Source organism: Peribacillus sp. TH16, from assembly GCF_016651095.1.
GTDB classification, from domain to species: domain Bacteria; phylum Bacillota; class Bacilli; order Bacillales; family DSM-1321; genus Peribacillus; species Peribacillus butanolivorans.
Genome location: NZ_JAEKEM010000009.1, coordinates 922,744 through 980,414 on the forward strand (window position 1 = coordinate 922,744; position 57,671 = coordinate 980,414).

Annotated in this window: 63 protein-coding genes (1 of these 63 running past the window's edge); 13 read left to right on the plus strand and 50 right to left on the minus strand. The window is 38.8% G+C overall.

What is annotated here, in order from left to right; translation table 11 throughout:
• The 8 genes from JFV29_RS18420 to JFV29_RS18455 all read right to left on the minus strand — a co-directional run.
• A protein-coding gene (locus JFV29_RS18420; RefSeq protein ID WP_201185674.1) for a D-alanyl-D-alanine carboxypeptidase family protein crosses the window boundary here: on the minus strand, positions 1-949 show its 5' portion. 212 nt of this gene lie to the left of the window's left edge; only the first 949 of its 1,161 coding nucleotides appear in the window; it begins with the start codon at positions 947-949; its stop codon lies off the left edge, out of view.
• Between the two features lie 319 nt (positions 950-1,268).
• On the minus strand, positions 1,269-2,915 hold the full coding sequence (locus JFV29_RS18425) for an FAD-dependent oxidoreductase (RefSeq protein ID WP_201185676.1): 1,647 nt from the start codon (positions 2,913-2,915) through the stop codon (positions 1,269-1,271).
• 174 nt (positions 2,916-3,089) lie between these two features.
• Complete coding sequence (ahpC, locus tag JFV29_RS18430; protein ID WP_053346830.1) at positions 3,090-3,653, minus strand: alkyl hydroperoxide reductase subunit C; 564 nt, start codon at positions 3,651-3,653, stop codon at positions 3,090-3,092.
• Between the two features lie 463 nt (positions 3,654-4,116).
• Entirely contained in the window at positions 4,117-5,004 is an 888-nt protein-coding gene (locus JFV29_RS18435; RefSeq protein ID WP_201185678.1) for a superoxide dismutase, read from the minus strand.
• A gap of 121 nt (positions 5,005-5,125) precedes the next feature.
• A complete protein-coding gene (locus tag JFV29_RS18440) occupies positions 5,126-5,614 on the minus strand; it encodes a YpuI family protein (protein WP_053346832.1) in 489 nt (162 codons plus the stop codon).
• 22 nt (positions 5,615-5,636) lie between these two features.
• Positions 5,637-6,053, minus strand: a complete 417-nt coding sequence (locus tag JFV29_RS18445) for a hypothetical protein (RefSeq protein ID WP_056525160.1) — start codon at positions 6,051-6,053, stop codon at positions 5,637-5,639.
• Positions 6,054-6,108: 55 nt separating this feature from the next.
• Positions 6,109-6,690 (minus strand): SMC-Scp complex subunit ScpB, encoded by a 582-nt coding sequence (scpB, locus tag JFV29_RS18450; protein ID WP_053346834.1) that lies wholly within the window; start codon positions 6,688-6,690, stop codon positions 6,109-6,111.
• Positions 6,677-7,444 (minus strand): segregation/condensation protein A, encoded by a 768-nt coding sequence (locus JFV29_RS18455; protein ID WP_056525164.1) that lies wholly within the window; start codon positions 7,442-7,444, stop codon positions 6,677-6,679. The genes scpB and JFV29_RS18455 overlap by 14 nt, the downstream gene beginning before the upstream one ends.
• A gap of 216 nt (positions 7,445-7,660) precedes the next feature.
• Between JFV29_RS18455 and JFV29_RS18460 the strand changes: the two genes are divergently transcribed.
• Together JFV29_RS18460 and JFV29_RS18465 are read left to right on the plus strand one after the other, a co-directional pair.
• Positions 7,661-7,744: a YjcZ family sporulation protein gene (locus tag JFV29_RS18460; protein ID WP_083450810.1), complete on the plus strand. Its 84-nt coding sequence runs from the start codon at positions 7,661-7,663 to the stop codon at positions 7,742-7,744.
• Positions 7,745-7,897: 153 nt separating this feature from the next.
• A complete protein-coding gene (locus tag JFV29_RS18465; RefSeq protein ID WP_309557873.1) occupies positions 7,898-8,443 on the plus strand; it encodes a DUF309 domain-containing protein in 546 nt (181 codons plus the stop codon).
• Positions 8,444-8,472: 29 nt separating this feature from the next.
• Here the strand turns inward: JFV29_RS18465 and JFV29_RS18470 are convergent, their stop codons facing one another.
• Complete coding sequence (locus JFV29_RS18470; protein ID WP_201185680.1) at positions 8,473-8,817, minus strand: GNAT family N-acetyltransferase; 345 nt, start codon at positions 8,815-8,817, stop codon at positions 8,473-8,475.
• 586 nt (positions 8,818-9,403) lie between these two features.
• Between JFV29_RS18470 and JFV29_RS18475 the strand changes: the two genes are divergently transcribed.
• Complete coding sequence (locus tag JFV29_RS18475) at positions 9,404-10,273, plus strand: DUF1002 domain-containing protein (protein WP_446728257.1); 870 nt, start codon at positions 9,404-9,406, stop codon at positions 10,271-10,273.
• Positions 10,274-10,313: 40 nt separating this feature from the next.
• On the opposite strand, the gene lysA is transcribed toward JFV29_RS18475, so the two are convergent.
• The 17 genes from lysA to spoIIM form a co-directional block, all read right to left on the minus strand.
• A complete protein-coding gene (lysA, locus tag JFV29_RS18480; protein ID WP_201185681.1) occupies positions 10,314-11,642 on the minus strand; it encodes a diaminopimelate decarboxylase in 1,329 nt (442 codons plus the stop codon).
• A gap of 302 nt (positions 11,643-11,944) precedes the next feature.
• The gene (locus JFV29_RS18485) at positions 11,945-13,435 is read right to left on the minus strand and encodes a spore germination protein (protein WP_397443368.1); all 1,491 of its coding nucleotides are present in this window, start codon (positions 13,433-13,435) and stop codon (positions 11,945-11,947) included.
• Positions 13,392-13,997 carry a stage V sporulation protein AE gene (locus JFV29_RS18490; protein ID WP_201185683.1) on the minus strand — a complete coding sequence of 202 codons (606 nt, stop codon included), beginning with the start codon at positions 13,995-13,997 and terminating at the stop codon, positions 13,392-13,394. Before JFV29_RS18490 ends, JFV29_RS18485 begins: the two co-directional genes overlap by 44 nt.
• A 40-nt stretch (positions 13,998-14,037) precedes the next feature.
• Positions 14,038-14,460, minus strand: a complete 423-nt coding sequence (locus tag JFV29_RS18495) for a stage V sporulation protein AB (protein WP_201185685.1) — start codon at positions 14,458-14,460, stop codon at positions 14,038-14,040.
• Positions 14,450-15,070 carry a stage V sporulation protein AA gene (locus JFV29_RS18500; protein WP_201187942.1) on the minus strand — a complete coding sequence of 207 codons (621 nt, stop codon included), beginning with the start codon at positions 15,068-15,070 and terminating at the stop codon, positions 14,450-14,452. The genes JFV29_RS18495 and JFV29_RS18500 overlap by 11 nt, the downstream gene beginning before the upstream one ends.
• A gap of 166 nt (positions 15,071-15,236) precedes the next feature.
• Positions 15,237-16,535 carry an NCS2 family permease gene (locus JFV29_RS18505; protein ID WP_056525184.1) on the minus strand — a complete coding sequence of 433 codons (1,299 nt, stop codon included), beginning with the start codon at positions 16,533-16,535 and terminating at the stop codon, positions 15,237-15,239.
• 325 nt (positions 16,536-16,860) lie between these two features.
• A complete protein-coding gene (gene sigF, locus JFV29_RS18510; RefSeq protein WP_053346843.1) occupies positions 16,861-17,628 on the minus strand; it encodes an RNA polymerase sporulation sigma factor SigF in 768 nt (255 codons plus the stop codon).
• A gap of 13 nt (positions 17,629-17,641) precedes the next feature.
• Positions 17,642-18,082, minus strand: a complete 441-nt coding sequence (gene spoIIAB, locus JFV29_RS18515; protein WP_053346844.1) for an anti-sigma F factor — start codon at positions 18,080-18,082, stop codon at positions 17,642-17,644.
• A gap of 1 nt (position 18,083) precedes the next feature.
• Positions 18,084-18,434: an anti-sigma F factor antagonist gene (gene spoIIAA, locus JFV29_RS18520; protein WP_201185687.1), complete on the minus strand. Its 351-nt coding sequence runs from the start codon at positions 18,432-18,434 to the stop codon at positions 18,084-18,086.
• A 131-nt stretch (positions 18,435-18,565) separates the two neighbouring features.
• Positions 18,566-19,732, minus strand: a complete 1,167-nt coding sequence (locus JFV29_RS18525; protein ID WP_201185689.1) for a D-alanyl-D-alanine carboxypeptidase family protein — start codon at positions 19,730-19,732, stop codon at positions 18,566-18,568.
• Between the two features lie 243 nt (positions 19,733-19,975).
• Positions 19,976-21,280 (minus strand): pyrimidine-nucleoside phosphorylase, encoded by a 1,305-nt coding sequence (locus tag JFV29_RS18530; RefSeq protein WP_056525190.1) that lies wholly within the window; start codon positions 21,278-21,280, stop codon positions 19,976-19,978.
• A 72-nt stretch (positions 21,281-21,352) separates the two neighbouring features.
• Entirely contained in the window at positions 21,353-22,165 is an 813-nt protein-coding gene (locus JFV29_RS18535) for a purine-nucleoside phosphorylase (protein ID WP_053346848.1), read from the minus strand.
• A gap of 16 nt (positions 22,166-22,181) precedes the next feature.
• A complete protein-coding gene (gene deoB / locus JFV29_RS18540; protein ID WP_201185691.1) occupies positions 22,182-23,369 on the minus strand; it encodes a phosphopentomutase in 1,188 nt (395 codons plus the stop codon).
• A 309-nt stretch (positions 23,370-23,678) separates the two neighbouring features.
• The gene (gene xerD / locus JFV29_RS18545; RefSeq protein ID WP_201185693.1) at positions 23,679-24,572 is read right to left on the minus strand and encodes a site-specific tyrosine recombinase XerD; all 894 of its coding nucleotides are present in this window, start codon (positions 24,570-24,572) and stop codon (positions 23,679-23,681) included.
• A gap of 5 nt (positions 24,573-24,577) precedes the next feature.
• Positions 24,578-24,805, minus strand: a complete 228-nt coding sequence (locus JFV29_RS18550; RefSeq protein ID WP_053346851.1) for a YqzK family protein — start codon at positions 24,803-24,805, stop codon at positions 24,578-24,580.
• A gap of 222 nt (positions 24,806-25,027) precedes the next feature.
• A complete protein-coding gene (gene fur / locus JFV29_RS18555; protein WP_053348129.1) occupies positions 25,028-25,486 on the minus strand; it encodes a ferric iron uptake transcriptional regulator in 459 nt (152 codons plus the stop codon).
• Between the two features lie 118 nt (positions 25,487-25,604).
• Positions 25,605-26,252: a stage II sporulation protein M gene (gene spoIIM, locus JFV29_RS18560; protein WP_053346852.1), complete on the minus strand. Its 648-nt coding sequence runs from the start codon at positions 26,250-26,252 to the stop codon at positions 25,605-25,607.
• 150 nt (positions 26,253-26,402) lie between these two features.
• Between spoIIM and JFV29_RS18565 the strand changes: the two genes are divergently transcribed.
• Positions 26,403-26,966: a GNAT family N-acetyltransferase gene (locus JFV29_RS18565; RefSeq protein WP_201185695.1), complete on the plus strand. Its 564-nt coding sequence runs from the start codon at positions 26,403-26,405 to the stop codon at positions 26,964-26,966.
• A gap of 67 nt (positions 26,967-27,033) precedes the next feature.
• On the opposite strand, the gene JFV29_RS18570 is transcribed toward JFV29_RS18565, so the two are convergent.
• Both JFV29_RS18570 and JFV29_RS18575 read right to left on the minus strand, forming a co-directional pair.
• On the minus strand, positions 27,034-28,212 hold the full coding sequence (locus JFV29_RS18570; RefSeq protein ID WP_201185697.1) for an endonuclease Q family protein: 1,179 nt from the start codon (positions 28,210-28,212) through the stop codon (positions 27,034-27,036).
• Positions 28,213-28,764 carry an NUDIX hydrolase gene (locus JFV29_RS18575; protein ID WP_053346855.1) on the minus strand — a complete coding sequence of 184 codons (552 nt, stop codon included), beginning with the start codon at positions 28,762-28,764 and terminating at the stop codon, positions 28,213-28,215. It abuts the gene before it with no gap.
• A gap of 75 nt (positions 28,765-28,839) precedes the next feature.
• On the opposite strand from JFV29_RS18575, the gene mciZ reads away from it, so the two are divergent.
• The gene (gene mciZ / locus JFV29_RS18580) at positions 28,840-29,001 is read left to right on the plus strand and encodes a Z-ring formation inhibitor MciZ (protein ID WP_201185699.1); all 162 of its coding nucleotides are present in this window, start codon (positions 28,840-28,842) and stop codon (positions 28,999-29,001) included.
• Positions 29,002-29,058: 57 nt separating this feature from the next.
• The gene (locus JFV29_RS18585) at positions 29,059-29,967 is read left to right on the plus strand and encodes an aldo/keto reductase (RefSeq protein WP_201185701.1); all 909 of its coding nucleotides are present in this window, start codon (positions 29,059-29,061) and stop codon (positions 29,965-29,967) included.
• 80 nt (positions 29,968-30,047) lie between these two features.
• On the opposite strand, the gene tnpB is transcribed toward JFV29_RS18585, so the two are convergent.
• A complete protein-coding gene (tnpB, locus tag JFV29_RS18590) occupies positions 30,048-31,253 on the minus strand; it encodes an IS200/IS605 family element RNA-guided endonuclease TnpB (RefSeq protein ID WP_201185703.1) in 1,206 nt (401 codons plus the stop codon).
• A 536-nt stretch (positions 31,254-31,789) separates the two neighbouring features.
• Here tnpB and JFV29_RS18595 point away from each other — a divergent pair.
• Complete coding sequence (locus JFV29_RS18595; protein WP_056525211.1) at positions 31,790-32,215, plus strand: organic hydroperoxide resistance protein; 426 nt, start codon at positions 31,790-31,792, stop codon at positions 32,213-32,215.
• Between the two features lie 49 nt (positions 32,216-32,264).
• Here the strand turns inward: JFV29_RS18595 and JFV29_RS18600 are convergent, their stop codons facing one another.
• On the minus strand, positions 32,265-32,702 hold the full coding sequence (locus JFV29_RS18600) for a MarR family winged helix-turn-helix transcriptional regulator (protein WP_056525214.1): 438 nt from the start codon (positions 32,700-32,702) through the stop codon (positions 32,265-32,267).
• A gap of 182 nt (positions 32,703-32,884) precedes the next feature.
• The gene (locus JFV29_RS18605) at positions 32,885-33,145 is read right to left on the minus strand and encodes a YqkE family protein (RefSeq protein ID WP_201185705.1); all 261 of its coding nucleotides are present in this window, start codon (positions 33,143-33,145) and stop codon (positions 32,885-32,887) included.
• 128 nt (positions 33,146-33,273) lie between these two features.
• Here JFV29_RS18605 and JFV29_RS18610 point away from each other — a divergent pair, with 128 nt between their 5' ends.
• Positions 33,274-34,185, plus strand: a complete 912-nt coding sequence (locus JFV29_RS18610) for an alpha/beta hydrolase (protein ID WP_201185707.1) — start codon at positions 33,274-33,276, stop codon at positions 34,183-34,185.
• Positions 34,186-34,237: 52 nt separating this feature from the next.
• Here JFV29_RS18610 and JFV29_RS18615 read toward each other — a convergent pair whose 3' ends face one another.
• The 3 genes from JFV29_RS18615 to JFV29_RS18625 all read right to left on the minus strand — a co-directional run bounded on the left by JFV29_RS18615 (position 34,238) and on the right by JFV29_RS18625 (position 36,700).
• On the minus strand, positions 34,238-34,561 hold the full coding sequence (locus JFV29_RS18615; protein ID WP_053346861.1) for an iron-sulfur cluster biosynthesis family protein: 324 nt from the start codon (positions 34,559-34,561) through the stop codon (positions 34,238-34,240).
• Positions 34,562-34,958: 397 nt separating this feature from the next.
• On the minus strand, positions 34,959-35,972 hold the full coding sequence (locus JFV29_RS18620; protein ID WP_201185709.1) for an ABC transporter permease: 1,014 nt from the start codon (positions 35,970-35,972) through the stop codon (positions 34,959-34,961).
• A complete protein-coding gene (locus tag JFV29_RS18625) occupies positions 35,972-36,700 on the minus strand; it encodes an ABC transporter ATP-binding protein (RefSeq protein WP_376182662.1) in 729 nt (242 codons plus the stop codon). The genes JFV29_RS18620 and JFV29_RS18625 overlap by 1 nt, the downstream gene beginning before the upstream one ends.
• A 113-nt stretch (positions 36,701-36,813) precedes the next feature.
• On the opposite strand from JFV29_RS18625, the gene JFV29_RS18630 reads away from it, so the two are divergent.
• Positions 36,814-37,416, plus strand: a complete 603-nt coding sequence (locus JFV29_RS18630) for a TetR/AcrR family transcriptional regulator (protein WP_201185711.1) — start codon at positions 36,814-36,816, stop codon at positions 37,414-37,416.
• Between the two features lie 161 nt (positions 37,417-37,577).
• Here JFV29_RS18630 and JFV29_RS18635 read toward each other — a convergent pair whose 3' ends face one another.
• Positions 37,578-37,904: a YolD-like family protein gene (locus JFV29_RS18635; RefSeq protein WP_201185713.1), complete on the minus strand. Its 327-nt coding sequence runs from the start codon at positions 37,902-37,904 to the stop codon at positions 37,578-37,580.
• A 76-nt stretch (positions 37,905-37,980) separates the two neighbouring features.
• A complete protein-coding gene (locus tag JFV29_RS18640) occupies positions 37,981-39,243 on the minus strand; it encodes a Y-family DNA polymerase (RefSeq protein ID WP_201185715.1) in 1,263 nt (420 codons plus the stop codon).
• A 423-nt stretch (positions 39,244-39,666) separates the two neighbouring features.
• Between JFV29_RS18640 and JFV29_RS18645 the strand changes: the two genes are divergently transcribed.
• Positions 39,667-40,326, plus strand: coding sequence for a C40 family peptidase (locus JFV29_RS18645; protein WP_201187944.1), 660 nt, complete (start codon positions 39,667-39,669; stop codon positions 40,324-40,326).
• 99 nt (positions 40,327-40,425) lie between these two features.
• Here the strand turns inward: JFV29_RS18645 and JFV29_RS18650 are convergent, their stop codons facing one another.
• From JFV29_RS18650 to JFV29_RS18660, 3 genes are all read right to left on the minus strand, one after another.
• Positions 40,426-40,956, minus strand: coding sequence for a hypothetical protein (locus tag JFV29_RS18650; protein ID WP_201185717.1), 531 nt, complete (start codon positions 40,954-40,956; stop codon positions 40,426-40,428).
• A 209-nt stretch (positions 40,957-41,165) separates the two neighbouring features.
• Positions 41,166-41,957, minus strand: coding sequence for an SDR family NAD(P)-dependent oxidoreductase (locus tag JFV29_RS18655; protein WP_053346869.1), 792 nt, complete (start codon positions 41,955-41,957; stop codon positions 41,166-41,168).
• Between the two features lie 23 nt (positions 41,958-41,980).
• Positions 41,981-42,949 carry an MBL fold metallo-hydrolase gene (locus JFV29_RS18660; RefSeq protein WP_201185719.1) on the minus strand — a complete coding sequence of 323 codons (969 nt, stop codon included), beginning with the start codon at positions 42,947-42,949 and terminating at the stop codon, positions 41,981-41,983.
• Between the two features lie 525 nt (positions 42,950-43,474).
• Here JFV29_RS18660 and proC point away from each other — a divergent pair.
• Positions 43,475-44,320, plus strand: coding sequence for a pyrroline-5-carboxylate reductase (gene proC / locus JFV29_RS18665; protein WP_201185720.1), 846 nt, complete (start codon positions 43,475-43,477; stop codon positions 44,318-44,320).
• 180 nt (positions 44,321-44,500) lie between these two features.
• On the opposite strand, the gene JFV29_RS18670 is transcribed toward proC, so the two are convergent.
• The gene (locus JFV29_RS18670; RefSeq protein ID WP_056525245.1) at positions 44,501-44,932 is read right to left on the minus strand and encodes a VOC family protein; all 432 of its coding nucleotides are present in this window, start codon (positions 44,930-44,932) and stop codon (positions 44,501-44,503) included.
• Positions 44,933-45,218: 286 nt separating this feature from the next.
• Between JFV29_RS18670 and JFV29_RS18675 the strand changes: the two genes are divergently transcribed.
• Positions 45,219-45,734 (plus strand): MerR family transcriptional regulator, encoded by a 516-nt coding sequence (locus tag JFV29_RS18675; RefSeq protein ID WP_053346874.1) that lies wholly within the window; start codon positions 45,219-45,221, stop codon positions 45,732-45,734.
• A gap of 243 nt (positions 45,735-45,977) precedes the next feature.
• On the opposite strand, the gene JFV29_RS18680 is transcribed toward JFV29_RS18675, so the two are convergent.
• From JFV29_RS18680 to rnz, 5 genes are all read right to left on the minus strand, one after another.
• On the minus strand, positions 45,978-46,772 hold the full coding sequence (locus tag JFV29_RS18680; RefSeq protein WP_053346875.1) for an ABC transporter ATP-binding protein: 795 nt from the start codon (positions 46,770-46,772) through the stop codon (positions 45,978-45,980).
• 4 nt (positions 46,773-46,776) lie between these two features.
• Positions 46,777-47,778 (minus strand): ABC transporter permease, encoded by a 1,002-nt coding sequence (locus JFV29_RS18685; protein WP_201185721.1) that lies wholly within the window; start codon positions 47,776-47,778, stop codon positions 46,777-46,779.
• A gap of 32 nt (positions 47,779-47,810) precedes the next feature.
• Positions 47,811-48,806 carry an ABC transporter substrate-binding protein gene (locus JFV29_RS18690; protein ID WP_057217394.1) on the minus strand — a complete coding sequence of 332 codons (996 nt, stop codon included), beginning with the start codon at positions 48,804-48,806 and terminating at the stop codon, positions 47,811-47,813.
• 207 nt (positions 48,807-49,013) lie between these two features.
• Positions 49,014-49,835, minus strand: coding sequence for a squalene/phytoene synthase family protein (locus tag JFV29_RS18695; protein WP_201185722.1), 822 nt, complete (start codon positions 49,833-49,835; stop codon positions 49,014-49,016).
• A 73-nt stretch (positions 49,836-49,908) separates the two neighbouring features.
• On the minus strand, positions 49,909-50,841 hold the full coding sequence (gene rnz, locus JFV29_RS18700; protein ID WP_201185723.1) for a ribonuclease Z: 933 nt from the start codon (positions 50,839-50,841) through the stop codon (positions 49,909-49,911).
• A 230-nt stretch (positions 50,842-51,071) separates the two neighbouring features.
• Here rnz and zwf point away from each other — a divergent pair, with 230 nt between their 5' ends.
• Positions 51,072-52,571 carry a glucose-6-phosphate dehydrogenase gene (zwf, locus tag JFV29_RS18705; RefSeq protein WP_053346880.1) on the plus strand — a complete coding sequence of 500 codons (1,500 nt, stop codon included), beginning with the start codon at positions 51,072-51,074 and terminating at the stop codon, positions 52,569-52,571.
• Between the two features lie 45 nt (positions 52,572-52,616).
• Here the strand turns inward: zwf and JFV29_RS18710 are convergent, their stop codons facing one another.
• The 5 genes from JFV29_RS18710 to JFV29_RS18725 form a co-directional block, all read right to left on the minus strand.
• Entirely contained in the window at positions 52,617-52,778 is a 162-nt protein-coding gene (locus JFV29_RS18710; protein WP_201185724.1) for a hypothetical protein, read from the minus strand.
• 389 nt (positions 52,779-53,167) lie between these two features.
• Entirely contained in the window at positions 53,168-54,580 is a 1,413-nt protein-coding gene (gene gndA, locus JFV29_RS18715) for an NADP-dependent phosphogluconate dehydrogenase (protein WP_201185725.1), read from the minus strand.
• Between the two features lie 41 nt (positions 54,581-54,621).
• Complete coding sequence (locus tag JFV29_RS18720) at positions 54,622-55,896, minus strand: DNA polymerase IV (protein ID WP_201185727.1); 1,275 nt, start codon at positions 55,894-55,896, stop codon at positions 54,622-54,624.
• 330 nt (positions 55,897-56,226) lie between these two features.
• Positions 56,227-56,349: a hypothetical protein gene (locus JFV29_RS31200; RefSeq protein ID WP_274607066.1), complete on the minus strand. Its 123-nt coding sequence runs from the start codon at positions 56,347-56,349 to the stop codon at positions 56,227-56,229.
• A gap of 18 nt (positions 56,350-56,367) precedes the next feature.
• Complete coding sequence (locus JFV29_RS18725) at positions 56,368-57,489, minus strand: tripeptidase T (protein WP_053346883.1); 1,122 nt, start codon at positions 57,487-57,489, stop codon at positions 56,368-56,370.
• Between the last annotated feature and the right edge of the window lie 182 nt (positions 57,490-57,671).

Sequence of the window (57,671 nt, forward strand, 5' to 3'; positions counted from 1 at the left end):
TCACATTGACCAGTTTTCTTTCTTCTTTCGTGAGTGGATACGAAAAATCGTTTTTAATATATACATGGCCTCTATACGTTTTATTTTTCATATCTTTTACCAAGCCCTCAGGTAAAATTTCAGTTGGCTTATATTCTTTAAAAGCGGATTCATACATTTGAATATGATCATTCCAATCGTCGGGACCATTCAATGTTACAGCTATTAGATTATGTTGGTTTTTTGTAGCCGTCGTGACCAGGGTACGCTTTGCCAGTTTGGTAAACCCTGTTTTCCCCCCTGTACAATACTCATATAATTGTGTCAGAAGTCGATTTTTGTTCTTCCAGACATAATCCCATTGTTCTGTTGAATTAGGTGCTCGGTGCACCTTAGTACCGGCAATCTTTGCATACGTTTTATTTTGCATAGCATAACGAGTCAGTAAAGCCATATCATATGCTGTTGAATAATGGTTATTCGTATTATCCAAACCATGCGGATTTGAGAAATTAGTATTCTTCATACCGATTTCCTCTGCCTTTTGATTCATCATCCAGACGAAGCCATCAAGGCTCCCGCCCACCTTTTCGCTGATTGCGACTGCCGCATCATTCCCCGAACGTAACATCAATCCATAAACCAAATCTTCAAGCTTAATCTTTTCTCCTTCTTTCAAATAAAGGGAAGAACCCTCAGTCCCGAAGGCATTACTACTAATCTTTACTGTTTCCCCCATTTTTCCCGATTCAATAGCCAGTATAGCCGTCATGATTTTCGTGATGCTGGCAATACGGTTTTTTTCATGAGCATTCACCTCATAAATGACCCTTCCGCTTTCCTCATCCATTAATATCGCGCTGTGGGCACTAACGGCTACGTTAGCATTAGCGCTTTGTACCGGTGCTAGAAAAGACAAAAGGAGAATGATAATAAACAAACCTGATAACCCTTTATATAGAAAACGCATGAGTGCCCCCTCGTCTCTTAACTTGTTTTTGTACAAGTTTATGCAAAGGGACAAGGGTTATGAATAAAAAGAATGTGAATATCTATAAGATCCTAGGATTTAAAAGGGCTTTTTCATATAAAACTTTAAATGACATTATACAAATTTACCCATGTACTAGAACATATCAGGATAAATCCAAATGCTCCTCCCACTATTGAGGAGTATGAAAGGAGAATCATTTTAAATTTTAGGTAGAGTGAATTTCGGATCCATGTTTGAACCCAAAAAAAAATCGATAAGGGGACATGAGATGTCCCCCTATCGATTTAGCGTTCTATCATACTAACAATGCAGCGATTTCATCAATTTTCTTTGCACCGAATACTACTTCTTCATCATTGATGATCATAGCCGGCACGCTCATTACTTTATATTTTTTCTTGATTTCCTGGAAATTACTTATATCGACCATTTCAGCTTCAACGTTAGGGTTTTCAATAGCAATACGCTGTGCACCCACTACAACGTCTGGGCAGTAGTGACATGCCAATGATACCATAACTTTAATGTTCGCTTTTTTACTGATTGATTTAATCGAATTTAAAACAACTGAATCCAACGCTTGACCAGGTCCAGCTAGGTTATAAATAGCTAAAATGAAGGAATTCAACTCATGACCGCCTGGTACACCATGGTATTTGACACCACTGTATTCACCTCTCGAATTTATTAGAGAGACAACTGGGAACTTATCAGCATTGATTTTTTCTTCGATTTCCTTATTTTCACCTTTGTTATATAACTCAAGATGAAGTTTGTCACCTAATTCAGCAACATCCAACAAGAAATCACGCAATTCGACTGATTTTGGCAAACTTTCGTCTACAATAGATACCAACGTTACATCGCTTTCCATCTTGCCGAAGATTCCCTTTAATTGACCGCGTAGTGCGTCACTTAATAGAGGGCTCTTCCCTGCTGGAACAGCAGCCTGTTCTTTTTTCTCAGGTTTTTCAACAGCAGGCTCATCTTTAATACCTAAGCGATCTTTTTCTTCAGCAATGTATTTACCTGCATCCGTTGCTGCAATCGCTCCGTCAGAAACAGCGGTAATAATCTGACGCAAGGATTTTGGTCTTAAGTCGCCAGCTGCATATACACCTTTCACATTCGTTTTCATATCATCATCTGTGAGAATGTAACCAGCATTGTCCATTTCGATATGGCCGTTGAAAATCTCTGTTTTCGGTTCGTAACCAATGAATACGAATACTCCAAACGTACTGTCTTCTTTCTTCGCTTCATACTCAAACTCTTCCTTGGTAACGTTATTGATGAAGCGGGCACTTTGAATCATTCCATCCCCATATACCCCAAGGATTTCTGTATTGAATTTCACTTCAATCTTATCATTTGCCATTACTTTATCAACAATAGAAGGAGCACATGAGAAGCTTGATTCCCTGGCAATGATTGTGACTTTTGTAGCAAAACGAGTCAGGAAGATAGCTTCTTCAGCTGCTGCATATCCTGCCCCAATTACGAAAACTTCCAACCCTTCAAAAAATTCGCCATCACAGGTTGAACAATAAGCTACTCCACGACCAGTAAATTCTTCTTCCCCTGGGAATCCAAGTGTTCTTGGAGAGGCGCCAGTTGCAATTATTACAGCGCGCGCATGGTAATCCCCACTAAGCGTTTTAACGACCTTTACCTCACCAGAGAAATCCACTCCTGTTACATCAGCTTTGGCAAACTCCACTCCAAAATCTTCATTTTGAAGTTTCATTTCTTCAACTAACCTTGGGCCTGAAATATGACGAATACCAGGATAGTTTGCAATTTCTGATGTTGTTGTAGCTTGTCCGCCACCTGTACCTTTTTCAAGAATTATTGTTTTAATTTTTGCTCTACCTGCATATACACCCGCAGAAAGACCTGCAGGACCACCACCAATAATTATTAAATCATGTATTTTTTCCATAGTTGTTCTCCTTGCTGAATAATAATACTTACTAAAAAACAGTTTATTTTGAATAACAAAAGGCACTTATTTTAGGTAAGTGCCTTTTGTCATTAGAATCTTGTCAAACGAATTGTCTTCGTAATCAATGTGTAGATAGTGTCCAGTAACGAATTGGATTATATCCTCAAAAGATTAAAGTTTACCTACTAGATCTAAGCTTGGTTCAAGAGTAGCTTCACCTGGAGTCCATTTAGCAGGGCAAACTTTATCACCATGTTCTGCTACAAATTGTGCAGCTTGAACTTTTCTCACAAGTTCTTCAGCATTACGACCGATTCCTAAATCATTCACTTCGTATGCTTTAATTTGTCCTTCTGGGTTTACGATGAAAGTTCCACGTAGAGCTAAACCATCTTCTTCGATTAATACACCGAATTGACGAGATAAAACATTTGCTGGGTCAGCTAACATTGGATATTGAATTTTACCGATTGTATCAGTAGCATCAGCCCATCCTTTGTGGCTGAAATGAGTATCTGTTGAAACTGAGTAAACTTCACAACCAATTTCTTTGAATGTTTCATAGTTGTCTTGAAGATCAGCTAATTCTGTTGGACATACAAATGAAAAGTCAGCTGGGTAGAAGAAGAATACTGCCCATTTTCCTTTAACATCATCTAATGTTACTTCCTTGAATTCTCCTGCATGGTAAGCTTGTACTTTAAAATCTTCAACTTGTTTATTAATCAATGACATAATAAATTCCTCCAATAGATATATTTTTTAATCTGCTCCTATTTATAATAATTATTAAATAGAAACTAGTCAATAAATATACCTTAATAATTTTTAAGTTCACAAATTAGTCACAGTTTTTATATTGATATACATTAAACAATTTATAAACCGCATTGTACTTTAAAATAGCGTATTTAACACATCTTCAATGTTATATCAAGGTTAAAAATAACAACTATCCTAATTATTTCGAAAGATAATATTGTCTCCTTTTCAATAAAATAATAAATTCCAAATGAGAATCAATTGTCGATTTCATCCATACAATTTACTTCATCCTTCATATACTTCCCACATTATTCCTAATTAACCCCAAAAAACTAATCTGTACTGTCCTTTTAAACGAAAAAATGCCGAACCATAATGGCTCGGCCCTTCAACTCAAAACAATTCGTTTTTGGTAGAACATATATTTTATCCCTTATTGTTGTTTCCAAGTAAGCTTTTTCGCTTCGGTAAACCGTAATGCTGTTTGGGGCCAGTTTACAACGTCCCACCATTTATCCACATAAGAAGCTCTATTATTTTTATATTGTAAGTAATATGCATGTTCCCACACATCTAATACAAGTACTGGAATCGTATCCCATTGTGTTAAAATCATATGCAACTCTGATTGAAGAATTTCTAGTTTACGCGCACGTGGCACCCAGACTAAAATCGCCCAGCCAACACCTTCAACCTGTTTAGCTGCTTCACTAAAGTGATTTTTAAATGCTGCGAAACTTCCAAAATCCTTCTCAATCTGTTTAAGTAAGTCTCCCTTTGGCTGGCCGCCGCCTCTTGGAATCATCCCTTCCCAAAATATTGTATGCAAATAATGCCCGGATCCATGAAAGGCTGCTTCCTTTTCCCAATGTTTCAACAATGAATAATCCTTCGTCTCCCTGGCATTTTTCATCATTAATTCTGCTTTATTCAGACCATCTACATAAGTTTGGTGATGCTTATCATGGTGAAGGTACATGATTTCCTCTGAAATCGTCGGTTCCAACGCATTATAGGCATAAGGTAGCGGCGGAAGCGTATGTTTTCCAATTGGTACAGATTGAGATTGAGTTTGTCTTTGCTGAGTACCGAGATCTCTAGCTATCTCTTCAATTTCTTCGTAGACCCGAGCCATCTCTTCTTCAATCAAGACCATATTCTCATAATCTATTTCCTCTGCAACGAGATCATTAGTCCATTGGGAAAGCCTTTCAATGTTTGCCAACACTGTCGAATCGGTGATATCTATTCTCTCAAGGTATGCCATTATTTCATCAATCCAATCACTTACCTCTTTTGCATACTGTCTTACATCAGACATCTTTCAACCCCCCTGTAACCTACTTACACATAAATCATCAGAGTATTTTATGTTACGAATAAGCGAAGATTCCATTTATAAACAAAAAAAACAACAAGGCCTATTAAGCCTCGCTGTTTCTTTATCTTGACTGTAACATTTTCGTCCGGTAATCCGTTTCATAATACTCTAATTCTTCTCGCATGGTCTGAAATCCACTTTCTACAGATTTCAAAATAGATATAATGCTATCCGGTACACCTTGATGAAATTTAATCGAGTTTTTTCCCGTATAGGCAGATCGGCTGTCTTCAAACCAACGGTCCGATTTTGGGGAAAAATATTCTTCTATACATTGATGATACACTCTATATAGCGTCTTTTCAGCTGCAGCTTTATTAAAAACTTCATTTTTAAGGACGATTTGGCAAGCTTCTAAACCCTCTTCACAACTTACAAGCATTCTTCTTAAACTAGAGAGGATTCCTTTATAATAACTTTCTTCCCCGCTTTTTTCCTGTTGAAGCTTAGAATAGGTCGTCTCATTTATAAACTCTTCTAACTGAGCTACTGTCGTTTCTAAAAAGCTTTTTACATCCTCAAGCTGAGATTTTACCAATGTATTCCCCAACCGTGAACCCTCCTCAAAATGATTATGAAAGAATATTAAAATCTACATTTGATTTAATATCATATGGTTTAGCTTGGTCAATAGATATAAACACTTTCTCCAATTTTCCAAAATTTATATTTTCGAAATAACCAGCTAACTCTTTTTCTGAATTAATATATAAACGTTTTCGGCTAGCCAAACTCGGGTCTTTGAAAAGGCAAACCATTGCAATGATATCAGCCATATAAATATCTCGGTCGAAACTTTTGAATAAAGGATTGGTGGAATATGGAGTCCACCGAGCGACCATCTCATCAAAATAACGAAGATACAGCACATTCAGTGTCTTTTCTTCTCCATCCTTTATGTATTCTATAACGGATCGGTTAAAAAATTCCTCCGGAGAATTGGACTTTTCTTTTTCAAGTCCAAATCCATTGCATGCTACAATTCGCACCCGAAATCCCCCCGTATTCAGTTTTTTCTATATTATCACAATTTAAAGAAAAATGTTATTCGATTGTTTGTTGAAATTTCTCAAAAAACAAATCTGCTTCACCATTTTCGAAGCTTTCTTCTGAATTATCGGAGAGTGGCGGTAATTCTTTAATTGAGTTTAGACCGAAATAATCCAAAAACTCTTTCGTTGTCCCATATAAATAAGCCCGACCAGACCCCTCAGCACGTCCGACCTCTTTTATTAACACTTTAGTGACAAGTGTATGAATCGGCCGTTCCGTTTTGACACCGCGAATTTCATCAATCTCAGCTCTCGTAATTGGCTGCTTATACGCGATGATTGCGAGTGTTTCCAAAGCAGCCTGTGATAAACCTTGAGTACTTGAAGTTTCTACAAGTTTTTTTAAATAATCCGAGTGTTCTTTTTTTGTAGTCATTTGAAACACACCTGCTATTTCAATCACTTGAACCCCTCGTACATCCGATATATATTCTTCCTTTAAGCTTTCAATGATGTCTGTTGCTTGATATTCTGTAATTTCTAGGACAGAGGCAATTTGTTTGACTGAGAGGCCTTCATCTCCAGCAGCAAACAATAATGCCTCAAGAATCCCCTTCCAATTAATAACTTCCAACTGGTTCTACACCTTCCTTAGCTGCAATCATAATTTCCGAAAAATTATCTTCTTGTTCAACGATTATTTCATTTTGTTTCATTAGTTCCAATACCGCCATAAAAGTAATGACGATATGCTCCTTAACCGGTTGTGAAAAGAGCTCAAAAAAGCTTTTTTTTCCTTTAAATGATTGTAACTCAATCATGATTTCATCCATGCGTTTTTCAATTGATATCTCTTGTTTCGTCACTTTTGTATATAGGGGCTTTTGAATTTTTTGCCTTCGCAGTAGTTTTTGTAGAGCGCCCAACATATCGTATAGACTGATATTCAACTCTTGTTTTTCATTTTCCGTTTCTTTTACATAAACAGATAAATCACTCGGCGGTTTTGTAAACATCAAGCTTCGTTCTTCTTCCAACCCCTTAAATTCTTCTGCAGCATTTTTATACTTTTTATATTCTAATAGTTTTTCCACAAGCTCGTCCCGTGGATCTTCTTCAAATAGTTCTCCATCTTCATCAATCAATTGTTCATCTTCATGCTTGGGTAGCAACATTTTACTTTTGATAGCAAGTAGTGTCGCAGCCATTACTAAATATTCACTGGCCACATCTAATTCAAGATGCTGCATCGTATGAATATAGCCTAAATATTGCTCTGTGATATCAGCCATTGGAATATCATAGATGTCTATTTCAAGACGGTTTATCAAATGAAGGAGTAAATCCATCGGACCTTCAAAAGCATCAATTTTAATATTATAACCCATAAAAATACCCCATTTAAATCTAATTGGCCAATGTTTGGCCTATTTCTTTTACTAATCAAGTATAGTGGATTACCGGCCTTTATCCAATAATAATAATTTGGCACTTAGAAAAGTTCTTAAGAGGGATTTGTGTTTATTGGGTCAGTGCCCAATCACATTTGTAAAATTAACATAACCTAGGAATGTAAGAATACCAGAACAAAGGAGGAACTTATTATGGGTTTTGGGCATGGCGGCGGATTTGCGTTTATTGTAGTATTGTTCATTTTGTTAATTATTGTCGGTGCTTCTTGGTGTTAATTGAAGACTGATGAATCAAGCTGATTGCATAGCAATCAGCTTTCCTTATTTTCCAGGGTGTTTTTTGTGATAAACTAAAGAGAGTAAACACGCCCGGTGTAAAGCTGTTTAAAATGGCTTTTCTACCTTAAATGAACCTACCAAACAAAAGGGGTGCTCATATTGAATTACCCGGAAGACTACCTGTCTTTCCTTGTCCATTTTCATGGCACTAGGGATTACTTTGAATGTCACGAAATTCTTGAAGAATACTGGAAGGATACTGCACCAAAAGAGCGTGACTCGCACTGGGTCGGGCTGATTCAAATTGCAGTTGCCCTATATCACGACCGTAGAGGCAACAAACAAGGTGCTACAAGGACCCTTGCTAAAGCCATTGACAATCTCCGTTCGAAAAAAGTAGAGCTGCAACTGTTTGGCCTCGATCACGAAGAACTGCTTAATTTGCTTCAGAACACCCATGCACGTATGTTGTCTAAAAAACCATATGAAAGCATCAACCTTCCTATAACGGATCAAGAGTTGATTGTACAATGCCAAGCCATATGCAGTCAGGAAGGATACGTATGGTGCACAGATAGCGACATGGCTAATTTATCATTAATAGACAAGCATCTAAAGCGTGACCGTTCAGATGTTATTTCAGAAAGAGCTCGACAACTATCCCTCCGAAGAGCAAGAATAGAGGACCACTCTTAAGAGTGGTCCTCTATTCTTGCTCTCATGATCTAAGCTTCTTCACATTTGTCTAGGAAGCTTTCCGTATATTCATTTGCTTTTATTTCTTTGTCAGGATATTGCTCCTTTAGAGCCCTGACCATTGCTTTACCGATACCTTGCTTTCGAAAAGATGGATTTACAGATATATGTAGAATCTCAATGTGATTTGGAGAGACTTCTATTCCGATCAAGCCTATAATCTCTTCATCTTTCCATAAGAACAACTGTAGATTTTCATCTGTTTCGTAATTCTTCATCGTATTCCGAAGCACTTTTATCTCTTTTTCATTTGGCATGAAAGATAATAATCCCATGGCAAACTTCTCATAACTTTTCTTATACTTAATCAACATAATATCCCTCGTTACTAAATAACGTTTTTATTATCTACCTGTTTCTAATTAATTCGCTTTGAATAATAATCCCCACTTATAACATTTCCATCATACATAAAATTTTCTTTTGTTTCAACATCACTTTCAGCACTTGATTTATAGATCTCCTATGTGCTACGCGATGAACAGCCAATATACGATTCCCCACATCAAAGCGATAACAAGCATCATAAGTAAAAGAGTTTTATTACTTTTCCTCATCCCATACTCCCTTTATTCAATGGTCTAAATATTTAAATAACGAATTCATTTTACTATAACTTAGCACAATCTGACAAATACCCCTTGCAATCTTGCATTCATTTTACTACATTGATAAAGTAAACTTAGGATTCATAGCATATCTCACAGGTATATTAGACAAGGATACAATCACTTTTCGTCCTTAGTAAGAACATTAGCTATTTTGGACGAAATAAATATTTTTTATTAATCTGTATCTTTTTTACCTTTTGGTTCGTCCAATACTATGAAACTTTTATTTAAAGCGGTGCTCTTTAAATAAAAGAATCCAATTCAGCAGGAAATGTTAAGGAGGATAACAATGAAAAAAATGAAAAAATGGGTCATTGTGACCATTTTATTATGCCTATTATTGCCATATAAAGCCTTTGCGGACGCGGCTGTTGGTGAAATGATCGTCACACTAGGGGAAAATTTGACAAAAGAACAAAAAAGTATGCTATTGTCAGAAATGAAAGCTCCTGATGACGTTGAGGTTTTAACGGTTACCAATGCAGAGGAACATGAATATTTAGGGGATTATATTGCTAGCCGGCTAATTGGCACAAAAGCGATTTCATCCTCTGCTATTACATTAGAAGAAAAAGGTACTGGCATTAAATTGGAGTCGAAAAATATTAACTGGGTTACTGATGAAATGTATATCAATGCTCTGGCGACTGCTGGAGTAAAGGATGCCACCGTCTATGTCACTGCACCGATACCAGTTTCAGGTACAGCTGCTTTAACAGGAGTAATAAAAGCGTATGAGATTTCTTCCGATAAAACAATTCCGGAGGATGTGAAGCAAGCAGCTAATGAAGAAATGGTGAAGACAGCTAAATTGGGCGATGAAATCGGTACAGAGGAAGCCTCTGCACTCGTAACAAAAATCAAAGAAGGAATGGCTGAAAATCCACCGACTACGACTGAAGAAGTCCGTAAGGTTGTCGAATCGTCTGCAAATGAACTGGGAATTGTCTTAAATGAAGATCAGACCCAAAGTTTGATTGATTTATTTAATAAGCTAAAAGAATTGAATATTGATTGGAACGCTGTTGGTGATCAGCTGACAGCAGCAAAAGATAAGCTGTCCAATTTCCTTGGATCCGAAGAAGGACAATCATTTTTAGATAAATTGAAAGAGGTTTTCAATAGTTTAATAGACGCAATCAAATCATTTTTTAACTGATTTAGATAAGAAAAGAGGATGGCATAGCCATCCTCTTTTCTTAATCCTTATTCGTAACGGCTGCTTCATGAAGTGCCAAATCCAAATGGATAAGATCTTCGAAGGTTTCGCGTTTAATGACTAAACGAGCTTCTCTATCTTCGACGAAGACGACAGCAGGCCTCGGAATCCGGTTGTAATTATTGGACATGGAATATCCATATGCCCCTGTACAAAAGACAGCTAATACATCACCTCGTCCTGCTTTTGGCAAAGGTAAATCCCAAATCAACATATCTCCGCTTTCACAGCATTTCCCAGCAATGGACACTGTTTCTTCTACTGGATCAAGCGGCCGATTGGCAAGAATTGCATCATACTTTGCCTCATATAGAGCTGGGCGAATATTATCACTCATACCACCATCAACTGCTATATATTTACGAACATTAGGTACTTCCTTTTCAGAACCGACTTTATATAAAGTCACACCAGCGTCGCCGACTAATGAACGGCCAGGTTCAATCCAAATTTCCGGCATCTCCAAATCAGAATTAGCAACCAGGTTCTGCACTTCCCTAACGATTTCTTCTACATATTGAGAAGCTGGAAGCGGGTCGTCCTCTTCGGTATATCTGATTCCAAATCCGCCTCCAAGATTCAATACCTTTGGCTGGAAATCTAATGATTTATGCCAATTTTTAAGCTTGCTTATAATTTTTTGTGCGGCAAGCAGGAATCCAGTCGTTTGAAAGATCTGTGAGCCAATATGGCAGTGCAGTCCTAGTACTTCAATCCACTTGCTTTGTAGTGCTTGTCTAAGGGCCTCTTCAGCCTGACCGTTAATAAGATCAAAGCCAAATTTCGAATCTTCCTGCCCTGTTAAGATATAATCATGCGTATGGGCTTCAATACCTGGAGTCACACGAAGAAGAATTTTCACTTTTTGTTCTCGCTGTGTACAAATCTCTTCTAATAATGTTAGCTCTGAAAAATTATCGACTACAATACAGCCGATTTTATAATCCAAGGCCATATGTAGCTCTTCTTCACTTTTGTTGTTCCCATGAAAATGAATACGTTCAGTTGGAAAATTTGCTTTAATTGCTGTATACAATTCTCCTGCTGAGACGACATCGAGTGATAGGCCCTCTTGATCAGCCAACTGGATCATTGCAATCGAAGAAAAAGCTTTACTCGCATAGGCGACTTGAGCAGAAATACCCAATTCCTCAAATGTTCGCTTGAATCCTCTAGCACGCTCGCGAATTAACTCTACATCATAAACATATAATGGCGTTCCAAATTGTTCAATCAATTCGATTGTGTCCACTCCGCCAATCTCAAGATGTCCACGATCATTGACACGACCGGTTCCGTACAAATGCATGATAGCTCACCTTCCTGACTTAAAACTAACGATTAATAAGAAATGAGGCAGCGTCAAAGAGAGTTCCCACTTATGCAAGCGAAAAAGGTTCTCCCTCTTTGAAAAAGCCTCATTCAAATTAATCGATTATCCCGAATAAAAATGTTTTCCATCCTCTTTAATCAAACAAACTGCTAAGTAGTTCGAAGGGAAAGCCAGATTGGTTTAACTTCAAAGAGACAAAAGAGCTCTTTCTCTTTGTGAAGCCTTAACTTTACTGCTTTTTCCGAATAAAATTAAATTACCACAACTTTTCGACAACATCAACCTTTAGATTTTCTTGGCTGCCTATATATATCCTGGGGATGTACAATACTCGGACGTTCTATAGAACCTGGATAAGGTCTTCTAAATATTATATGAGACAAAGCTTTCGGCTGAAACGGGAGAAGCGGCCATAAATACGGTGTATTTAACGTTTTTATACTGGTAAGCAAAATAATATGAATTGTGATACCTATAATTAAGCCCGGCACTTTAAATAAAGCAACCAGCACAAGCAGCGCTAAACGGGAAATTTTATTCGCAACCCCTAGTTCTAAACTTGGAGTGACAAATGTACCGATTGTCGCTACGGAAGCGTAGAGAACCACTTCAGGGACAAATAGGCCAACATCTATTGCTATCTGTCCTATCAAAACTGCCGCAACCAAACCCATTGCAGTAGAAAGCGGGGTCGGGGTATGAACGGCTGCCATCCTTAAAAATTCTATCCCAATATCGGAAATGAAGATTTGGACAATAATCGGTATATGCGTTTTTTTATTCGGCCCGATAAATTCAAGATTATCGGGGAGAAGGGACGGTTCTAACGAAAACAATAACCAAATCGGCAGCAAATATAGCGAAACGAAAATCCCTAAAAAACGGACCCATCGCACCAAGGTTCCAACAGCAGGTGCCTGCCGATACTCCTCAGCGTGTTGCATGTGATGAAAAAGAGTTGACGGGGTAATGATGACACTCGGTGAAGTATCCACATAAATAAGGACATGCCCCTCAAGTAAATGCGTTGCCGCTACATCAGCCCTCTCCGTGTATCTTACAAGCGGATACGGGTTATATCCTTGCTTGACGATAAACTCTTCAATCGTCTTATCCGCCATCGTTATGCCATCAACTTCTATATTTTTCAATTCCTTGCGTACGACTGCTATTAAATCCGGATCGGCAATATCTTTAATGTATCCGATTGCTATATCCGTTTTCGAACGTTCCCCCACCTTCAAAATTTCAAAACGTAATCTTTCATCCCGAATTCTCCGTCTGGTTATCGCTGTATTAATGATGATATTTTCGACAAAACCATCCCTGGATCCACGGACGACCTTTTCCGTATCAGGCTCTACTGGTTGCCTTCCAGGATAACTCCTGACATCTACAACCAATCCCGTTGCTCTACCATCGACGACGATGACTATTAAGCCGGACAGCACTTGATCAACAAGCTCATCCATTGTACTTATTTCTTCAACAGATTGGTGGACAAGCAAGTTTTTGACTGTTTCAAACACTTTTGTCGTCATAATTTCAGCATTTTTGTTATGGATTAGCGAGTCAAGAATTCCAATGATGAACTCTGTATCCGTCAGCCCGTTCACATAGTATAAATGTACATCTTTTTTTAAGACCTTTATTCTTCTTACCCCTAAGTCAAAGCTGACGCCAAGACCTACTTTTTCTTCCATGAACGAGTCTACTTCCGCTACTTTATTCGGAATCGGTTTCATGTTTTGAGGATTTTCTGAAGCCATTATGACCGCTCCTTTCCAAAATAATTTCCACCGCAAGCTTCGTGATCGGTGCACCTTTTTTAATATCATCTTGATGGGACATTTTCCCGATATCCCCTATCCCCACCACTATTGGAACATTTAATTCATCGATGCAATACACTGTATCTCCTGTAATCTTTCCTAGTTCAAATTCCTCAGCCCCGTATTTATCAACTCCGTTTGGTGTTAAATTCCCATCCCGGTCAATACATACATCCACCTTTGTCCATTCTTCCCTCCTAGTCTTTGAAGCAACTGCAATAACCCCAAGGACATCTATATCAGGATGGCCGGCAACCACCTTCATCGCCTGTTCACCGAATCCTTCACCGATAAAACCACTATCATCAAACATAACCAGTACAGGATCATACTTTGCCTTTTTTATTAATTCAACTAGCTCATTGCCCGAATAACGGGATGGATTACCTTGGGACATAGAGATGCACCGTCCCCCTATTTCCTTAGCTACAAGCTGGACAGCCCGTTTTGCATACTCATCTCCATCCGTTATTAATATCACTTTTCGTTTGGTCACCATTTTGGCCCTTCTTTCATCATCAGGAATAATACTTAAGAACTTACAAATCGACAAAATAAATCCATTGGAATAAAGAACCGGCTATCTTCCCTAATACAAGTGCCATTAACAGATAAATAATCTTCTCTTGAATTCCGATTCGTTTAGAAAGAATCGGAAAAACATTCAAAACTTCAGTCAAAGCAGCAGCCAGCATCCCATTAAAAATCCCATCTGCCAAGCCAATCGGAATTAATAAAAAATGATGCAGGGAAAATTTCGTTTCCTGTAAGCCTAACCATGTTCCAGCGACAACACCTGCAATAATTGCTGCTTCATAGTAATGAATCATTTTCATCGTTTTCGTCAACTGAGTCAGTCTCGGTATCACTCCAAGTACAGTCAAAAACGCTACAAAACCGGCACCTGTTGCAAAACCTCCAGCTAGACCGACAAAGATTCCGAAGATAATTTTACCTGTCATCAAGATGGCGCACGTTTTCCTTATTTTCATTCATGGTGACATAACGGTCTAAATCCTGCTGGTAATTGAACATTTCAACTTCGAGCGGACTAGGTTCCTCATTAAAGCGTTTTTTAAAAAAGTGATTAAAAAATAAAATCATTCCTATGCCAAGTCCGAAGCTATAAGGTATCTGTATTAATAGTGGCTTTTCATCTAGCTTCCCCGTTATTAACGTAAAGACTTTTTGATGGACTTCCCCCATACTGACATCAACATGGAAATTCATAATTGTCATCCCAGCTCCAATAAATAATAAGAACCAGACTAAAGCAAAAGTCAGGTAAGACATTTTCTTTTTTGAATATATGACTTCGATGATGGTCTGAGATGGCCCAAATGTCTGCACTTCAATTTGCGGATCCACTTTACGAATGGCCATGATAAGTTGAGCCAAATCAATTACAATAATATTCTTATCTTCCTTCTTGACCGTTAATAAAAAGGTCTCTTCAATTATTTGAATCACTTCTTCAGGTCCGATTATCCTTGCAATATCTTTAATCCTCACCGTTTGATTTCCCTTTACTTGTACACGGTTCCTCATCCTGATATATACAACTGCCATTATCATCACATCCCGACCTTTTATTTCCTTATGATAGTAGTATGGATTGGAAACACAGTGAAAATGCAGGAAGTAACGGATGTCCAAATATTACTAATTACGAGGGTGAAAGATAACACAAAAAAGACATGCTGAATGACAGCATGTCTTTTTTGTTTACATTATTAACTTAATGAGTTGGGAAAAAAATCAGTTGAACTAAAAATATCAATCCAAAAATATAAATAAGTGGATGAACTGATTTTCCTTTTCCACTAAATAACTTCATAAGGGGATATGTTATGAATCCAATTGCAATCCCCGTTGATATGCTTGAAGTAAGAGGCATCGTTAAAATAATCGCAAATGCCGGAAATGCATCATCAAACATTTTCCAATTGACTTTAGCTAAACCTTCCATCATAAAACAACCTACGATAATCAAAACAGGTGCAGTGATTGCTGAAACTGAAGAAATGGCCGAGATCAATGGAGAAAAGAAAATAGATGCTGCAAACAAGATAGCTACCACCGTGGCTGTTAAACCAGTACGGCCTCCTGCTGCCACACCTGTACTAGATTCAACATATGCTGTGGAAGGACTTGTTCCAAACAAAGAGCCAATTGTCGTCGCAATTGCATCTCCTAAAAATGCTTTTTTCGCACGAGGTATTTTCCCGTCCTTCGTTAAACCTGCCTGCTCCGTTACTCCAATCAATGTACCTGTCGTATCAAAGATTGTCACAAGTAAAAAGGCAAAAACAACTGAATATAGAGAGTTCGTAAAGACCCCAGAGATATCGATATCGAAAAATACCGGTGTAGGCGGCACAGATAGCACTCCATTAAAGTTGAGAAGACCGATAAAGTAGCCAATGACTGCCGTAATGATCATCCCAATAAAAATTGCTCCTTTAACATTGCGTGCCATTAAAATTAACGTTATAAATAAACCTGCAAGTGCTAAAACTGTTCCAGGTTGATGCAAGTCGCCAAGCGTAACCATAGTTGAATCATTCGGTACGACGATTCCCGCGTTTTTCAATCCGATAAACGCGATGAATAAACCAATTCCAGAGGTGATTCCATATTTTAATGAATTCGGAATGGCATCAATTATCATTTTGCGCAAGCTCGTTACACTTATCAATAAAAATAGCAAGCCTGCAATGAAAACTGTTCCAAATACGGTTTGATATGAAAGACCTTGTGCACCAACTACACTAGCAAAATAAGCATTCAAGCCCATCCCCGGTGCAATCGCAATTGGATATTTTGCGACCAACCCCATAATAAGGGTACCTATAACAGCAGAAATGACTGTTGCCATAAAGACTTGTTCAAATGGAATTCCGATTGAGGATAATAAAGCCGGATTCACAATAAGGATATAAACCATAGTTAAAAATGTCGTAACACCCGCCATAACTTCAGTACGGACATCCGTCCCATTTTCTTTTAGGGAGAAAAACTTTTCTAAAAACATCATTTAGACCTCCAGATCTAATGGAAACACCGATACAATCGTTTGCATACGAAGACAAAGGTGTCCTAAAATTGTACTGCATCTACACTTTTTTCAGATTAGCCATATTCGTTGAATGAAAGATAAAAAACGAATGAAAAGCGCGACCTTTACTATAATATTCGTTTTTAATTCTAAATTCAACTAAAAAATTTCATCCCCTCTCTTATTTCCGCAAATTCCCATTTCCCTCAAACTACTATGGGCTCCTTTTTATTATGATTAGAGTCTTTTTACCTTTTCCTAAAACCCGAATTTTTCTCAAATCAAATAAAAAAAACCACATGAATCACTGATTCATGTGGTTTTTCATCTGCTGGAGAATTTTCTTTTCCAGCCGTGACACCTGTACTTGGGATATGCCAAGTCTTGCTGCTACTTCCGATTGCGTCTGGTCTTTATAGTACCTCAGGAAAACAATTAGTCTTTCACGTTCATTCAATTCATGGATGGCTTCTTTTAAAGCGATTTGGTCAAACCATGATGTTTCATTATTGTCGGCAATCTGGTCAAGAAGAGTAATCGGGTCGCCATCATTTTCATAAACCGTTTCATGGATGGAAGAAGGACTTCGACTAGCCTCTTGGGCCATGATAATTTCCTCTGGTGACAGCTCAAGATGTTCCGCCAATTCATTGACAGTTGGAACACGGCCGTACGTTTTTGAAAGTTCCTCTTTGGCTCTACGAATTTTATTTGCCATTTCCTTTAAAGAACGGCTTACTTTTACAGTTCCATCATCACGGATAAAACGTTGAATCTCTCCAATGATCATTGGTACAGCATACGTAGAGAATTTCACTTCAAACGATAAGTCAAATTTATCTACGGACTTCAAAAGTCCAATGCAGCCAATCTGGTATAAATCATCCGGTTCATAACCTCGATTGAGGAATCTCTGTACTACGGACCAGACAAGTCTTAGATTGCTATTAACAATCAAGTTTCTTGCGTCCTGGTCACCACTCTGGCTGCGTTGGATTAAATTCCGTAATTCCTCATCTTTTAAATGGGGCTGGCCTTTTTTGCTCTTCTCTTTTTTAACCTCCACATCCATATGCAAGTCTCCCTTAATTGCACAAAGCTCTGCTTGTAGTTAAGTGCTTTTTTAATCGAATGATCGTACCTTCACCCTTATGGGAAATAATATTAATTTCATCCATGAAGTTTTCCATAATGGTGAATCCCATACCGGAACGTTCAAGTTCAGGTTTTGTCGTAAATAGTGGCTGTTTAGCTTCCTCGACGTCTTCAATGCCCAGTCCTTCATCACGGATGGTCAATTCTACAGTATCACCTTCAATAATCACAGAAATGTAGACCCATCCTTCCGGGTCACTCTCGTACCCATGAATAATCGAATTCGTAACTGCTTCTGACACGACAGTCTTGATCTCTGTCAATTCATCCATTGTTGGATCTAACTGGGCAATAAAAGCCGCAACTGTAACCCTGGCAAAAGATTCATTTTGGCTTAGTGCAGAAAATTTCGTTTCCATTTTATTTTTCATCTTAGGCAACCCCCAGTCTTTGCAAAGCGTTTTTTTCGGATAGTTCCATTTTAACAATTTTAAACAACCCTGACATCTCAAATAACCGCTTTACTGCTGGAGAAATTGCGCAGACGACCATTTCACCTTGTTTATTGTTTACCTGCTTATAACGCCCTAAAATAACACCGAGTCCTGAACTGTCCATAAAATGTAATTCTTCTAAGTTGAGAATAATGTGCTTGATGTTATGCTTTTGAATTGCTGTCTCTGCCTGTTTTTTCAATTTTTCTGCTGTATGATGATCTAAATCACCTTTGAGACGAATGCATAATACACGATCTTTCGCCTCCATATTAATCGTAAGACTCATTATATACAGCCTCCTTCACTGTCTTATAAAGAGTCAAATTCTCTTTTTCACCTGCAGATTCCTTCTTCATAGCAAAACTAGTGGGCTTTCGCCTAAATTAGTACATTTATCAGGTAATGCGACAAATTATTCTATTTGACTTGAGTAAACATGCCGAAAGCCCGTTTATACAATTGCCACCAACTGGCTTTTTCAACAGTTTCCTTCGCAACAATTGGCGATTCGACATACACCTTACCGTTTTTCTTCAATTCAAGCGTACCAATTTGATCGCCTTTTTTGATTGGTGCATTCAAATCTTTATTAAGAGTAATTTTTTTTGTAAAATCCTTCGCTGTTCCGTTCTTGGTTGTCAAAACTGAAATAGGTTCACTTGTTACTCCTATAACCATTTTCTTGTGACCTTTACTTACCTTTGATTCTCCTAACATCTCGCCTCGTTTATATATAGGGTATGTGATGTATTGTGAAAAAGCATAATCAAGCATTTTGGTAACCTGCGCATTTCGTTCCTTCGGAGATGCTGCTCCGAAAACGACGGCAATGACCCGCATATTCCCTTTTTTCGCTGTAGCCGTCAGGCAATACTTCGCTTCATTTGTAAATCCTGTTTTTAGCCCATCTACCCCCGGATAAAATTTCACTAATCGGTTCGTGTTAACAAGCCAGAATTTCTTTTCGGTATTTTCACGGAGATAGTCTTCATATGTACCCGTGAACCTTGTAATTGTATCGTATTTCAATAACTCCTTCGCCATGATGGACATATCATAAGCCGAGCTGTAATGATCTTTAACAGGAAGGCCAGTCACATTTTGAAACTTCGTGTTTTTTAGCCCGAGATCTTTCGCTTTTTTGTTCATTTTCTTAACAAACTCTTCTTCAGATCCCGCAATTCGTTCCGCCATCGCAACCGATGCATCATTCGCCGAACCAATCGAGATGCCTTTAAGCATTTGCTCCGTGGTCATTTCTTCACCTGGCTCGAGGAAGATTTGAGAACCACCCATCGACGCTGCATACTCACTTGTCCTGATTTTTTCCTTCATGGTAAGATCGCCTTTATCGATTGCTTCCATGATTAGCAGCATCGTCATGATCTTGGTCATACTTGCCGGTGAAAGACGATCATCTGCGTTTTTATCATACAATACGGTACCTGTATCCCGTTCAATTAAAATAGCAGATTTAGCATTAGCCGCTAAGTCGACTCCTTTATCTTCCGCTGCTTTTGTATGTGGGATGCTAAAACCAGCAGCTATTAATACGGTTAAAAATAGAGAAAGAATCCGCTTCATCTCCATACCCTCCAATCTTTATATGATTTATTTTTTCCATTACACCCATTTTTATACAAATAAGTTCATTTAAAGATAAATTTTGTAAATATAAGAATTATTAGGAAAATTAACACAAAAATAAAAAGAGGATGCGCATAGGCATCCTCTTTTTAAAATCATGGGATTATTTTAGCTACATAAGCTAGCTAAGGTTACAAAAAGGTCACTCTCTAAAAAAAGAGCAACATTTTTGAAGTTACATTATTCCATAATCTCTTTATAGATAAGCGTAGGTTTTTCAACTTTTTCTTTCGAGATAGATATGTTTTCATACAATTTTTCTTTTACTTCTGAAACATCTTCAAAATTACTGTAAATCGTCACTAGAGATTCACCTTTTGCCACGACTTCTCCGATTTTTTTACGGAGTACTAACCCAACAGCTAGGTCAATTTCTGATTCCTTGGTCGCTCTTCCGGCTCCTAAAAGCATAGCCGCTGTTCCAACTTCATCGGCAACGATTTTTGATACATATCCATCTTCTTTTGCTTCAAGCTCAAAAGTATAGGCAGCCTGCGGAAGTTTTTCTGGCTGATCTACAACCGAACCATCGCCTCCCTGAGCTTCTAAGAAAACCTTAAATGAGTTAAGAGCAGAACCATCTTTAATTGCGTTTTCAAGCAGGGTTCTAGCTTCTTCAAGCGAGCTTGCCTTTTTAGCAAGGAACACCATATGACTGCCTAGTGTTAAGGAAAGTTCCGTTAAATCTTCCGGACCTTCACCTTTAAGCGTATCGATTGCTTCTTTCACTTCTAAAGCATTTCCGATTGCGTAACCTAGCGGCTGGCTCATATCTGAAATTACAGCCATCGTGTTTCGCCCAACATTATTCCCGATGCTCACCATTGCATGAGCTAATTCTTCTGAGTCTTCGAGAGTTTTCATGAATGCTCCTGCACCCGTTTTCACATCAAGTACAATTGCATCGGCACCAGCAGCGATTTTTTTACTCATAATTGAACCAGCAATCAAGCCGATGCTGTTAACAGTAGCCGTTACATCGCGCAATGCATATAACTTTTTATCCGCTGGTGTTAAGTTACCACTTTGACCAATGACAGCTATTTTATTTTTATTCACAAGTCGTATAAACTCATCATTTTCTATTTCCACATGAAAACCTGTAACAGATTCCAATTTATCAATCGTTCCGCCAGTATGGCCAAGACCGCGTCCTGACATCTTCGCTACCGGAACTCCTACTGCAGCCACTAAAGGTCCAAGAACAAGTGTTGTCGTATCACCAACACCTCCAGTGGAATGCTTATCAACCTTAACTCCTTCAATCATAGTTAAATCAATTTGATCGCCCGATTCAACCATAGCCATGGTTAAATCAGCACGTTCTTGCTCATTCATACCTTTGAAATAAACGGCCATTGACCAAGCACTCATTTGGTAATCAGGAATCGTTCCATCAGTAAACCCTTGGATAATGAACTGAATTTCTTCCGTAGAAAGAGCCTTACCATCACGTTTTTTCTCGATTAGATCTACCATTCTCATATTAGATTCCCCGCTTTTTTAAAGGCACCGCTACATTTAGCTGTGCTTATTTTATTTTAAATTTAAACTGTTTTAAATGTCTTTAACGATTTGTTTAACGAATTCCAGAAAACTACTCTTTACTTTTTCCGTCGTTTCAATTACTTCTACATGTGACAACGGCTGATCCAAAATGCCTGCAGCCATGTTGGTAAGACATGAAATACCGAGTACTTTCATACCGCTATGTCTTGCCACAATAACCTCCGGAACAGTGGACATGCCGACTGCATCCCCGCCAAGAATCCTTGCCATTTTCACTTCTGCGGGTGTTTCATAGGTCGGGCCTGAATTCCCAATATAGACACCTTCTTTAATATCCATACCAAGCGATGAAGCAATTTTTTTAGCTTGAGCTCGCAGCTCTTTGTTATACGCTTCTGACATATCAGGGAACCTAGGACCAAACCGCTCTTCGTTTGAACCAATTAATGGATTTGCCCCCATTAAATTGATATGATCCGTAATTAGCATCAAGTCTCCCGGTGCATAGCTTTCATTAACACTTCCCGCAGCATTAGTTACAATTAACTGCTCAACTCCAAGAAGCTTCATTACACGCACAGGGAATGTGACTTTCTCCATAGAGTATCCCTCATAAAAATGAAAACGACCTTGCATAGCTACAACTTTTTTGCCGCTTAAAATACCGATGACAAGCTGACCTGCATGTCCCTCAACAGTTGATACTGGAAATTCCGGTATATCGTGATATGGGATCGTAATAGGATTCTCAATTTCATCTGCTAATACCCCAAGTCCCGAACCAAGAATCAATCCTATTTCTGGAGAACCATCAATCTTACTTTTTATAAATGAGGCAGCTGCTTCTATTTTATTAAACATATATTTTTCTCTCCCCTTAATTCATATCGCCCAAAATATTTTTTCCGTAGGCAGGCATTTTCACATCAAAGTTAGCTGCGACTGTTGCCCCTATATCAGCAAATGTATCTCTTATTGGAAGCTCGCCAGCTTCTGTAAATCGTTTAGAATAAACTAATAATGGCACATATTCACGTGTATGGTCGGTCCCTTCATGTACCGGGTCATTCCCGTGATCAGCAGTGATGATTAATAAATCGTCCTCTTTTAGCTTATCGAGTACTTCTGGCATTCTAGCATCGAATTCTTCTAATGCCTTTCCGTAACCCTCTGGATCACGTCTGTGACCGTATAAAGCATCGAAGTCGACCAGGTTAAGGAAACTTAAACCTTTGAAATCCTGTTCGATGGTTTGGATTAATTTATCCATTCCATCCATATTAGATACGGTCCTTAAGGATTCAGTGACCCCTTCACCATCAAAAATATCAGAAATTTTCCCGATTGCCAGAACATCATATCCGGAATCTTTCAATTCATCCATAACCGTCCTGTTAAATGGTTTTAAAGCATAATCATGACGATTAGGCGTTCTTTTGAAGCTGCCTGGTTGGCCTGTGAAAGGTCTTGCGATTACGCGTCCAACCTTAAATTCATCAGCCATTGTTACTTCACGTGCAATCTCACAAATTCGGTATAATTCTTCTACCGGAACTATATCTTCATGGGCAGCGATTTGTAAAACTGAATCCGCAGATGTATAAACAATTAACGCACCCGTTTTCATATGTTCTTCGCCAAGTCTTTCTATGATTTCCGTCCCGCTAGCCGGGATATTCCCAATAATCCCACGACCCAATTTCGCTTCGAGGTCATTGACTAATAATTCTGGGAAACCATTTGGGAACACACGAAATGGAGTCGATATATTCAACCCCATAATTTCCCAGTGTCCAGTCATCGTATCTTTTCCAGTAGACGCTTCTTTCATTTTCGTATAGTATGCGAGCGGTTGCTTCGCTTTATCAATCCCTTTGATTTCACGGATATTGCCTAAACCCAATTTTGCGAGATTTGGCATGTTTAATCCATTCATTTTTTCTGCGATATGACCAAGTGTATCTGACCCTTTATCACCGAATAAATCTGCATCAGGTGCTTCACCAATCCCTACTGAGTCCATAACCACTACAAAAATACGTTTAAACGCTGAATTCCCTTTCATGCTCATTCCTCCTAAAATAGTAAATCAGTTTTTATACTCTCTATATTACCCGTATACTGTTTAGTTACTCTTCAATAAAATGAAAATTACGAGAACGTCAGAAGTCTGACCTCTCTACATTGTAAACGATTACCATGATGGAGACAAATAATATATTTCTGAAAGAAAAACGTATCACTAGATCTTCACAATGTCCACTATAGCGATTTAGTATCGACCGTTTGTATCCCCTTTCAATTTCGAAAAAGGCTGCTTTCTTCATCTGTTTTGCAGTGAAGTTCACAACCTCTCTATCATTCTACTAAACTTCTAAGCTCGCGGATGAAATTTTGAATATACATCCTTAATCCGAACGTTTGTAATATGAGTATAAATTTGCGTCGTCGATATATCCGCATGACCTAGCATCTCTTGGACTGCCCTTAAATCTGCCCCATTCATTAATAGATGTGTCGCGAAGGAATGACGCAAAGTATGTGGGGTGATTTCTTTTTCTATTTGCGCCGTTTTCACAAGTTTCTTTAAAATCTTCCAAAATCCCTGTCTTGTCAGCCTGTTTCCATGATGATTCAAAAAAAGTGACTCTGTTCGGTGCTTTGGACTAGCAAATTTTCCTCGGGCCCTATCCAAATAATTTTCAATAGCACCAAGTGCCGTTTGGCCAATTGGAATGATTCTTTCTTTATTTCCTTTTCCAATACAGCGGACAAAGCCCATCGATGCATGGACATCACTCACATCCATTGATATTAACTCACTTACGCGCATCCCTGTCGCATACATCAATTCAAGCATCGCCTTATCACGCAAACCATATTCATCCATTACCTTTGGGGCCTCTAATAACGCTTCCACCTCTTCCATGCTTAGCACTTTTGGGAGGCTTCGCTCTGGTTTTGGTGTTTCTATATGTAAAGATGGATCCTGGTCGGTCACCCTTTCTCGGAGAAGAAATTGATGAAAAGACCTAATGGAGGCGATATGACGCGCTACCGTTTTCGATGATTTGCCCTGATCCTTCAAATGAACCAGAAAATGCAAGATGTTCACCCTCCGCGAATCATTCCAGTTGGTAATGGTTTCTACATTTTTCAAGTAGCTCCAATATGAATTTAAGTCGCGTTCATAAGAAACGAGCGTATTCTTGGCAAGTCCTTTTTCAATGGTTAAAAAATGAATAAAATCCCTAATTTGATTCTCCATATTCATTACTCCCCGTTTAAATAAAACAACATTAAGCGTTCAAGCCATGCATCATCACCTGTATCAACAGCCTTTGATACTTTTACAGCCATACCTTTGGGTTCGTCATAACGATGATAACTTTGATATTCCTGATTTAACCATACCATTCCTATATAAAAAAGAATAGTGAAGCTAACAAAGAGAATCATCACTTTAGCTGTATGTAGAACAAGCGACAATGAAGTTTTCATCACCTTTCCCCTCCCATTCGATCCTTTGTATCAATCTATGCCCAACAGGACAAGTTTTATACATGTTTCGGTAAGGAGAAAGTAAAAACAGCTATAAAAGAGAAAAGTGACGTTATCCTAATTTCCTGAATTCAGCTACATGTCGAATGGACCTTGCTCTGCAGATATTTACCCTTTTAAAAATGCAGAAAACCTTCTCCATTTAATGGAAAAGGTCCGACTTTATTCACCTTTATTCTCGTCTTTCTCATGGCATCGATGACAAATACCATGAAAGGTTAATCTATGATCTTTAATCTTGAAGTTCCAGTCGCGTTCTACAATGGATTCTACGTCTTCAAGTAAGTCTTCTTGAATCTCATCTACCGCTCCACATTCCACACAAACAAGATGATGATGGAAATGGGCAGCCCCTTCTTGTCTTAAATCATAACGGGAAACCCCGTCTCCAAAGTTAATTTTATCTACTATCTTCAATTCAGTCAGCAACTCTAGCGTACGGTATACTGTTGCCAATCCAATTTCCGGCGACTTTTCTTTGACAAGGAGGTAAACGTCTTCTGCGCTTAAATGATCCTCTTCGTGCTCAAGTAAAACGCGGACGGTCGCTTCTCGCTGAGGCGTTAGTTTGTAGCTGGACGAGTGCAACTGCTTTTTTATTCTATCAATTCTATTTTCTATTTCCATACCTATATTCCCTCCCGCGCCGCTATCTTATCCATTATAACAAATGAGGGAAAACTGTCAAAATAGATTTCTTGTTAATGATAAAAAAATTGTTGTGATTAGCAAATTCCCTTCAATGACCCAGGAAACTGACGACATTTTTCATTAAAGAGGGTGATAAGTATGCTTCAAATACAGCAGCTGTAATTAAAAATAATCCTGACAAAATTAATGAAAAAATATAGCGTGATATAATTGGCTTCAGCGGCTCTCGAATTTGCTTGAGGAAAATCCGGCTGATCATTTTCATTGATAGCGAGACAGCAAGGACCGTTATTACGATGAAAATCGGTACAATGAATATATTTTGTGGTAGAATTGCGACAAATGATAATAAGAACCCGCTCCACCCCATTTGATTAACTAAAAAGCCGACTGTAAACCCTACAACCATTCCTTTAATAAATAACAATATCAAGATAACCGGCAACCCAATAACCGAAATCCCAAGAATCCAGATGAGGCCTATATATTTTATGTTATGCATAATACTTTGGCTAAACATATCATGCGAAGATGCAAATTCTCCTTTGGTAACTTGTCCAAAAAATTGTGATAAATAATAGAACAAGTCCTCTTTTTGGGTAAAACTCAAACTATTTACGAGTACAGCGCCAAAAATGACACCCATTAAAAAAAGCACAGTGATAAAGACATATAATGAGGAATGTTCGTTAATGTGTTTCATTACGGCATTTTGTACGACAGATTTTTTTTTCATCTTTCATCCTCCCAACTCCGCTTACTAGAATCTATGTTTTCACTCTTTCATTTATGCTAAAGAAAACAAGTATGAATTCCCTAATCAGGAAGAACACCTCAAAGCAATATCATGTTATAATTTTCCATAACCATTACTTGGAGGTGTGATATGAAAGCTATATTAATGGATTTCCCAGAAAAAATTGAAACTCCACGGCTATATCTAAGACCTTGTCAACCTGGAGATGGCAAAGATGTGTATGAAGCCATTGTCCGTTCCCAGAATGAATTAAAACAATGGCTTCCATTTGCCCATCAGGAACCGTCCTTGGAAACCTCAGAACAGAACGTCCTAAAAGCCTTTGCGGACTTTATTTTAAAAGAGGATATTAGACTTCATATTTATAGGAAAGAAGACGACCAATTCATCGGTTCCACTGGTCTGCACCGAATTAACTGGGATATCCCCAAATTTGAGATTGGCTATTGGATTGATACGATGCACAGTAAAAAAGGGTACATAACCGAAGCGATTGAAAAGTTAACCCAATTTGCTTTTCATCATTATGGGGCAAAGCGGGTTGAAATCCGCTGTGACCCTAATAACCTTGCTAGTAAACGAATTCCCGAAAAACTAAAGTATACTCTTGAAGGAACTTTACATAATGACTGTCTAAGTGCTGACGGCAAGGAATTGCGAGACACCTATATATATGCAAAAACAACAAACTAAAAAAAGTCCTGACAGTATAAACCTCCTCTGTCAGGACTCTTTTTTGTTCCCTTACATAAACAAATAATTAGCTGTTCTTTTTTACTTTCCCATACTTACCTCCGCCCCCAACTTCAAAAGTAAGCTCCCCTTTTCTGGCAGAATCGATATAGTGGGCCAATTTTTCAGGAACGATTTCTGTGAGTTGTTCAAGGGTTACCTCATGAAGGATATTCATCTCGGTTCCAAATGCCTTTAGCAGTTTTTCCATTGATTTAGGACCAAGTCCCGGGATGAAATCGAGGGGTACTTGATGGATATATGGCGGTCTTTCCCTTCGTTTCTCTCCATTCATTTTAGGAATAGATAGTTCCTCTATTCGAGTCGACACCCCTTTAATGATAGTCTTGTTTCCACATTCAGGACATTGTTCATTATCCCTTAACAATTGATGTAAACATCCTGAACAAACGGTTTGATGATATTTTCCCAATAAGGGATTCAACCCATAATTGGCTGATACCTTTCGTCCTTCTTTATCTTGAAGGGCTTTTGCCAACTCGTTAAAACTTGGTTCTTTAAGTCGAATTTTTTGATATTCACGAGCTATTTTCCCAAGCGAATGTGCGTCAGAATTCGTCACGAAGACAAAGGATTCCAACTCTTTTATATCCTTGACCATATCTGTATCAGAACTTAACCCAAGCTCGATGGCGTCGATTAACTCTGGATCGAATACTTCAGCCAGACTCGACTTTACCCCTTTACCATATAAACTTTTAAAGGGGGTAAAAACATGTGCTGGGATAAACAAGCCGCCAAGTGATTTTACTATTTTTTGCAGTGTTCTTCCGTCACAATAAATTCTTTGAGAGCTTAAGGTGATATTTTTAACATAACCGCTCATCCACACCGAAAAATTCTTCATCGCTTCCAATGTTGGAAAATAGGCAAGAACATGGATTGGGCCATTACAATGCTGATCATAAATTTCAATTTCAGAGCCTGGAATGATTGTTGTGTTCCGGTAAAGAAGACCGCCTTCATCCTTCTCTGTAATTTCCCCGTCCAGAATTCCTGCTTCAATCTCTTCGATAACTTCAGGAGAATGGCAGTCAATTATCCCGATTAAATCGAGACCTTTTCTCTCACTTGCCACTTGTATCACCTTGCTGAAGGTCAACGTTTTAGCACCGGTTATTTTTACGGCCTTTCCACTTCTTGTTCTGCCTATGTGGATATGCAGGTCAGCGTAATACTCTTTCATTTATGAAGTCATCACCTTTTTCAACTGCAGGTACTGAACTGCATATGCCGTTTTGGCATCCTGGATTTTTCCTTCATCTATATAGGTTTGAGCTTCCTCTACCGTCAGCTCAATCACCTCGACAAATTCATCCTCATCCAAGGGGGCCGCATTTTCTTTCTTTTTCAAATTGTGGGCTACATAAATGTGAACCAATTCATCGGCAAAGCCTGGGGACGTATAAAAGGATATGATGTGTTCCATTTTTTCGCATACATACCCTGTCTCTTCCTCAAGTTCCCGTTCTGCCGACAGAATCGGTTGTTCGCCTTTTTCGAGCTTTCCTGCAGGAATTTCAACTAGACTTCTCTCCAGCGCTTTACGGTACTGTTCGACCATGATGATTTTATTGTCTGCTGTAACAGCTATGATTGCAACCGCTCCCGGATGCTTGATGATTTCACGTTTACTTGTTTTTCCATCTGGAAGCTCTACATCATCCACCTGTAGGCTGATTACTTTACCGGTGAATACTTTTTCCGAAGATATCGTTTTTTCTTCAAATTTTTTCATCCTGACCACTCCTCTGTTCTAATTGCAGTATTATTCTTCATACATTTTACCATAATAGAGATGGAGGGCGATTCGATGAAAGTTTATGTATTGGAAAAAGGCGTCATTTTATCTGGAAAGAGTTGGGAGATCATTCAAAAACTAAAACAATTGCAAAATAAATATGTCTATATCAATGATTGGATTGCCGACATACCCGATCAACAGACAACCTCTCCTTTAAAACGAATCAAGTGAATTCTTTGAGCGAAATGGATTTGTCCTTTACAATGTAGGTAAAGGGAGTGGATAAAATTGAAAAATCGTAGACTAGGAAATTCAGAGTTATTCGTATCTGAAATCGGGCTCGGCTGCATGTCATTGGGTACTGTCGAAAGTCAGGCATCTGAGATCATACAGGCTGCTTTGGATGAAGGAATCAATTATTTTGATACTGCTGACTTATATAATTTCGGTGTGAATGAAGAAATCGTCGGAAAAAACTTAAAATCGGTCCGCGACCAAGTATACATAGCCACGAAGGTCGGAAACCGCTGGAATGAAAATAAGGATAGTTGGAGCTGGGATCCATCTGGCACCCATATCAAAACGGCAGTAAAGGACAGCTTAAAACGGCTAGGAACCGATTATATTGATCTTTATCAGCTGCACGGGGGCACGATTTCAGACAATATCGAAGAAACAGTTGAAGCATTTGAGGAGTTGAAAAAGGAAGGCTATATCCGGTACTATGGAATTTCCTCAATTCGCCCCAACGTAATTAAGAAATTTACCGATAAGTCTGATCTTGACTCCGTGATGATGCAATACAGCCTACTCGACCGCCGCCCAGAAGAGTGGATGCCTCTTTTGGAAAACAAACAGATCAGCATCATTGCCCGTGGCCCCCTTGCCAAAGGACTGCTTAGTGAGAAAATGCTTGAAAAGGCAAATGAAGATGGTTATCTTGACTATAGTTATCAAGAACTTAAAGATCTGCTTCCACAATTAAAGGACAAGCTTTCCGGCAGAAAGTTGAATGATACGGCCCTGCAATTTGTATTGTCACACCAAAGCGTTGCTGCTGTCGTACCTGGAGCAAGCTCAGTGCAGCAGCTCCATGAAAACTGCCGTGCCGTTAACAGCTCTTCGCTTACTGAAGCTGAACTTGATGTGTTGAAGCAGTTGACCAAAGCAAACAAATATGAAAGTCATCGGGATTGAACTACCCACCACTTATCGACCTTACGGTCTGATTGAAGTGGGGGATTCCTAAGAACATTAGCCTATCGGCCAATTTTTAATTAGGCTACTCCCGTAGTTCCTACGGTTAGAAGCCTTATGGCTTCATTCATTAGATTGAGTCCTGCGTTAATATCTCGATCGTGGTGAGTAGTACAAAAAGGACAATCCCATTCACGAAGATTCAGATGTTTAACGTCTTTATTTTGGTAACCGCAGCTAGAACACAATTGGCTAGAAGCAAACGTTTTAGATACGGTCACGATTTGTTTACCATACCATTTTGCTTTGTATTCCAACATTTTTTTGAATTGGTACCAAGATACTTCACTAATAGCTTTAGCTAGTTTGTGATTTTTCATCATATTCGACACTTGCAAGTCTTCCATTCCAATCACATCGTGGTTTTTGATGATTTCGGTAGAAACTTTATGTAAGTAATCCATTCGGGCATTTGAAATTTTTTCGTGTAGGATAGCCACTTTTCGTTTTTGTTTTTGATAGTTTTTAGCTTCAGCCAATGGTTTATTTTGATTCAAGGCTATTTCTTGTCGCCTTGAAAGAATCCGTTGTGCTTTGGCCAATTTCTTTTCGACCGTCCGGAAGAATTTTGGGTTTTGATAGACCGTACCATCTGAAAGAATAGCAAAATTCTTCAAACCAACATCTACACCGCACGAACGATTCGTTTTAGAAAGTACTTGTACATTGGTTTCCGCTAAAACGGAAATGAAATATTTACCCGAAGGGTTCCGCCTGATTGTGGCATTGATGATTCGCCCTTCGACTTCGCGGCTTTTAGCAAAACGAACTAGACCGAGTTTTGGCAATTTGATTTTGTTTCCAACAATTCCAATATTCCCATTCGTCTGTTTAGTCGTATAGGACTGGATAGGATTCTTTTTCGATTTGAAGCGTGGTGACTTGTTTTGCTTTTTATAATATCGACTATAGGAATCTGCTAAATTTTCCACCGATTTCTGTAAGGCAATACTGTCTACTTCTTTCAGGAAAGAATACTCTTTCTTTAAAGCTGGAAGTTCTTTGATTGTTGCGTATTTATTCAGAAAAGAACCTTTCCATTCATTAGAGGTTAATTGGCCGTTCTGCTTCATTTCTTCACAAATATACCAGTAGGCATCTTTCTCCTTTTGTTTGCCTAAAAAGAAGTTATAAACAAAACAGGAGCAGCCGATCGTTTTATTGATTAGAACTAGTTGTTCTTTAGTTGGATAGATTCGAAATTTATAAGCTTTGTTTACGACCATTGGTTTCACCCCCTTATTGTTATTATTAAACATCGAACATATGTTTGTAAAAACATTACTTTGGCTTATGCCAACTGCCATTCATCTCGCCTTTCACATGCTTGAAGAGGGAGTCTTCTGGCGGGAAATGATAAAAGGGAGACCTTAAACTAACCTAGTATTTCAAAGAAAAATATAACACAGCATTAATAGGCTACCTTATTCCCTTAAAACAGCGGGCTGAGGTAGTCTATTATCGCTTAAACCCTATCGCTATCTTCATCATAATACTGCACTGATCTCTCCGTTTTTCCATCTGCTTATTTAATAGGGAAACCCTTCAACTTAGACCAAGCTTAAACCCATCTAATTGCATTCTTCCAACATTTACCATTCTTGATATTCTGTTTTTATTTTATTGTCTCTATTTTTTAGGTTTGCGCAATATTGTTATCACTCCTAATGATTTTCACAAATTCTTTTCTGTTGCTTTTCTTAAATACATGCTATACAATTAAATTGTGCACAATCTAAATATGAAGCAAAGGAGAAAAATGATGACAAAAACATTATTTACTACGTCTGTAACGGTTGATGGGGGAAGAGAAGGAACGGCCATTTCTGCCGATGGAAACTTCACAGTTGATATTGCGATGCCTGGAACGCCGAGGGCTAATAAGATGCCTGAAGCATCTAATCCTGAACAGCTCTTTGCAGCTGGGTATGCTGCTTGTTTTGATAGTGCTTTGCAATCCGTTGGTAAAATTGAACGCATTAAATTTGATTCTAAAGTCACTGCTAGTGTCAGTTTATTGATGGGTGAGATGCATCAGTACAGCTTGGCTGTCACTTTAGCTGTGAAAGGATCTGGGATCGATAAAGAGACGTTTGAAACCCTTGTTCATAAAGCGCACCAAATGTGTCCTTATTCAAAAGCAATCAACGGCAATGTGGACGTCACTATTGAAATCGATGTAGATTAATATATCCGACAAAAAAACGCTTGGGCTCCCCAAGCGTTTTTTCTTTTCGCTAAAATTTCTGTAATGTTGTCAACAGTTGGAGCAGCGAAGCTTTCAAATCCTCAACCACCCTCTTATCCTCACCCGACATAGCTGAAATGCGATCGGGAATGAAACAGGCCTCTTCCTGTAAACCCTTTCCCTTTTCGGTCAGCTGAATCATGACAGACCGTTCATCTTGAGTGGAACGTTCACGGACAATTAAGCCATTCTGTTCCATTCGTTTTAACATGGGGGTAAGCGTTCCTGAGTCGAGGGCAAGTAAATCCCCTAATTTTTTAACTGTAAGTGTATCCTGCTCCCATAGTAGAAGGAGAACGAGGTACTGTGGATATGTCACTTCGAGTTTATCAAGCAGCGGTTTATATTTTTTCGTCATTTCCCTTGAACTTGCATAAAGCAGGAAACATAATTGGTTTTCCAGTACATTTTCTAATCTTTTTTCCATCATATCACCAGCTAGTAGTAGTCCGTTTGATATTGTGAATACATATCAAACTTATCTTTAATATAATCGTTATACTTTATAAAATAAAGCAATATTCGTTATTGAATAAATGTCGGCGTACTCTTTCAGAAAGAGTGGTTTATCAAAAAGGGAGACAGTACCAAGTCTGCTCCCTTTTTACATTATTTATAGTTCTTCCAGTTAAGATTGCTTTCTCCCAGCAGCTCTTCGAATGATTTATTTTTCTCACGCCGTTTTCTTTCTTCGCGTTTTTTTTCTTCTTCCGCTGCTTTTTTCTCTTGTTCAGCATCATTCAGTTCTTTTTGCTTTTGACGAAGCTGGGACATGATATCTTGATTAAGCATATCACCAAGTTTCAATGATGATGACTCTTTATCTTGTATTTTGCTTTGATTTTGATTCCGCGACTGTTTCTTTTTCATCCCTAAAACCTCCTAGCCATTATGAAATTATTATATCACGACTGCGGTTTCTCTCGTTATGATTTTCAAACAGTGTTTTCTCCATTTCCCTCATGGTAAAATAAAGAAAATAACTGAGGAGGATTTTCATGAAAAAATGGTGGCTTGCATTGGCTGGAATTCTGACCTATATCATCGGCGTCGGCATTTATTTTTCTAATCGGATCATGTACATGAAAAAGAAGGAAGATGATTTTATCCAGAATCGTGAAATTATGGCTAAACGTCTAATTAAAGAGGATTTTGATATCCTACCTAAAACTGAAATCTGGGTACCTTCACCATCCGGATATTCCTTGAAATGTTTGTTTATCGAACCGTTTGAGACGAATAAGTGGATTATTATTTCACATGGTGTGACGGAGAACAAAATTAATTCGATTAAGTACATGAACATTTTTCTTAAGCGCGGCTTCAATGCTATCATTTATGATCATCGCCGTCATGGAGATTCTGGTGGTAAGACTAGCAGTTATGGCCATTATGAAAAATTCGATTTGAAGGCCGTGATCGACGAATTGAAAAGACGTAAAGGCTCCGACGACCTTCACATTGGCATTCATGGGGAATCCATGGGAGCCGCAACTCTGCTTCTGTATGCCGGGATGCTTGAAGATGGCGCTGATTTTTACATTGCCGATTGCCCATTTTCAAACTTTGAGGAGCAGATCAAACACCAAATCAGCGCGGAAATCCCTTTACCATCTTGGACCGTGTTTCCGCTTGGTCGTACGTTCATCAAACTTCGTGACGGATATTGGACTAAAGAAGTGTCACCGATTAATTATATAAAAAATATTAAAAAACCAGTACTGTTCATTCATAGTGAACATGATACCTTTATCCCCGTTTCCATGACAACGGAATTATATGCAGCAAAAGAGGGGCCAAAGCAGCTGTACATTGCTAAAAAGGGCGCCCACGCTCAATCTTATAATGAAAATCCAAAAGAATATGAAGAACAAATTGATCAGTTTCTTAAACAGCTTGTATTAAGATAGAAAAAGAGAGGATACCTATCATGAAAGCTTGATATCCTCTCTTTTTCTTCTTTTAGATTTTATTAAAGTAGCTCATTCTCGGATTTAAGATTTGATTCGGACTTTTTAACTGAAAGCTGTTCGCTTCCGGTACAAAGTCTATTTTCATAACTTCATCGAGAAAAATCATTTTTGACTTTTCTACGTATAGAGAGATTCCGTTTGTTTCCACTCTCTCGTTACCTTCATCAAGTTCGTTGACTAACCATAGGGCTGTCACACCACTCACAACGCAGCCACAGCCATCTGTGTCATATTTTAACTGTAAAAATCCTTCTTGCCCCTGTATCTTATCGGCTATTTTATCTGCCGCTCTTTCCGTCCATTCAATATACATGATTTTACATACCTCCTCATGTGTTTTCGTTCCCTCATTATAAACGATAAAAACGTTTCTGTTAATGAAACTGCTTTATGCCATTTTCAAGATACTCAAATGAAGGTCCTTTCCACCAATGTTGCTTCCATTAAGAAAATCACAGCCCAATGTTCCTCGTATTTCCTCTTATTTTCGATAAAAAAAAAGGCCTATCTCTAGGAAACAGCCCTTCCACTATTATTCTATTAACCTTACGCCCGCTATATCGGCGAGACGGATATAGTGAACCTGTTAAAAACAAGCGACGATATGGATCTTTGGATAAGCTCATTATCATTATGAATCCCGCCAAACGGGTTCCTTCAAATTCCTGATTCTACTCCATAAAGAAATAGTAGCATACAACTCCTCTCATTTATAAGGCACGATATTTTTTCAAACTCAAAATATTGAAAGTGATAAAAACAACAGCAAATGCAAGGAGAATGAGTAAATCCATCACTACCTCAGCGAAGGTTAAGCCTTTGTACATAATACCGTTCAATGCATCCGACGCGTAGTAAAGCGGCATGATTTTGCCAATTTGCTGCAGCCAGTCTGCCATACCATCTAATGGAAAAATACCCGTAAAGAAGATTTGTGGCACGATGACGAGTGGAATAAATTGTACCATTTGAAATTCAGATGTTGCGAAACTTGATAATAATGTACCGAGGGATAATGCCACAAGCGCGACGAGAATATTCGTCAATAAAACGAGCCAAATGGAGCCGACGAGCACAATATCCAGTACATTTACCGCGTATAGTACAACAATTATAGTTTGAATGAGTGCAAACAAACCATATCCAATTACATAGCCTGCAACAATTTCATATCGTTTAATCGGTGTCACAAGTAACCGTTCTAATGTACCACTTGTACGTTCCTTTAGCAGCGCAATCCCCGCTATTAAAAAAACAAAGAAGAAAACGAAAAAGCCCACGAGCATAGGACTAAAAATATCAAAAATCTTCGAATCGGCATCACCATACACATAATGCGAATCAATCGAAGGATTGTTTGCATCTCCTTGCAAGCCTTGCGCTAATTGCATTTGAACGGCCTTTGCACGAGACGGTTCATCGTTTAAAAGGGTCAGCTTCATGTTGCCATTTTCAAATTGCAGCCAGCCGTCGATGTTATTTTTGGCCATGCTCTCTTTTGAAAAATGCTTGGCAACCGTTACTTGAAAATCTGCTTGTTTCAATGCTTCAGCGATGTTTTCATTACTACCTGTAACAACGATTTTTAAATCACTCGCTTCTGAATGAAAAATAAAATACATGAGCGTTAAGATGAGCAATGGTGCAAAGAAGAGCAATGCGAGTGTTCTTCGATCTCGGAGCATTTGTCGTGTAATTCGTGTAACAAGAGCTGTAATTCGCATTACAGCTCACCTACTATCTTTAAAAACACTTCATCAAACGTTTGTACCCCGTATTGTGTCTTTAATGCGGCAGGTGTGCCGGATGCGATGATTTTCCCTTCACGCAGCATCGCTAGATTATCGCAACGTTCTGCTTCATCCATTACATGCGTTGTAATGAGGATTGTTTTATGCTCATCATTTTTTAAACGTTCTAATTCCTTCCAGATGGATTGTTTCAACACAGGGTCCATACCGACAGTTGGTTCATCCAAAATTAGAATTTTCGGATTTTGGATAAGGGCAATAGCAAGTGACAGGCGACGCTTCATGCCCCCAGAATAATATGCAACCCGAATAGACAAATCATTCGTTAACTGTACAATTTCGGCTGCATACTGAATGCGTTCTCTTTGTTCCTTTTTCGATAAACGGTAAAGCTTTGCAAAAAATTCAAGATTTTCAGCACCCGTCAGCTCTGTATATAAGGCATCGGACTGCGCCATATAGCCGATTTCTGATAGCAATGCTTCATTTGGCACTTCACAATCAAGCACTGTGATTTTTCCAGTGTCCGGCTTCATCATACCGACAATCATTTTAATTAAGGTCGTTTTCCCGCAACCAGATGGTCCTAATAAGCCGAAAATTTTTCTTTCTGCAATATTTAGGTTTAATGGCTGAATGACTTTTTTGTGTTTAAAGCCTTTAGCAATTTCCTCAATGGTAATCGCATTCACTGCACGCACACCCTTCCTCTTTTATAATTAACACGGTGTTGAATGTATCAACATTCTAAGGTAGTATTTGGTCAAATACAATCAACACATTTTTGAAGACTGTTTAGTGAAGGAGAAATTCGATGGCGACGATTCATGAGCAAAAGGCTCAAAAAACGAAACTGCAGATTCAACAGCATTTTATTGCACTTGTTGAAAAAGAAGGATTTCAGCATGTATCGGTGAAAAAAATTGCAGATCGCGCGAGCATTAATCGAGGTACATTCTATTTGCATTATGCAGATAAATATGAGTTGATGGATCACTTACAACAGGCATTATTAGCAGAACTTCAATTACGCATTACTTCTATTCTACCAAAAGAGGCTTTTTTAGCCCTTCATCAGCAACAACTATATCCACCCTTTATAGCGATTTTTCAATTCATTAGTGAGCATGCCAGTGCATTGCGTGCCATTCTTGGCGATCACGGAGACCCCTCTTTTGCCAAAAAATTGAAGCATGTATTTGGTGAAATACTATTAGAACGTTTAATTCGTCAACATCCAGCAGCACAAAATGATGCTTTTCGTAATTATATGCACGCCTTTATGACATCAGCCATTTTAGGTGTAATCCAGGAGTGGCTGGATAATTGCGAAGAGCAAACGGTAGAAGAAATGGCGAAAATCCATTTTCAAATTTTAAACTTTATCAGTCATTTGCGTGCATTCATTGAGAAATAACCTGAATGCTATTCGAATTTTCGTTCGGGGAGCTATGAAATTTTGACTTGCCTTACTATCTAGTTGGTTAAATCGTAGAAATAGCCTGTTTTAATCAATCCTTTTGTTTTAAAAAACAGGCTATCCCTATTTTTCAATGGCAATTAAACCAAAAATCATACTTAATATTCAATTTCAATAATGTTTACTAACTTTAAGATACACTTCTCGGATGCATGACTAATAATTCGTAAATCTCCTTTTAGTCCATCAATATAATGAATATTACCAAGAAATTTTTTAATTTCACCATTTTGATAATAAGTAAATTGTAGGGTAATGTTCTCTTCCATGGCCCTACAGATAATTTCATTGAATTCTTCATATTTTTGTTCATCTAAAACCGGCTTTTCGACTTTATCCAGACCTTCATTATATTCTCTTAGTAATTTTACATGTTCTGGTAACATCATTGAAACCCATTTGATACGGCCCCTGTCGCGAATCACCTCGAAACACCCACTTTTCCATTGCATTTTGTGTGACATTATTATATAAAATCATTTGTCACTACTGAGCTTTCTATCACGCCTTATGCCCACCAAGCAGCCTACTTCGGTAAACAGCTGTACCTGCTTCTGTATACGAAACCGCACGCAACAGTGATTTTGATCCATATTTATGGCGAATCCGGTCAACCGTATAACCCAACTCCCGTTTTTTCCAGCGCGAAGCGTCAAATAAAGTCAGCTGCATCTCGTTATCATCCACAATATTTGAGAGCGTGACTGCTATGCTTCGAACTGTTTTTTGCTTATTATAGTTCTCATGAAAAAGCTCCAGACAGACTTTATATAACTCCATCGTAATGTTGGTCGGTTCGTTAATCGAACGAGAACGGTGAAAACCTCCGCCAAACTCATTCTTGCTGTAGCCAATGCTTAGACTGACCGTCCTTCCTGCCTTTCGATGGGTACGTGCTCTTCTTCCAACTTCTTCGCAAATTTCCACTATGACCTGCTTGACCTCATGCTCCTCCTTATAATCTCGCAGTAGAATTTGACTTTTGCCAAAGCTGACCTGTCCTTCAATAATCGCTGCTCCCATATCCGATAAATCTATTCCCCAAGCGTGGTGGTAGAGCTGATTGCCCATAATTCCAAACTTCGCTTCAAGTAATTCAAGATCATAATTGGCAAGCTGGCCAACCGAAAATATCCCCATTCCATGAAGAGTTTTTTCTACGCGTCTTCCGATCCCCCACATTTCACGAAGCGGAGAAATCGGCCAAAGTTTGTTTGGAACATCTTCATACTTCCATTCGGCAATCCCTTTATGTTTGGCCTCCAAATCAAGGCAAAGCTTCGCCATCAGCATGTTTGGCCCAATTCCAATGGCACATGGGAGTTGCAATTCCCGTTCGATTTCATCTTTTATTTTTTCAGCTATCACCCGGGTATCTCCCCATAAAGAAGCGGCTCCATCGACTTTCACAAAACTTTCGTCCACACTATATACATGAATCGCTTCTTTCGGGACATAGCGGTTGAACAAGCGGGTAATTTCCGTCGAAATCCTTAAATAGGTTGCCATTTTAGGTTCAACGAGGACAATTCTTGGATCATTCGGGATCTCAAACATCCGCGAACCTGTCTTAATACCAAATTCCCTCTTCATTTTTGGAGAAGCCGCAAGCACAATGCTACCCGTCCTATTCAAATCACCAACCACCGCTAGATAACATTCGAGTGGATTCAAACCAAGCATGACCGCTGAACAGCTTGCATAAAAACTTTTCATATCGATACACATAATTGATTGTTTCGGCATCGTCCTATAATCCATCATTTTTTCACCCTAATAAGAATATACGTTCGCTTTTTATTATATTCATAACTTTAACCGAATATACGTTCTCTTTCAATGGAAGTTTTATTACAAATTTCTACTTTTTAAGGTAATCGCCTTCAAAAAACAAAATAACCCTAATAAATACTAAATTACCATAAAAATACATTATAACCAAATAGTTTTTTTAAAAATAGATTAATTAGTATCTTGAATAATTCAAAATACAACTAAATTCCCATTATTCATTTAAAACAACATCCCTTTTCAATAGCCTTTAGTCTAATCTTATTTTAGTCTTACTGCCCATCTTTTGTAATGAAACTGTAATCAAAAATATGTCATATTGTCACAATGGTATTGTAGGATAATATTGTTAAGAACAATAGAAAGATAGAGAGAGAGAGAGAGGAAATGAGAATTATGAAGAAATGGATTGCTTCAGCTGCCGTTGCTTCTGCAATGATGCTAACCCCACTACAAGCCTTTGCAAATATTGGAGATCAAACCCTCAGACCCGGAATGACTCATAGCGATGTCAAACAACTACAACAACTTTTAAAAACTAAAGGTTATTTCACATATTCAGGTTCACTGACTACATATTACGGCACCTATTCTACATCTGCAGTAAAAAAATTCCAAAAATCTAAAGGGTTAACTGCCGACGGAATTGCCGGCCGAGGCACATTTAATGCGCTTGGTGTTTATAAGGTCAATAATACAAGCATGATAAACTATGCGAAAACCTTGATAGGCAAACCCTACAAATGGGGCGGGACAACACCAGCTGGATTCGACTGTTCAGGATTCATCTATTATGTATTTCAGAAATCACAAGGAATTACCTTACCGCGTACAACATCATTGCTCTATTCCAATACTGGTTTAAAAGTATCTTCACCATCTAAAGGTGATCTTGTATTCTTTGATACTTCTTCTGGAAGAACAGGAGTATCACATGTAGGGATCTATATCGGAAATGGTCAATTCATTAGTGCTACGTCTTCAAAAGGAATAACCATCACTGATATGGATAATTCTTATTGGAAACCAAAATACCTAGGTGCGAAAACTTTATAAAATCCGATAATAAGAACATAGGCTAAGTTCTAATCAGCCGATTCATAGAGAAATTCCTAAAAATAAACCGGACAGAATTTATATATAATTCTGTCCGGTTTATTTTATATATAAAATTTCATCCGTGAAATCTTCTACAGTCACTATAAATGATGAATCTAAGTTAGAACGATTCATCATTTCGATATTATACACATGCTCTGAAGGTAAATGCATGACTTCAAGTACCATGAATCGCTGACTTTCCGCTTTGCTCATGTGCTCAATTGCAGCAGTTACCGCCTTTTGTTCCTCCAAGCTCTTTTCGTCCGTTAGCACGCGAATCAATTCTGCTTCCGCTATCGCAGGATATGTTTTCTTAATACCACCCCGATGCCATGGTTTTACTTTCATCCCGATAACCAAGTCCGAGTAGCTGAGGTCCTTCCCATGTTGATCTTGTATATATGTACGATTGGTTACCTTGTAGTACGTCTCTTTAATCAAAATCCGATTATCGTCTAGATCCGTAATAAAGCCTTCTTCCCCCTTATCAATGGCCTCCTGCGTGTTTTTTTCCGAAGAGGATTGACAGCTTCCCAGAATAAAAGCCACTAGTGTATATACAAAAAGGTTTAACATCATCTTCATGAAAATCCCTCCTATAAAATAGACGAATTTTCCAGTAAAAGAGTTACTAATTTATCTGAAAATAAACTGAACCTCTTGTAAAAGGGACTTATGTCCCAGCTCCTCCATTTTTCTAGCTTTCCTTCATACAAAAAAGAGGAATGTCATTTGACAGTCCCCCTTTTAATTATAAGCCACCGTTCGTTTTGTCCCGATATCAAAAGTTTAGCCTATTTTTTAAAAAATGCTTTTTTCCCAAAAGTCTCGGTGATTCTTGGAAACATGTTATACCATTTCCCAGCTAAATCCATCCAGCCAGGGAGGTTGATTTCCCTCTTATTAGTCAGCATAGCCGCCACGATTTTGGCTGCGACATCCCCCGGCTTAAGCATAAATTTTTCGATATTTTTCACATATGTCCCAGATTCATCCGCAATGCTAAAGAAATTCGTTTCTATTGGCCCAGGATTGACGGTGGTCACAAAAACATGATCTTCCATTAGTTCAAGTCGAAGCGCGTTTGAATAGCCAAGCACCGCAAACTTGGTCGAAGAATACAATGTAGATTTGGGAGTGGCAATTTTACCGGCCTGTGAGGCAATATTAATGATATGCCCCGATTTTCGCTGCTTCATATAAGGGAGAACTAGCTTTGTACAGGCCATCAATCCAATCACATTGACAGCAAACATCGCTTTTGTCTCATCTAATTCTGTATCCAGGGCTTCTTTAAACGTGCCGAAACCAGCATTGTTAACCAATACATCCACCTCACCGATTTGAGCATGGATATCGCCAAATACCATTTCCACCTGGTCGGTGTCTGCCACATCAAGTTTATATGCATATGCATCAACACCATATTGATTAGTTAGTTCATCCCTTAGCTGATGTAATTTATCCAGGCTTCTAGCCAAGAGAACAAGGCGCCCTCCCTGCTTTGCTGCTTGAATCGCCACTTCCTTGCCAATCCCTCCGGAAGCCCCGGTAATTACAATAACTTTCCCTTGCAACTTATTCAAAAAATTATCCTCCTCGAGAACGTTTAAGCGATTGAATACAGAATTACCCCTGATTGAGTTTCTGTTTCGATTTCACCCAAATCTTCTAAATAGTCTAGCTGACCGATCGTTTCCGATAGTGTTAGGCCGACTTCCTGAAGATATACTTTCGGGAAAAGCTGCTGACACACTTCAAATGCTGATAAAGGTTTATCTTGAAGCATACTTTTCACCTGCATGGCCCGATTATGCTGCCGCTCAAATCTATATTGAATCAGATCAGCAACCGCGTCTCCATCCACTTCAGATCCATGCCCAGAGTATACAGTGGATATAGATATTCCTAAGAATTTCTGAAGCGAAGCGTTGTATTGCAGTAACGGACGTGGACGGTCAGCGCCCGGAAGTAAAGGCGGTTCCATTAACGGATTAGGTGAAATTTTCGCAAGTAAATGGTCACCCGCAATCATCAAACCATCACTTTCACGGTAAAAGGATAAATGACTTTGTGCATGTCCAAGAGTCTCGATTGCTCGCCATCCTGGAAGTCCAGGAAGTTCATCTCCCTCAGCTAAAAACCCCTGTAACTTTCTTTCACTAAGGAATTTGATTTCGTCGCGGTAATGAATCAAATTATTTTTCAACTCTTCAGCTACTCCAAACTTCGTAGCATAGTCCAGAAAAAAACGATTATGGGTTTCAAGGAACTCATCACTGATAGTCAGCCACCGCTGATTATTTTTATGTCCGTAAACAGGAACTTCCTTATCAAAGAAATCGAGTGCACCGGCATGGTCCGGATGATGATGGGTCAAGATGATTTGTTCAATATCAGACAGTTTTAGCCCCAATTCTCCAAGCCCGTAAGTCAAAACTTCTTTTGATTGTTTTGTTTTAACGCCAGTATCAATTAAAGTTAAAGCATCCCCTTTAACTACATAAACATTTACATCGCCAACTGCAAACGGCGTTGGCAAAGCAAGTTTAGCAATATCTCCATTCCAATTCACCATAATCATTTCCACCTTAAATATTATATTTATATAAATCTTTTTATACACAATACCGATAAACCTGTCCATTTATCAAGAAAATGAATGTTTAATTACCATTTTACATGTATTCTTAAATATTGTCATTATTTTCACATAATTCACGTATTATTTTTGAAGCTAAAACATATATTATCATTGACAGAGTACTGATGCATCCTTCATAATCACAAGTAATTAAAGACGGAATGGCTGAGATTAAGACCAAGTAAATTTATTGATGGCGTAAAGAGAGTGAAGCTCGGAAAGTGCTGAAAGGCTTCATCGCCCTCTCATTATTGAACCTACCTTATGAGCCTTCAGGAAAACCTGACGTAAATCCCGCGTTAGAGGATTCAAGTGCAGCTTTTCTATTTATTTTTTATGGAAAGTTGAACAAAGGTGGTACCACGGAAGCTAGACCTTTCGTCCTTTATCGGATGAGGGGTCTTTTTATTTTTCAAAAAAAGCGGACCATAAATAGCATGTACAGAAGGAGCGAGAAATATGAAAAAAATCGCATTTATCGGAGCTGGATCGATGGCGGAAGCAATCATTTCGGGATTGGTCACTCAACAGGTAATTGACTCAGAAAATATTTTTGTTACAAATAAATCAAATGATGAACGATTTGATTATTTAAAGAAGCAATACGGTGTGACTGCAACAAGGTCACTGCAGCAATTACTACAAGATGCAAATCTAGTCGTACTAGCAGTGAAGCCGAAAGATATTTTAGAAACGATGCAATCAATAAAAGAATACATTCACGAAGAAATGCTGTTCATTTCCGTTGTGGCAGGGGTTCATACAACTAGTTTAGAAGGAATTGCCGATAAGCAGGTCTCCATCGTCCGCGCTATGCCTAATACATCGGCAGCTGTCGGAAGATCAGCAACGGCTCTTGCAGCGAATAGTCATACAGACGAAGTACAATTACAAACAGCGATTACCCTTTTTGAAACGGTAGGATCGGTTTCCATTGTTGAAGAAACGCAGCTCGATGCCGTAACAGGCTTATCTGGGAGCGGCCCCGCTTATATTTATTACTTGGTCGAGGCATTAGAAAAGTCAGCAGAATCAATAGGGCTCGATTCTGAAACTGCGAAGCAATTAATCCTTCAGACACTGATAGGTGCGGCTGAGATGTTGCAGAAATCACCGAAAACTCCTGCCGTGCTTCGAAAGGAAGTAACATCACCGGGCGGAACCACAGAAGCCGGTTTGAAAGCACTTCAAGCGCATCAAGTTCAGGAAGCGTTCATTGCCTGTGTTGAAGAAGCGACCGAGCAATCTAAGCGGATGGGTAATCAAATTAGCAAAGAGCTCGCCAAGTATGTAGTACCGCAGTAAAAAGCACATCATAATAGGCTGTTGACTTACACCCCCTAATCGGAAGTGTTAAGCCAACAGCCTATTTATGTAGGGAGCTAGTACCTGTTAAGGAATTTACCAGAACAAGAGAAACACTAAAACGTTGTTTTTTATTATCTCAGCAAAAAGGGACCAATTCCCCTCAATTGTTGATAACTATTACTTAATAATCAGCATATCTGCTTCATCAAAACTCCAATCCTCCGAATACGCAACTTCCCAATAGTAACCATCGAGGTCTGAAAAATAGCCGCTATATCCTCCCCAAAAAACACGTTGTGGTAATTTCTCGATTATTCCTCCAGCCTTTTCAGCCTTTTTAATAATGTCATCAACTTCTTCAATTGATTTAGCGTTATAAGCAAAAGTAACACCTGAAAATCCATTCCGTTTAGGCTGTTCTTTCTCATTAATGTCTTTTGCTAACTCTTCTATAGGATATAAAGCAAGTTTTGTTCCTGCATTATTAAAAAAAACAACAGCAGGATTGTCCTCTTTACATGGTGTATGGAATCCTAATCCATCCCTATAAAATCTTAGAGATTTATTAATATCTCTAACCCCTAAAGTAATAAGGTTTATTCTGTTCATACTTGTCCCCCCCCATTTTCTTTCTTCATATGATAGTTCGACACTTAGGATTTTTTTCCTTTTTTATCACTTCATCACTGTTACTAAAATAGCTCTATAACAAAATCCATTCTTTATCAACCTTTAAAAAAGGAGCAGAAAATACCGAAGTGATTCCTTTAATAATCCATATGGATGCAAATTACGTAGGAAATTCACTTTCTTTGCCGAATGATTACTTGTTTTGTCATCTGTAAAGGAATTGCCTCTTCCATCTCGAATTCTACACACAAAAGGGGGAATCTCGATGAATACAAGTGCAGTTGCCCGGTTACTGAACGTTTCCCATAGTACGATTCAACGCTGGGTTACCCAATTGAATATGGAGGTAGAACGAAATCAGCTCGGACACTATCAGTTTTCAGACGATGATATTGCATTATTGAGAAAAGTCCAAGATCAGCTGAACGAAGGAATCATTCTCCAAAAGGTCAGCATATCAGAGAAAAAGATTAGAAAGGCAACAGTACAGAAACAACATTCCGAAACGAATAAAGAACATGATCGAATGATAGAAAGGATTGTTAGGCTTGAAAATGGACTAAAGACAAAAGCTGATGACGTTGTCTCCTATCAAATTTTACAGCACAGAAGCGATATGGAAGACCTACAAAAACTCGTTAAGAAGCTTGAAGCACGTATTGAAGAGTTAGAAACAAAAAAAGTTCCGCCAATCGATTATTTTCTGGCTGCTGAAGAAACGGCTGCCACTAAAAAAACGAAGAAATGGCCATTCATGAAAACGATTTTTGGAAATAACTGAACGTGATGCTTCTTCCAAGAGCACAGCCGTCAACGATTAATACCAAAGAATAGGATAGCCTTCCTTCTTCTACCTGCAAATTTAAGATCATACAAATACCATTAGACCTCGATGTACATCCTTTAGCCCATGACTCTTCGAACGCAGAAATAGTTCAAGAACCCGAGCTAGTAATTACCTTAAAATAAAAAGGCCGCGGCCCCAAGGTTAAACTTTCACCTAAGGGCCGGGCCTTTTCATCATTTAAATAAGCACAGCACGGTCGTTGAGCATTTTTTCACCTTTAATACGCTGGAATTCGTTCAGCAGTTTTTCAACGGTAAGCTCCTGCTTTTCGACGCCCCTTGCTTCAAAAATGATTTGACCTTTATCCATCATGATTAATGAATTTCCAAGATCTATTGCCTGCTGCATATTATGAGTCACCATAAGTGTCGTTAACTGGTTTTTTTCAACGATTTCCTTCGTCAGATTTGTAACGAGCTCTGCTCTAGAGGGATCAAGAGCAGCTGTATGTTCATCTAAAAGCAGGATTTTAGGATCGGTAAAGGTGGCCATCAGCAATGATAATGCCTGGCGCTCCCCTCCCGATAATAATCCGACTTTTGCACTCATTCGATTTTCCAAGCCTAAATGAAGCGTACTCAAACTTTCTTTAAAAAGTGCTTTCCTTTTTTTTGTCACCCCGAAGCCAAAGCCTCTTCTATTAGTTCTGCCATAGGCAATGGCCATATTTTCCTCAATGGTCATATGCGGGGCTGTACCAAGCATCGGATCTTGAAAAACACGGCCAATCATTTTTGCACGAGCATGCTCCTCAATTGTCGACACATTTTCGCCATCAATGATGACTTCACCGGCATCAGGGAGAATCTTACCGGATATCATATTCATCAACGTCGATTTGCCTGCGCCGTTACTGCCAATGACCGTTACAAATTCCCCCTTTGTCATTTGCAATTCAAGATTTCCGAGGGCCAGCTTCTCATCCGGTGTGCCTTCATTGAAGACCTTATAAATCTGATTTAGTTGCAGCAAATTCTTATCCCCCCTTCGATAAAGTCTCGATATGACGCATCTGTAATTCTTTGAGACGCTTTTTCTTGCGGCTTTTTTCTTTTTGTTTATCAGAAATTTTTGGAATAACAAGTGCTCCAACCACGATAAGTGCGGTAATTAATTTAACATCACCCGTATCAAGGAACTCTACACGAAGTGCCAAAGTAACGACGATTCGGTATATAATCGCTCCACCAATAACTGCAAGCGTCGCCCGCGCAATCGTTTTTGCACCGAATAACGCTTCCCCAATAATGACGGATGCCAATCCAATGACAATGATTCCAATCCCCATCCCAATATCACTAAAACCGTTATATTGAGCAACTAAAGATCCAGAGAAAGCAACAAGTGCATTTCCAATTGCGAGTCCTAAAATCTTCATATTACCCGTATGGGCGGAAAAACTCTTAACCATGGCTTCATTGTCACCTGTCGCACGTAGTGCAAGACCAATTTCCGTTTTTAAAAATGCAGACATTCCAGCCTGAATAATTACAGCTACAATAAGCATCACAATTAAAATAGCCCATGTTTTTGGCAAACTATCACCAGCGCCCATGATTGATAATAGACCATTCAACATATTGTCCAACCCAGTGCCAGCCCAAGCATCCTGAATATTCGTGATAATTGTTGTTTGAGAAAGCAACGGAATGTTCGATGCACCCATAATTCTTAAATTGATAGAATATAAGGCAATCATCATTAAAATTCCTGCAAGAAGTGGATTAATTTTCCCTTTCGTATGCAGCAGTCCCGTCATCGTCCCTGCGATAAACCCGGCAACCATGGCACAAAACGTGGCTACAATCGGCGAGAAACCGTTAACAATCATAATAGCGGCAACAGAGGCCCCTGTCACAAAACTACCTTCCACTGTCATATCCGGGAAGTCGAGAATCCTAAATGTTAAATAGACACCAAGTGCCATAATCGCATAAATCATTCCCGACTCAAAAGAGTTGAATAAGGCTGAGAACATTTTTTTCTTCCTTCCCTGAACTAAAGCAGAGTTTATTTTACAAACTCAGCATCTGCTTTCCATTCTTCTTTTATTTCAACACCCATACCTTTTGCTGCTGTTTCATTAATAACCAATTTCAACTTTTGTGGATATTGAACGGCGATGTCTCCCGGTTTCTTACCATCCTTTAAGATTTCAACCGCTTTTTGCCCTGCCTCATAGCCAATATCATAGTAACTGAAGCCATAGGCTGCAAAACCACCAGCTTTCACAGAATCAAGTTCACCAACAAATAATGGAATATCTTGATCATTCGCCACCGAAATGACTGATTCCAATGCCGAGACTACTGTATTATCAGTAATGATATAGAAAGCATCTGCTTTCCCGATTAATGATTCTGCTGCCTGTTTGACCTCAGCAGAAGTCGAGACAGATGCTTCCACGACTTTTAATCCGGCTTTTTTTGCTTCCGCTTTTACGTTTTTTATTTGGACGACCGAATTTTGTTCCCCTGTATTATAAACGGTCCCAATTGTTTTGGCGCCAAGTTCTTCTGCTAGAAATTTCATAGACTTTGCAATCGCTTCCGGATGAGAATCCGTCGTACCCGTCACATTTCCACCTGGTTTCTCCATGGATGTAACAAGTTCCGCTGCGACTGGATCCGTTACAGATGTAAATACAATAGGAATATCCTTTGTTGCATTTAAAGCACTTAATGCACTTGGAGTCGAATTAGCAAAAATCAAATCCACTTTATCCCCAACGAAGTTATTGGCAATCGTCTGACTGTTGTTTTGATCCCCTTGTGCGACCTGAAGATTATACTTGGCATTGATGTCACTATCCTTCAATGCAGCCTGAAACCCTTCATATGCTTGATCAAGTGAATCATGCTGAACGATTTGTGTTACCCCAATATTGAAGGTATCCTTACCGCTTTCATTTTTCGCAGTATCATTCGCTTTGTCATTTCCACAGCCTGCCAGTAATAATCCCGCTACTAAGGTCATTGCTGCAGTCGAATATAATTTCTTCTTCATATTTTCCCCCCGCTTTTTTCTTATTTTAAGATTCTGCCTTTCTACGATGGCAGCTCTTACGCTTTTATTTACTAAATTATAATCGTTTATTCTCAATTATATCAATATATTTTTTAACTTTTTAGAATTTTACAAGTTTTTATGTTTAAAACAATAAAAAAGCTGCTGTGAAAGTTATTATTACTTTCACAGCAGCATACTAAAATGTCAGTGTTCGACGACTTGGTTAACAATTTTGGTAACAGTCGCCCGGTCGATTTTTTCTTTTCCTTCTTTCAAGGCTTTTAAAGTAGCTTTTGCCAATTCTAATGGTATTTTACAGAATTGGATAATTTCCTTTGTTTCAATCTCTGCTATATACGTATCAGCTAATGCAAGATTATGTTCCGTATAGGCAAGCATCTCGTCGAAACCCCAACCATCTGGATAAAAGTTAACACCGCGCTCTGCATCTTCCTCACGGTTTCGAAGAATATTAACAGTTTGAAGTCCACGGCCAAATGCAATAGCAAGATCACGATCTGTTTCAGTTCCATCATACCAGTTCCAAATATCAGATAGCATGACTCCAACTAAACCAGCAACATAATATGTGTAATCATCAAGTTCTTCCTTATTGTGTATCTGCCAGTCCTTCGCAACCCACTTTGCCATGCCTTCGGCCATTTCCTGTGTCGAGCCCAAGACTTTTGCGGTCGCACTAGGCGGACAATATTGAATCCAATCCGAAAGAAGCAAGGTCACTTCAGGTAAATCGTCCTTATACGGTTCAAACAAGGTCTGAAGTCCCTTTTCACTATAATCATCAGTCTTAAGCAGCTCACTGATAGTCTGTAATAGGGAAATCTTACTATCGGCAGGTAATTCGGGATGGTCTTCAATTTCATCGATAGCCCGCATGCAAAGGTAAGCAGCTCCAATGGCTTCCTGTAATCCCTTTGGAAGGTAGCTGATTGGAATGAAAAAAGTCCGGCTTGTTTTTAAAAGAAAATCCATTGCCTTAGTATGTAGATTGCTTTGGTCAGTCATTTTTTACACTCCTTTGTATATCCAATAAACAATTGAATTATTATATCAAACAATCGCTTTGATTTCAGCTTCTCTATTCCTCTACATATAAGGGAATTTTAATCGCCATTAAATCTTCTGCCATTATCGTGTTTGCGAAAATTGCCTTACTTTCCTCTTTTAGCCGTTCCGAATCCTCGAGAGTATAGCGAGAACTAATATGAGTAAGAATTAGCTGCTTAGCTCCTGCTTTCATCGCCGTTTCTGCAGCCTGCACGGTGGTCGAATGAAAATAGGCCGATGCCATTTCAGTTTCTTCTGCCGAAAAGGTAGCTTCATGAACAAGAAAATCCGCAGATTCAGCTAGAATAAGGGCATTACTGCATACTCTTGTATCACCAAGAACTGTGATTATCCGACCTTTTTGAGGATCACCAAGATAATCTTTTCCATTCAAGACGCGACCATCATCGAGTCGGACCATTTCACCGTTTTTCAACGCTTTAAAAAGAGGTCCCGGCTTCACACCTTCCTGAAGCAACTGATCTACAAGTAAGCTTCCTGGACGGTCTTTCTCTACAATTCGGTAACCGACACTATAAATACCGTGATCAAGAGACAAAGCAGTCACTGTAAACTGCTCGTCCTCAAACACTATGCCTTCCTCTATTTCAATAATTTCTAATGGATATTTTAAATGAGTGCCACTGACTTGTAAGCTTGTCGTAATATAGGCATCAATACCCTTTGGGCCATACACAGTCAATTTTTCTACCCCGCCCTGAAAAGACCTGCTACTTAACAAACCAGGAAGCCCAAAGATATGATCACCATGTAAATGGGTAATAAAAATTTTTTCTATTTTACGCGGTTTAACTGCCGTTTTTAAAATTTGATGCTGTGTTGCTTCCCCACAATCGAATAACCAAACCGTTCCTCGTTCTTCCAATAATTGAAGAGCGATTGCCGTCACATTACGCGCTTTTGCCGGAACACCAGCGCCTGTACCTAATAAAACAAAATCCACATTCCTACCTCCGTTGCAAAAACTTTATAATTTAACTATAGCATAACAAAGGTGCTCTTTCATTTATGACTCTTTTAAAACTAGAGCCATTTTAATCTTTTCATGAAATATGAGAAAAAATGCGCAAATTGATTGCTTTGAGGGTAAGCTAACCGTAAAATTAGAAATTGGTACATATACAGAAATTCCAACTTCATACGACGGAATTAACGGAAAGTTGAGGTTTTAACATGACAGAAAACAATAAACCCACAGCATTAATCATGATTTTTGGTGCTACCGGAGATTTAGCGAAACGGAAACTGTTTCCTTCCATATATCGACTATTTCAAAAACAGAAAATCAACAAATTTGCGGTCGTTGGTGTAGCAAGAAGACCATTGTCCACCGAGGAGTTTCAATCAAGTGTTAAAGAATCCATCCTTACGTTCGGACATGCGGAAGAAAGAGTCGATGAATTCATTTCCCATTTCCATTATCATTCTCATGATGTAACGAGCTCTGAATCGTATTTGCAGTTAAAAGGTTTTGCTGAAAATTTAGACGGACAGTATCAATTAGAAGGTAATAGAATCTTTTATTTAGCGATGGCACCGGAGTTTTTCGGGACAATTGCCGAGCAGATTAAAGCACAAGGCTTAACTGATACGACTGGCTATAAGCGTCTTGTCATAGAAAAGCCGTTTGGACACAGTTTCGAAACAGCACAAATATTGAATGAGCAAATTCGTACCGCTTTCGCGGAAGATGAAATCTATCGAATCGATCATTACCTAGGAAAAGAAATGGTTCAGAATATTGAAGTCATTCGTTTTTCCAATGCTCTCTTTGAACCGCTTTGGAATAACCGCTATATTTCTAACATTCAAGTTACATCAAGCGAAACGCTAGGGGTTGAAGAACGGGGTCGTTACTATGAAACCAGCGGTGCCCTTAGAGATATGGTCCAAAACCATCTGCTGCAGATGGTTGCCCTACTTGCTATGGAACCTCCGATTGCTTTGACAACAGAAGAGGTGCGTAGCGAAAAGGTACGAGCACTGCGTTCGCTACGGCCAATGAAAGTGGAAGAAGTCAATCAATACTTTGTCCGTGGTCAATATGGCAGCGGTAAAGTAGGCGCACAAACACTTTCGGCTTATCGCGATGAATTGAACGTAAATCCAGATTCCAACACAGAAACCTATGTTGCAGGTAAATTGATGATTGATAACTTCCGCTGGGCCGGTGTTCCCTTTTATATCCGAACAGGTAAGAGAATGGATGTAAAATCAACAAAAATTGTCGTCCAATTTAAAGATATTCCAATGAATCTGTATTATAAAACGGAAGAAACCTTGAACCCGAATCTTCTCGTTATCCATATCCAGCCTGATGAAGGAATCACTCTATACTTAAATGTTAAAAAATCTGGGACAACGTCGAATACGAAGCCTGTGAAGCTTACCGTCTCCAACAAAGGAATTGAACATATTAACTCTCCTGAAGCCTATGAGAAGCTATTGTTTGACAGCATGCGTGGAGATGCTACAAACTTCACACACTGGGACGAAGTGGCCCTTTCATGGAAGTTTGTCGACACCATTTCTAATGCATGGGAAAATACTAAAGAAGAATCGTTCCCTAATTATGAAGCAGGATCGACAGGCCCCCTTGCATCCGATGAGCTTCTAGCCGAAGATGGACATATTTGGTGGCAAATCGAGAAATCAGAAAAGAAAAATGATTAATTAAATAATAAAGAGGATGCAGTGAATCTGCATCCTCTTCTCTATTCATGAGGCACTCTTCCTGACTAATTTCGCTCGGATAGTATGAATCATTTCCTTGGATTTCGACATTTCTTTATCTGTTTCTGAATTAAGCCAAAATGATACACCAAATTCAAAGGCAATAAAAAATAACATTATAGCTAAAGCCACCCAAATGATATACACAGTTACCCGCTCCTTCTCTCTCTCTTAACGTCATACTGTATCCTTCGATCTTCATTAGACTTTACTAACCATTCCTTATATTGCAGGTGTTTAAACCTAAAGAACAAGATTGAATGACATATATAATACTATGTTTTTTATCAAAAAAGAAAATACAAAGGCCCTATTTATTACCAGTATAACATTACCATTTTATCCTTCTCCAGCCAATATATAAAAATTTTATTCACCCTATTTCCTCCACATGCTTTAATTCGTACACCCCTTTTCATGTTCTATGTGAGGAGGAAGTGGCTTAAATGGCAAAGTGACCAAACTGCATTGGCGTTAAAAGGCCAAAAAAACCGACTTAAAAAGGAAATCTCCCTTTTTAAGCCGGCTACTTTCATTTATTTTTCCATCCATTCTGTATGGAAAGTTCCTTCTTTATCGATACGTTGATACGTATGTGCACCAAAATAGTCGCGTTGAGCTTGAATCAGGTTTGCTGGTAGCGTTTCTGTACGATAACTGTCAAAATAAGCAAGTGCAGATGACAAGCATGGAACAGGAATTCCATTCATAACTGCTGTAGATACTACCTCACGTAAAGCACCTTGATAGCTTTCGACAATACCTTGGAAATAAGGATCAAGAAGCAGATTGTTCAAGTTCGCTTTACGATCGTACGCTTCTTTGATTTTTTGTAGGAATTGTGCACGAATGATACAGCCCCCACGGAAGATCATTGCGATTTCTCCATATTGGAGATCCCAGTTATTTTCTTCGGATGCTGCCTTCATTTGGGCAAAGCCTTGTGCATATGAACAAATTTTACTCATATAAAGAGCTTTCCGAATACTTTCAATCAATGCCTTTTTATCACCAGTAAACGACTCAGCATTTGGTCCACGAAGGATTTTGCTCGCTTCTACACGCTCTTCCTTGATTGCTGAGATAAACCGCGCAAATACAGATTCCGTGATGATTGGAAGCGGAACCCCAAGGTCAAGGGCACTTTGGCTTGTCCATTTCCCTGTTCCTTTTTGGCCTGCTTTATCTAAAATGATATCGACCATTGGCTTGCCGGTTTCATCATCATATTTTTTGAAAATATCAGCAGTAATTTCGATTAAATAGCTATCAAGCTCTCCTTTATTCCATTCTGTAAACACTTCATGGAATTCTTCAGCAGTCAGACCAAGAAGGTTTTTCAAAAGGAAATAAGATTCGGAAATCAACTGCATGTCTCCATATTCAATTCCATTATGCACCATCTTAACATAATGTCCGGCTCCATCTGGTCCGATATATGTACAGCAAGCATCGCCATCTACTTTAGCCGAAATATCCTTCAAAATTGGTGCAACAAGTTCATATGCTTCTTTTTGACCGCCAGGCATGATTGAAGGACCTGTTAAAGCTCCTTCTTCCCCTCCTGAGACACCCGTACCGATGAAATGAATACCTAGCTGGCTTAATTCCTCGTTACGGCGCTGAGTGTCCTTAAAGAACGTATTTCCACCATCAATGACGATATCGCCTTTTTCAAGCAGTGGTTTTAATTGTTCGATTGTAGCATCAGTTGCAGCACCAGCTTTAACCATCAATAAAATTTTGCGAGGTGTTTCCAGAGAATTCACGAATTCTTCTAGGGTATACGCTGCAAATACATTTTTACCTTCTGCTTCATTCATCATTTCGTCTGTTTTTGATCCTGAGCGATTATAGACGGAAATTGAATATCCTCTGCTTTCAATATTAAATGCAAGATTCTTACCCATTACGGCTAGTCCGATAACGCCAATCTGTTGTTTTTTCATGGTTATCTTTCCCTTCTCTATATCTTTACACAACTTATAAGCTAATCTTTGTCATCAGAAGGATTCTTCCTCCTTGATTGTTCAAAGAAATCTTTGCTGAAGCTTGTGTCTGTTCCGATCGAACGGTTTTTCAAGGATAATCCCTTTTTAATAATATTTTCTCCGTACTTATTTTGCAAGTGTTCCATCGCTTCGTACAAAGGTTCTTTTTCGGCGTCTTCTTGAAAGGAAAATATATCAAGCTGTTTGAAGGCCGATTCTTTTTCAATAACATCATACGCAGTAACACCAAGAAGCCTAATTCCTTCCCCATTCCAATTTTTCAAAAACAGGTCAACAGCTCTATTCAAAATATCCGCTTTTTCAAAAACTGGATTAGGAACTGTTCTACTTCTGGTAATGGTGCGACGGTCTTTATAGCGGATCGTAACACCAATTTTCTGACCAAGCAGACGTTTATTTTTTAATCGGACAGCAACCTTTTCTGAAAGCTTTTCCAATATCCCAATCAGTTCCTTTTGATTAGTAGAATCATGTGGGAGAGTTGTCGAATTTCCAATGCTTTTATGATCAAAAATGGCTTCCGGATCAACAACCCGAGGATCGATACCATTTGCTCTATCCTTTAAACGGGCGCCATTGATTCCAAGCAGTTGCTTCAGTTGCCTATCGTGAGCATGAGCAAGGTCCCCTATTGTCATAATACCGATGGAGAGAAGTTTTTCCGATGTCTTACTGCCGATGCCATGCATTTCGCCCACTTGTAAAGGCCAAAGCTTCTTAGAAATATCTCTTTTCCTTAACACGGTGATGCCCATTGGCTTTTTCATATCAGAGGCAGTTTTGGCCAAAAATTTATTAGGGGCAATGCCGATGCTACAAGGAAGGTCCATCGTTTTATAAATTCTTTCCTGAATGCTTTTGGCAATTTCTAGAGGCGAACCTAATTCGACGCATTCGCTAATATCCAGATACCCTTCATCGATGGAAACCGGTTCAACCATCTCTGTATATTGTCGCAATACCTCAAAAATAGCCAGTGATGCTTTTCGATAACGTTCAAAATTCGGTTTCCGAATAATTAATTGAGGGCAAAGTTTTTTCGCCTGCCAAATAGGCATAGTCGTTTTAACGCCGAATTTTCTTGCTTCATAGCTGCACGTGACGATGATGCCTCTTCTTTCCTCTACATTACCGGCTATGGCAAGCGGCTTACCTTTCAATGAAACATCATAGGACATTTCCACTGAAGCATAGAAACTATTCATGTCTACATGGAGAATGACCCTGCCATTTTTGGGATACATGTCCTTCATGTGACCGTCACATCCTTGTACAAGAAAAAATACCGTATAATAGGGTCAATTAAAAATAACTATTTCTATTTCTTTTAAGGTACCCATATTTATCCTTGGTAACCAAAGTGAAATGATACTTCTACTCCAAGAAAAACAGCCATCATATTATTGATGACTGTAGATATATTCCTGCAATACTTGAACGCCTTCTAGAGATGATACGAATATTTGCGAATCAATGATTGTAATCAAAAGGTTACCTATTCTGGCAACCCCCTGCATATATCCAGTTTTTTGATTGCCTAATAAACCGATTTGTTCATTAGGTAAGTCTGTAAAACAAGTATTTCATCGAGCTGCTTGCACAACAAGTCCTATGGACAGGCCATCTGTCCTTATCGCAATCCATCTCTGTTCATGCATGTCCGACTCAGGTTTACCTGGAAATAGCACCTGATTTATTTCAATCAATGGTTTTAAGCGTGATTACTATTCCCCAGCAACTTCCTTAATGATACTGACTACCATTTCAGCAAGCTTCGTTAATTCTTCAACAGGAATTCTCTCATTCGTAGTATGAATATCTTCATAGCCTACAGCTAGATTGACAGTAGGAATTCCAAACCCTGCAATCACATTCGCATCACTTCCACCGCCACTTTTAACTAACTCGCATGGACGTCCGATATTCTCTGCTGCTTTTCTCGCGATTTCGACTACATGATCACCAGCTCCATATTTAAAGCCAGGATACATGACGTTGACCTCTACTTCGGCCCGTCCACCCATTTCGATGGCTGCGGTCTCGAATGCCTCTTTCATTCTTGCTACCTGTTTTTCCATTTTTTCAGGAATTAAGGACCTTGCTTCTGCTAAGATTTCAACATGGTCGCAAACAATATTGGTTTGCTGTCCGCCTTGGAAACGTCCGATGTTGGCTGTTGTTTCATCATCGATACGGCCTAGGGGCATTCTTGAAATTGCCTTGGCAGCAATCGTAATCGCTGAAACGCCTTTTTCAGGAGCAACACCAGCATGAGCTGTCTTACCTAAAATTACAGCTGAAACTTTAGCCTGAGTAGGTGCGGCAACCACAACATTTCCTACTTTTCCATCACTATCGAGTGCAAAACCAAATTTGGCCGTCACAAGGGAGCGATCTAGTGCTTTTGCCCCAACTAACCCTGATTCTTCACCAACAGTAATAATGAATTCAATCGTTCCATGTTCGATATTCTGTTCTTTAATCACTTTAAGCGTTTCTAACATAACCGCTAATCCAGCTTTGTCATCCGCTCCTAAAATAGTCGTTCCGTCTGACACTATGTATCCATCTTTAATGGAAGGCTTGATTCCGTTCCCAGGCACAACCGTATCCATATGAGACGTGAAATAAATGGTATCTACGCCCTCTTTGGTACCTTTTAGAGTACAAACTAAATTACCTGCCCCATGGCCAGTAACTGCCGTTGTATCATCTTCAAAAACATTTACACCAAGTGCCGTGAATTTTTCTTTCAGCACTTTGGCAATTGCGGCTTCATTTTTTGTTTCAGAATCAATTTGTACTAATTCCATAAATTCGCTAACCAAACGTTCTTCATTAATCATAAAATAAAACCTCCAAAAAAAGTTTTCCTCTTTAAGTATACTTCTAAAAGTGGTAACCCGGCAAATAATCCGAAAAAAGAGCCTTCATTAAAATTGTTTGTGTCTTCTTACATGTCGATAGATCAAATTGAACTATCGAATGCAGAGGAGGACACAGATCTATGATAAGTTATTTACTACTT

Excerpts from the sequence above, each read along its gene's own strand:
- JFV29_RS18565 (WP_201185695.1), top strand. The coding sequence starts at position 26,403 with ATGAAAGCTATATTAATGGATTTCCCAGAAAAAATTGAAACTCCACGG.
- JFV29_RS18575 (WP_053346855.1), bottom strand. The coding sequence starts at position 28,764 with ATGAAAAAATTTGAAGAAAAAACGATATCTTCGGAAAAAGTATTCACC.
- JFV29_RS18570 (WP_201185697.1), bottom strand. The coding sequence starts at position 28,212 with ATGAAAGAGTATTACGCTGACCTGCATATCCACATAGGCAGAACAAGA.
- JFV29_RS18675 (WP_053346874.1), top strand. The coding sequence starts at position 45,219 with ATGAATACAAGTGCAGTTGCCCGGTTACTGAACGTTTCCCATAGTACG.
- JFV29_RS18550 (WP_053346851.1), bottom strand. The coding sequence starts at position 24,805 with ATGAAAACTTCATTGTCGCTTGTTCTACATACAGCTAAAGTGATGATT.
- JFV29_RS18525 (WP_201185689.1), bottom strand. The coding sequence starts at position 19,732 with ATGAAGCGGATTCTTTCTCTATTTTTAACCGTATTAATAGCTGCTGGT.
- spoIIM (WP_053346852.1), bottom strand. The coding sequence starts at position 26,252 with ATGAAAAAAAAATCTGTCGTACAAAATGCCGTAATGAAACACATTAAC.
- JFV29_RS18640 (WP_201185715.1), bottom strand. The coding sequence starts at position 39,243 with ATGATGGATTATAGGACGATGCCGAAACAATCAATTATGTGTATCGAT.
- JFV29_RS18645 (WP_201187944.1), top strand. The coding sequence starts at position 39,667 with ATGAAGAAATGGATTGCTTCAGCTGCCGTTGCTTCTGCAATGATGCTA.
- JFV29_RS18495 (WP_201185685.1), bottom strand. The coding sequence starts at position 14,460 with ATGACAGGTAAAATTATCTTCGGAATCTTTGTCGGTCTAGCTGGAGGT.
- tnpB (WP_201185703.1), bottom strand. The coding sequence starts at position 31,253 with ATGGTCGTAAACAAAGCTTATAAATTTCGAATCTATCCAACTAAAGAA.
- JFV29_RS18460 (WP_083450810.1), top strand. The coding sequence starts at position 7,661 with ATGGGTTTTGGGCATGGCGGCGGATTTGCGTTTATTGTAGTATTGTTC.
- JFV29_RS18690 (WP_057217394.1), bottom strand. The coding sequence starts at position 48,806 with ATGAAGAAGAAATTATATTCGACTGCAGCAATGACCTTAGTAGCGGGA.
- JFV29_RS18605 (WP_201185705.1), bottom strand. The coding sequence starts at position 33,145 with ATGAAAAAGAAACAGTCGCGGAATCAAAATCAAAGCAAAATACAAGAT.
- JFV29_RS18470 (WP_201185680.1), bottom strand. The coding sequence starts at position 8,817 with ATGTTGATTAAGTATAAGAAAAGTTATGAGAAGTTTGCCATGGGATTA.
- lysA (WP_201185681.1), bottom strand. The coding sequence starts at position 11,642 with ATGCATTTGTACGGAACCGGTCGTGTCAATGATCGTGGACATCTTGAG.
- JFV29_RS18650 (WP_201185717.1), bottom strand. The coding sequence starts at position 40,956 with ATGAAGATGATGTTAAACCTTTTTGTATATACACTAGTGGCTTTTATT.
- JFV29_RS18595 (WP_056525211.1), top strand. The coding sequence starts at position 31,790 with ATGACAAAAACATTATTTACTACGTCTGTAACGGTTGATGGGGGAAGA.
- JFV29_RS18425 (WP_201185676.1), bottom strand. The coding sequence starts at position 2,915 with ATGGAAAAAATACATGATTTAATAATTATTGGTGGTGGTCCTGCAGGT.
- JFV29_RS18630 (WP_201185711.1), top strand. The coding sequence starts at position 36,814 with ATGGCGACGATTCATGAGCAAAAGGCTCAAAAAACGAAACTGCAGATT.
- spoIIAB (WP_053346844.1), bottom strand. The coding sequence starts at position 18,082 with ATGAAAAATAAAATGGAAACGAAATTTTCTGCACTAAGCCAAAATGAA.
- JFV29_RS18505 (WP_056525184.1), bottom strand. The coding sequence starts at position 16,535 with ATGATGTTTTTAGAAAAGTTTTTCTCCCTAAAAGAAAATGGGACGGAT.
- JFV29_RS18475 (WP_446728257.1), top strand. The coding sequence starts at position 9,404 with ATGAAAAAAATGAAAAAATGGGTCATTGTGACCATTTTATTATGCCTA.
- deoB (WP_201185691.1), bottom strand. The coding sequence starts at position 23,369 with ATGAAAGGGAATTCAGCGTTTAAACGTATTTTTGTAGTGGTTATGGAC.
- spoIIAA (WP_201185687.1), bottom strand. The coding sequence starts at position 18,434 with ATGAGTCTTACGATTAATATGGAGGCGAAAGATCGTGTATTATGCATT.
- JFV29_RS18490 (WP_201185683.1), bottom strand. The coding sequence starts at position 13,997 with ATGGTGACCAAACGAAAAGTGATATTAATAACGGATGGAGATGAGTAT.
- JFV29_RS18535 (WP_053346848.1), bottom strand. The coding sequence starts at position 22,165 with ATGTTTAATAAAATAGAAGCAGCTGCCTCATTTATAAAAAGTAAGATT.
- JFV29_RS18600 (WP_056525214.1), bottom strand. The coding sequence starts at position 32,702 with ATGGAAAAAAGATTAGAAAATGTACTGGAAAACCAATTATGTTTCCTG.
- JFV29_RS18610 (WP_201185707.1), top strand. The coding sequence starts at position 33,274 with ATGAAAAAATGGTGGCTTGCATTGGCTGGAATTCTGACCTATATCATC.
- JFV29_RS18615 (WP_053346861.1), bottom strand. The coding sequence starts at position 34,561 with ATGTATATTGAATGGACGGAAAGAGCGGCAGATAAAATAGCCGATAAG.
- JFV29_RS18620 (WP_201185709.1), bottom strand. The coding sequence starts at position 35,972 with ATGCGAATTACAGCTCTTGTTACACGAATTACACGACAAATGCTCCGA.
- JFV29_RS18660 (WP_201185719.1), bottom strand. The coding sequence starts at position 42,949 with ATGGTGAATTGGAATGGAGATATTGCTAAACTTGCTTTGCCAACGCCG.
- JFV29_RS18695 (WP_201185722.1), bottom strand. The coding sequence starts at position 49,835 with ATGACTGACCAAAGCAATCTACATACTAAGGCAATGGATTTTCTTTTA.
- proC (WP_201185720.1), top strand. The coding sequence starts at position 43,475 with ATGAAAAAAATCGCATTTATCGGAGCTGGATCGATGGCGGAAGCAATC.
- JFV29_RS18455 (WP_056525164.1), bottom strand. The coding sequence starts at position 7,444 with ATGGGTTATAATATTAAAATTGATGCTTTTGAAGGTCCGATGGATTTA.
- JFV29_RS18670 (WP_056525245.1), bottom strand. The coding sequence starts at position 44,932 with ATGAACAGAATAAACCTTATTACTTTAGGGGTTAGAGATATTAATAAA.
- JFV29_RS18720 (WP_201185727.1), bottom strand. The coding sequence starts at position 55,896 with ATGAAGGACATGTATCCCAAAAATGGCAGGGTCATTCTCCATGTAGAC.
- gndA (WP_201185725.1), bottom strand. The coding sequence starts at position 54,580 with ATGAAAAAACAACAGATTGGCGTTATCGGACTAGCCGTAATGGGTAAG.
- JFV29_RS18530 (WP_056525190.1), bottom strand. The coding sequence starts at position 21,280 with ATGAGAATGGTAGATCTAATCGAGAAAAAACGTGATGGTAAGGCTCTT.
- mciZ (WP_201185699.1), top strand. The coding sequence starts at position 28,840 with ATGAAAGTTTATGTATTGGAAAAAGGCGTCATTTTATCTGGAAAGAGT.
- ahpC (WP_053346830.1), bottom strand. The coding sequence starts at position 3,653 with ATGTCATTGATTAATAAACAAGTTGAAGATTTTAAAGTACAAGCTTAC.
- JFV29_RS18485 (WP_397443368.1), bottom strand. The coding sequence starts at position 13,435 with ATGGCTTCAGAAAATCCTCAAAACATGAAACCGATTCCGAATAAAGTA.
- JFV29_RS18725 (WP_053346883.1), bottom strand. The coding sequence starts at position 57,489 with ATGATTAATGAAGAACGTTTGGTTAGCGAATTTATGGAATTAGTACAA.
- zwf (WP_053346880.1), top strand. The coding sequence starts at position 51,072 with ATGACAGAAAACAATAAACCCACAGCATTAATCATGATTTTTGGTGCT.
- JFV29_RS18685 (WP_201185721.1), bottom strand. The coding sequence starts at position 47,778 with ATGTTCTCAGCCTTATTCAACTCTTTTGAGTCGGGAATGATTTATGCG.
- xerD (WP_201185693.1), bottom strand. The coding sequence starts at position 24,572 with ATGGAGAATCAAATTAGGGATTTTATTCATTTTTTAACCATTGAAAAA.
- sigF (WP_053346843.1), bottom strand. The coding sequence starts at position 17,628 with ATGGATGTGGAGGTTAAAAAAGAGAAGAGCAAAAAAGGCCAGCCCCAT.
- JFV29_RS18435 (WP_201185678.1), bottom strand. The coding sequence starts at position 5,004 with ATGTCTGATGTAAGACAGTATGCAAAAGAGGTAAGTGATTGGATTGAT.